Here is a 57,475-nt window from a genome sequence, read left to right on the forward strand (position 1 = left end):
GTGGAAGCTGGGCATGTTCGCCAACCAGAACTCAGCTTGCAGACTCCGCTCCGGCTTCAGCATCGACGAGGCCACCCGGTACTTCAAGCTCGACAGCTAGCCAGCCCCAACAGGGCGTCCAAGAACTGCACGAAGCCTAGATAGTCGCTTCAGCCGCTCTGCCGGCGACGCGACCGCAGCAGAGACCGGGTTTGCCAGGAAGGAGCCTCTGCCGGCCGAAGAACGGTAGCTGGCGCCCTTACTACGATGTCCGGATGCTGTCTGCCCCCTCCACCGCCGCAGACCCGGCACCGCCGCACCCCCGGCGCCTGGCCTGGCTGGACGCGCTGCGCGGGCTGGCCGCGATGGTGGTGGTCTTCGAGCACGCCCTCCAGCCGCTCTGGCCGGAAGCACGCACACCGATCAAGGCGGCCTTCGACCCCGGCTGGTACGGCGTGCTGGTCTTCTTCCTGGTCAGCGGCTACATCGTGCCCGCATCCCTGGAGCGCCGCGGGGACCTGCGAGCCTTCTGGATCTCGCGCTTCTTCCGCCTGTGGCCCCTGTTCTCCGTATGCGTCGTCGGCATGCTGCTCCTGGCGGCAGCGGGCTGGGACAGCCTGCACACCTGGTGGGACGGCCGCCCGGTAGCGCTGGCCCTGGCCCACGCGAGCATGCTCCAAAACCTGCTGTACGCGCCCAACCTGGCCAACGTGCTGTGGACCCTGTCCTACGAAATGGCCTTCTACCTGCTCCTGACCGCGATGTTCACCCTGGGCGTGCACCGCCGCAGCACCGCAGCCGCCCTCACGTTCACCGCAGCCGCCGCCCTGGGCGCCGGACTGCTCCCGGTCGCCCTCCTGTCATCCGGCGGAGCAGGCCGCATGCTCACCGTCGTGCTCGTCGTGACCACCGTGCTCGCCGTCGGCCTGACCGCAGTCCTGGCCGGCGCCAGGCGGATCCAGCAGTTGGGCGCAGTGCTCATCGCGGCCACGATCCTCCTGCTCCTGGCGGTCAACCAGAGCTACCCCGGCCCATGGCAGGGCCTGTTCATCCTGGCCACCATGTTCGCCGGCACCGCCCTGTACCGAGTCGAGTCCGGCCAGCTAAGCCGCCGACACCTCGCATGGGTGGCGCTGGTCCCGATAGCGGGCCTGTGGCTGTCCCGCGACGACCTGGGTGTAGAGGTGGCGATGGCGGCGGCCTGGCTGACCTTCGCCGCCGGAATGGCGCTGCGCCGCCGTACGATGCCGTCCTGGCTGGCGTGGCTGGGCCTGGTGTCCTACTCCATCTACCTGCTGCACCCGCTACTGCTGGAGAGCGTCGAGTTCTTCCTCCCGGACCCGCTTGCCGTACCGCTGGCTGTGCGCCTGACGCTGCTGGTCGCGGTATGTGCGGCGCTGCTCGGCCTGTGCGCGCTGACCTGGCGCTGGGTGGAACTCCCCGCCCAACAGCTAGGCAAGCGCCTGGCCGCCCGGCCCAGAGAAGCCATGAACGAAACCGAGCCGTACCTCTAGGAGAGCGCCACCCTTCACGCGGGCTACCACCTCCTCCTCGGCCGTGTCCCCATACATCCGGCCACCTGCCGTAGACAGAGCCAACTGGTTGGCAGCCGCCCCGGACACCCTGGCCACGCAGGTGACGTGGAGTGCCTCGTACAGACGCCCCAGAGCCCGCACCTCGAGCGAGGCCGCCTGGCCGGCGGCCCCATACCGCCGTACCGAGGAGAACCGCAGCCCGGCAGGATCAGCCGACTTCAAGAACAAAGAACAAAAAGCTCAGAAACCGCGCCCCGGTGATCTCCCGCAACTCCTCAGGAAACAGCTCCCGAGCCTCCGGCACAAACGGCGGCTCACTGATGACGCAGATCCGAAACCCGGCCGCCGCGAAGGCATCGGTCATCGCATGCAACGGCCGATCCCAGAAGCTCATCCGCGCCGTCTGCCCACCCATCGTCCATTCCTCGACCCGATTCCGAATCGCGAAGTACGTGGGCTTCTCCCCAGCCATGTGCTGCATGAGCGTGCTCATATAAGGATGATCGACCGAAACCAGCAACCTCCCCCCAGGCCGCAACACCCGCCGCATCTCCGCCAGCGTCGGCCCCCAGTCCTCCAGATAGTGCAGCACCAGCGACGCGACGACATCGTCGAACGCCCCGTCCTCAAACGGCAGCGGCCCAGCCAGATCCACGACCCGCAGATCCGCGTCGTCACCGAGCCGCCGCCGGGCCATCTCCAACATCCCGGCGCTCGCGTCGACCCCGCTCACGATGGCCCCCCGATCGCGCAGGGCAGCGAACAACGGCCCTGACCCGCACCCCGCATCAAGAATGCGCCTCCCGGCCACATCCCCGGCGAGCTCCAGCATCGCGGGCCGCTCGTAGTAGGCGTTGACGAGACTGGTCTCGTTCTCCGCCGTGTACCCCTCGGCGATGCGGTCGTAGTCGTTGACTCGCGACGAAGCTGCGGTCTCTATGTGCTTCTCGGGCGTAGCAGACATGCAGGCCATTCTGGCTCATGAGCCACAGACGCCACAGGTGTACGGCCTGAGGCCGCCACGTGCCCTCTGCGGGCGGTGTCTCAGCTCCACCCTCCCTCACTTGCCTGGTCACGCGCGAGCTGACCTTCACCGACCTGAAAGCGCAGCCCCTCCGCGGAAAGGCCCAAGGATGCCGCGAGATCCCAACCACCGCACGCCTGGATGAATCGGCTCTTTCCCCTGGTCAGACCCAAACCTGCGCACCTGCCCTAGCCGACCCCCAACCCCCGATCCCGCCCTATCGCCCCCCGGCCCTCGTCGCAACCTGCCTTCCGCGCCACCTCGCCAGAGCCCCGCCCCGCTCCCTCAGTTCCGGACCCCGCCCGCACGAGGACCACCGGACCTGAAAGCGGCCCGGTAAGACTGCGGCGTGACCCCGACGACACGCTTGAACCGCTCGCGAAAGGCGGTGGCCGAGCCGAACCCGGACTGCGCCGCGACCCGTTCCACGCCGTGATCAGTGCTCTCCAGCAGGAACTGCGCCCGGCGCACCCGGGCCCGCAGCAACCACTGCAGCGGCGTGGTGCCGGTCTGCTCACGGAAGCGCCGGCTGAACGTACGCTCGCCCAGTCCACTACGCGCCGCCAGCTCCGCCAGCGTGATCTCCTGCGCGAGGTGCTCCTCGATCCACACCAGCACCGGCTCCAGCAGCGACCCCCGCGGCACCGGCGGCAGGGCGTGCGTGATGAACTGCGCCTGCCCGCCCTCCCGTTCCAGCGGCACCACCGACAGCCGGGCGGAGTCGGCGGCCACGGCCGAGCCGAAGTCGCGGCGGATGAGGTGCAGGCACAGGTCCAGCCCCGCCGCCGCCCCGGCCGAGGTGAGGATCTGGCCGTTGTCGACGTACAGCACGTCCGGCCGTACGTCGATCAACGGATACGCCTCGGCCAGCCGCCGCGCCGCCGTCCAGTGAGTGGTGGCGCGCAGCCCGTCCAGCAGGCCGGCCGCGGCGAGGGTGAAGGCGCCCACGCAGATGGAGGCGATCCTGGTGCCGCCGGCCGCCGCCGCGCGCAGGGCCGCGAGCACCTCCGGGTCGGGTGGAGCGGCCGGTTCCGAGAGGCCGGGCACGATGACGGTGTCGGCCTCGCGCAACGCCTCCAGCCCGTGCGGGGCGACGATCGTGAACGCCTCGCTGCGCACCTGCGGCGTCCGCGCGCACACTCGGACCCGGTACGGCCGGCGCCCGTCGGCGAGGGTGGCCCGTCCGAACACCTCGACCGGCGTGGCCAGGTCGGCCGGCACCACGTGATCCTGGGCCAGGACGACGATCGTGTGCATAACGGACACCGTAGCGGCGCCTGAAGCAGTACGCCGGAGTTAACAAGACGACGACCTGGGACCCCTCGCCCGAGCCATGGCGGCCGGACGAAGCAAGGTGAGAGCCGACGCGCAGAAGAAGACCGGTGGCGGGAACCCGGAGGAAATTGTCGATTCAGCCCATGGGGCGCTGGAGGCAGCCGCCCTAATCTGGCGCCGCCCCCCTCTCCTTCTCCTTCACTTTTCGCAGAACGGTACGCCGCATCTCATGTCCATCTTCATGCCGATCCTGATCGGCCTGATCGCCGTCACCCTCATCTCCCTGATCCCCGAGCCGCACCGGCGCACGGTCAACGCCGTGATCGTGGCCGGCGCGGGCGCCGCCTACCTCAGCGGCGGGGGCCTCGGTTACGCGGAGTTCGTGCTGCCGATCGTCATGACGTACGTCGCCTACCGAGGGCTGACCAGCTATGCCTGGATCGGCGTCGGCTGGCTGCTGCACACCGTGTGGGACGTCATCCATCACCTCAAGGGCGCCCCGATCCTCCCCTTCGCCGAGCACTCCTCGTTCGGCTGCGCCATCTGCGACCCGGTGATCGCGCTGTGGTGCTTCGCGGGCGGCCCCTCCGTCATCGGCTGGCTCCGCGCCCGCTTCTCCCGCAAACCCTCGACCTCACCCACCTCCGACACCGCCACCTCCGGTACGGAGCCCACGCCCGCCGGACCGACCCCTGTCAGGTAGCCCTCCTGACCCCCGCTTACGCTTCACGATCTCGCGGTGCCAGCGCAGCCAGGGTTTCCCGTAGCCAGCCGATCTCGGTCCTGCTGGTCGCGGTGGCGATCGTGAACAGTCCCTTGCGGAACGGGTCGTCGAAGTCGGCGGCGCGCAAGGGCCGGTCGCCGTCCCAGAAGAAGCTGGCCGGTTCGGTGAGGAAGGTCAGTCGGCGCTGCAGCACTCGCGCCTGGAGCGCAGGTTCGTCGAGGTGGCGCAGGAACGCCAGCATCGTGAACCAGCGGTTCTCGTCGGTGATGAACGGCTCGTCCGGTTCGGCCAGCCGTCGCTGCAGCTCGGCGCGTCCGGCGTCGGTGAGGGTGAGGACGTGTCTGGGCGCGGCCTGAGCGCCGGGCTGCAGGTCGCGTTCGAGCAGGCCGTCGCGCTCCAGGCGTTTGATCGCCGGGTAGAGAGTGCCGTCGGCGATGGGCCGGACGTGGCCGGTCAGGGCGGCGACGCGTTTGCGCAGCTCGTACCCGTGGAGCGGCTCGTCGTAGAGGAACCCGAGGATCGACAGCTCAATCATGCCGCTACGATACATCGACGACTTAATACCTCGAAGGCGAGGTATATCGGAGGAGATGGTTATGAGGAGTGCGCAGGTGCTGCCGGACGGGAGCCGGATCCGCTGGGCCGAGGTGGACGGTCGCGAGCCGATCCGGGTCTATGTGCACGGGCTGGGCGCGGCGGCGGCGCCGTACTTCCTGGAAGCCGCGAGCAGGCCGGAGCTGGCCGGACACCGGAGCCTGTTCGTCGATCTGCTAGGGTTCGGGACCAGCGACCGGCCGACGACGTTCGGCTACAGCATGGAGGAGCACGCGGACGCGCTGGCGACCGCCTTGCGGGCGGCGGACGTGCGGGCCGCGCAAGTGGTCGCGCACAGCATGGGCGGGACGATCGCCGTGCACCTGGCCGAGCGGCACCCCGAACTGGTGGCCGACCTGGTGCTGGTGGACGCCAACCTGGACCCGATCAAGCCGACGCCGCAGCCGACCATCGCCAGCTACACCGAGGACGAGTTCGTACGGCACGGCTGGGACGAGACGTTGACCCGCGTCGGCCCGCACTGGGCAGCCACCATGAGGCTTGCCGGACGGGAGGCGCTGCACCGGAGCGCGATGCATCTCGTGCGGGCTGACGTGCGGGAACGGCTGCGGAAGCTGCCGATCCCGCGCGCCTACCTGTACCCGGCCGCGAGCGGCGACCTCACCGGGGCGGATGAGCTGACAGCCTCCGGGGTACGGCTGATCGCGATCCCGGACACCGGCCACAACATCATGATCGACAACGTGCAGGCGTTCGCCCGCGAGGTGAGCGGCCTGCTCACGAGAGCGAAGATCACTGTCTAGCAGCCGCAGAACAACAGTGCGGCGGTGGCCGCGCCGGAGGAGCACGCCGGCGCGACCGCCGCAGCGGTGGTGCGCGAGCTCGGCGCACCGACCACCGCGTACGGCAGGAGCCCGGCGCCGCGACTGAGCGGCCGGACGGCGTGGCACCAGCCGGCTACTTGAGATCGAGGACCGCCTTGCCGTGGAGGCGACGGTCGAGCAGGAGCTCGACCGGCTCGGAGTGGCGAGTCCAGGGGCCGCGCCAGCTGATGCCCGGGTCGAGGCGGCCTGCGGCGATCTCCCCGGCCAGCCAGGTCAGGTCCGCGGAAAAGTCGGTGGCGGGGTCGCCGAAGAGGAAGAAGGTGCGGATCGACCGGTCGTGCCGTCCTTCGGTGCCCAGCAGGGCCTCCGGTGACAGCACCGCGTCGGCCTCGGAGGAGCGGCCAACGCTGAAAAGGGTGCCGCCGGCCGACAGTGAGGCGAAGGCGTCGACGAGGAACTGCCCGCCCACGTTGTCGAGGACGGCCGACACGGGCTGCCGCACGGCGGCCGGCTCAGGGTGGACTTCGCGGGCGCCCAAGGCACGCAGCTCGTCCGCCTGGGCGGGGCTCCGGCTGATGGCCACGACGTCAGCGCCGGCGCGGGCGGCCAACTGGACGGCGTAGCGGCCGACGCCGCCGGAAGCGCCGATGACCATCACACGGCGACCGAGCAACGGCCCCATCCGGCGTAGCACGTGCAAGGCGCTCAGCCCGGCCACGGGAACGGTGCTCAACGCGCCGGGATCGGCGTCCCTTGGCGCGGTGCCCAGCAGGGCGGCGGGTACGGCACGCAACTCGGCCCAGCCGGCCTCCCCTCCGAGAGTGACAACCCTCTCTCCCTCGGCCGGACCCGAGCCGTCGGCGGCCGCCTGGACGACCACGCCGGCCGCGTCCCATCCGAGCACGGTGCCGTCCGGCAGCTCTGGACGGGTGGCCGCATGAACCTCGCCGAAGTTCAGCGAGACCGCCTCGACCCGCACGAGCGCCTCGTGGGCGGCGGGCTGCGGGGCAGGGACGTCCGTCAGCGACAAGTGTCCAGGTGAGGTGTGATCCACGACGAGTGCACGCACAGGAAGCTACCCTTCGATAAAGTGCCACAGTGTGGCGTTTGCTCCATTAGAGCATATGCGTGATTTGGTACAGTTGTGGTGATGACGATCGTTGAACAGCCCGCCACCCTGCGTGAACGCAAAAAGCTGCGTACTCGCCAGGCACTGATCGACACCGCCCTGACGCTCTTCGGCGAACACGGCTTCGACAACACCCCGCTGGATGCGCTGCTGGAGCAGGTGGAGGTGTCCCGGCGGACCTTCTTCCGCACCTTCCGCTCCAAGGAGGACGTCGCACTCACCGCCGTCAAGCAGCTCTGGGACACCTACCTGGAAGTCCTGGACGGCATCCAGAAGTCCGGGCCTCTGGCCGACGTCTTCCTCGCCGCCATGCTGACCGCTCTGGAGCGCATGGACGAGGACTGGTACCGGCGCTTCCCCCTCACCCTCCGGCTGATCGCCGACTCACCTGCACTCGACGGCTACACGCTGCGGTACTGCGCCGAAGTCCAAGCCAAGATCGCCGGCCTCGTTGACGGACAGAACCGTCTCGAACTGCGGCTCCTCATCGAGTTCTTCGTGGCCGCCTGGCGCTGCGCTCTGGACGAATGGCTGCCTGCCTGCACCCCGGGCGAACTGCCCACGCTCTTGCGCCGGACCTGCTCAACCATGAACGCCGCCCTCAGCCTGAAGGCATGAGCTCAGCCTGTACCCAGACGTGCTCACTCGCAGGAGCAGCGCCGTGGACTTCCCTGTACCCGCTGGCGAGCCACCTCTGATGACGCTTCGTAATCGTCCATTGTCAAAGGTCTCATGCGCATCTGCACGTAGGCGGCAGTCGGGCAGGATGGACAATACGAGACCTTCACACAGTGTGACGGAGAGATAGCGAGCTGGAACGGCTGCCTCCGAGCTCGCCAACACGCATCGCCCACGCTCGAACCGTGGTCCACCCAGATCGTCCGCAACCCGGCCGCCGCCGCTCCCTGGATGTCCGCGGTGAGGTCGTCGCCGACCATCCAGCCGCCGCCGCAGCGCTGGGCGGCGAGCTCGAAGAGGCGGGGGTCTGGTTTGCGGACGCCTTCCAGGCCGGATCGGCGTAGCCGTCGACCACGTCGACCGCGTCGATCAGGCCGGTCTGGCGGATCTTGCCGAGTTGGTTGTCCGCAGGCCCGTTGGTGACGATCGCCACCTTCCAGCCGACCGTACGCAGCCGGCGGTACTCGGCCCACAGGTCCGAGACGGAAGCCGACAGGCCGAACCGTTCCCGGACCTGGACGAAGAAGGCTTCCCGGTGCGGGTGGGGCTGTCACGGTCGAGGGCGATCAGGAGGGCCGTGGCATCCGGCCCTAATCCGCGTGCGGTCGAGAACTCCTCGGCCCACAGCAAGAACGCCGCGTCGAGGGCCAGGAGTGTGTTGTCGAGGTCGAGGAGCGCGAGTCGCTGCACACATCCATGATCACAAACACCCGTGGAACGGGCAGGCCCGGAGCTAGAGGTGACGTGAGATCACCAGCCGCTGGATCTGATTGGTCCCCTCGAAGATCTGCATGATCTCCGATTCGGGATTCGCTCACCTGGCGATTCTTCCTGATCAGCCCTCTGATCAGCGCGTATGCCTTTCAGCGTCTTCCGCCTTCTTCGGCTGCTTTGCGACCTCCCACAGAACAGCCACGGAGCAGACCGTTCGCCTCTAGAGGTCCACGCTGAACGGGATTCATGGCAGAGCGGTACAACGTTGATCGATGGCAAGCCGACCCGGAGCGCAGGGCCATCAAGGCCAGAGCACCGGAAGCGGCGCGGCAGCACTAGAGACACCCGCTTTAGGAGAGCGGCGGCTGACAGAAGCGTGGAAGAGGTCGGTACGTGACAAGGCGTCGCAGCCAGTTCTCGCCCGAGTTCAAGGCTGAGGCCGTCCACATAGTGCTGGAGAGCGAGCAGATGGTGGCGCCGGTGGAACGCGAGATCGGATGCGGGCACTCTGGACCAGCCGCGCGGCCCCACGGCCATGGCTGCCAAGCTGGATGAGCCGCCAGCATGGGATCACCGGCGTGGATGAAATCGGGGGGCGAGCCGGTATTCCGGTGCAAGGCCCGACAAAGACAAAGGAGGGCCGCGGCAGTTCCCTGAGTCAACCTCTTGCCGGAGTTCCTGGCCCTGTCTCGTCGGCTGAGGATGGCCGTCACTCCTCGCGCGTCAACGTTGTACGTCCTCGCTTCGCTGCGGGCGCACCACGTTGACCTGCTCCTCGTGGACGGCGGTGGGTGCTGTTGCCGAGGAGGGCAGGAAAATGGGGCCGGTTCCAGGATCGGGGGGCTGGGTGACGTCCCGCAGAGCGGTGTAGTTTCTCACCCGCTCAGCGCTGTTTGCCCAGGTGGGCAATGCACGACGAGATCGTTGATCCACCACTCGGCGGGACACTACCGTGCCGGGGGCTGTTGTCGGCGAACATCCTGGTCGGCTGGTCCCTGTTTGTCTCACTTGAGACTGGCCCAGAGGGATGGGCCTTCTCCTCAGCCGTTGTTTATGCAAGCAGCCCTTCAAGAAATGGACTCGGCTGACCCGCCCAGGTGATGGAGAGCGCTTCTCGAGCGCGAGTGGCAGCGACGAACAGCAGCGACCGCTCCCTCTGCAGATCACGCCTGTGGTCGAGATGGTCGACCGTCTCTGCTGTGACCGCGATACCAAGTGGGACATGCGCAGCATCGGCGCCGATAATGGCCACAGCACGGAACTCCAGCCCTTTGGCGCGATGCATGGTCATGGTCTGGACGCCTGGGGCCGAGGCCGGCTTCTGTCCGGACCTCACGAGCATGGCGGTGATTCCAGCGGCGTTGAGCGCATCGGCCGCAGCCGATGCCATCGCACCTGTCCGGGCGAAGACCGCGATCTCCTCAAGTGGGATCCCACGGTTATGCCAGGAACGGACCCTCTCGCCCAGCGCGGCCAGTTCGGCGGCCGTGGACAGGTATCCCTTGATATCCGGTTTCCCGCCGTGCAGCACCGATCGATACCCCTTCAGGGTCGCCGAACCCTCGTCGAGATCATCGGGAAGCTCGTCTCCGGAAAGCCTGAGCGCATCGGCGAGAATCTGCCGGGTGGTGCGGTAATTCAGTGTGAGCCGTTTCGAACGACCGCCGCGGACGTCGATGCCGAGCTTGCCGAGTGTCACCCGGTTGTCGTAGATCCGCTGGAACGTGTCACCGACGAGGAACATGTCGTCGGGGCCGGTGGGGACGAGGGCACGGAGCAGCTTCCAATGTGCGGAGTGCAGGTCCTGGGCTTCGTCGATGACGACATGCCGGTACGGCCGGTCCGTGTCGCTCCAGGTTGCGGCGACATCGCTGGCCTTGACCGCGGCCTGTTTAAACCCGATGGCCTTGTCCCGGTCCAGACGGCGCTCGAACTCCTGCACGAGCTTCCACACCTGGAGACGCTCAGCACGAGTGAGCCGCCGTCCGCGTCCGGATCGGCGCGCCGCAAAGTACTCGTCACGGGTGCGGATGTTCTGCGCGAGAATGACCTGTTCCCACTCGCCGATGAGGAAGAGCCGGTCGAAGGTCGTCTGACCGGAGGTGGCCACGACGTCGTCCCACCGGACGGCGATGGCGGCGTCACCGAGGACTTCAACCCCCGCCCACTGGGATTCCGAGTCCCGACGCAGCACATCGCGTACGACCTTGTCGATGTTGAGCACCTCGACCTTGCTGGTCAGCTCCGGCCCTCCGAGGTCGTCGAGAAGCCGCCCGAGCAGTTCGGAGAGGGCGTTCGTGTAGGTCGTCAGCAGGATCTTCTTCCCCGTGCCGGCCGGGATCCGATCGGCCAGCGTTTTGACCCTGTGCAGCGCGACGACGGTTTTTCCTGTGCCAGGGCCACCTGTGACCTTGACTGGGCCGTTGTAAGGCTTCGCCCGGTAGGCGATCTTCCTCTGTTCGGGGTGGAGGTAGACCCGCCACTCCGACATCGGCTTGAGTAGCATCCGCTCCAGTTCTTCGGTGTCATCGGTGACGACGGCGAATGTCTCGCGGGTCGCGGGCCGTTCCGCGGCGGCGCTGTAGTCCTCCGGATCGATCTCGTCCTCGGCTTTCGATCCCGCGACGATGTCCTCCCAGACCTGGTCGACGGTGTGGCCGTCGGCGAGCGCCAGCACCACCTGCGCGGCGAGTTTGGGAATGGTCTCGGTGATGCCGAGTAGCGCGTCCTCGCTGCGGATCTCACGGAGCACTGGGACGAGCGAGGCATTGACGCCGAGCTTCCCGAAGTCCGCATCTGAGATCGCGTCGAAGTAACCCGTGGTCGCGATTCCGGGGTCGGTGTCGCCACTGCGGACCAGAATCTCCCGGATGGCTCCGTGGTCCCAAAAGTCGACGCCACCGGTGACCTTGTTGATGTCCCAGACGATGCGGGCTGCGTAGGTGTACGCGTCGTCATGGGGTCTGATCGTCACCAAGTAGAACGTGTCGGCGGTAGGGCGGAACAACACGGCTCGGAAGTTGTCGTTGACCCGAGCCGTCCAGATCTCCTTGCTCAGCGCGCCCTGCGGTTGTTTGAGGTTCAGGCCGTTGCCATCGGGGTCCTTTCGGAGCTTCAGCATGAAGTCGATGACTCTCCGCTGGATCGTCGCGTCCAGACCCTGGTATGCCTTCTCAAAACTGTCCGCGAACAGGACATTGGCCTTAGCCACCGAGGCTCCTCAGTTCTTCGATGAGATTGGCAGGGTCAGGGACACGATCGGGCTCCACGTGGTGGACCCGCCACCCCGCAAGGCCGTAAGCTTCGTTTCTTTCTGGATCAACGTCCACCATGACGGCGATGCGCCTGTCGGGCCAGGCGAGCTCGGCCAGGAATGCCTCATCACCAAGCTCGTACCCCACCTGCGGCAGGGGCGCCTGTGCATGGGCGAGAGCACGGAGCATGCCTTCCAGTACCGACGAGGCAAGCTCCGCCACATCGGCCCAGGCCGGTGGTAGTTCCTGAGCATCGTCCTCTGCCACGACCGCGGAGAGCAGCGGCACCCGGTGCCAGTCGAGCATCCCGGTCTGGGATAGCGCGGTCTGCTCGAAGTAGCGGCGCGGGCCTGTGAGGAACTGGAGCAGGTTGGACCAGGCAAGCCATTCGGCCCAGCGGGCGCGATGGTCGTGCTCACCGAGCGCCTCCGGTTGATCGTCCAGGCAGGTGAACACCGACCATGCCCGCGGGTCCCTTCTGCCCGAGGAGCCGGGTCTGTCGTCGCGGAAGCCGATGATGCGGCAGCCTGTGGGAGTCGCGGCTTCCAGTACAACGACGTCATCCGTGCCCGAGGCCCCAGGTGCGTTCTTCTGCCCGGAGACCAAGTCGGGAAGGTGTGCTCCGATCTCGTTCCTGGACGACAGGGTGACCTTTCCGCTCCCGATCAGCCCACTCAGCAGCGCGACCGCGCGGTTCGCCCACTGCTCCGGTTCTGGGTTCTCCAAGAAGGCCAGGAGCGATTCCACGGGATTGAGCAGGGCGTCGTCCAGCTGGCCTGAGGAGGACTCGTCTTTCTGGCCCAGCTTCTGATACTGCGCGAGGGCGTTGTCGAGCCCCTGGCTTGTCAGGAGCACTGGCCGCTCCGCGCGGACATGGACCCCCTCGTCGACGGCCTTCGCCCAGGCCTTGACGTCATCCCAGGTGAGTTGCCAGACCCAGGTCCCTCCGTCTCGGAGAGACGACCTCTTCGCCGCGTCGACGGCGATTTCGTTGTTCTTCCGGCTCGCGTGGTAATCGAACCCGTCAAGGAAGACCGCCACCTTCGGTCCATTCTCGGTCTCGAACACATAGTCGGGCTCGCTGCGCACCGCAGCGTGTTCGACGACGTGGTCACGCATTCGCCAGCGGACCGCCTCACCGTGCCGCGGTTTGAGTTTCAGCTCGAACTCGACGCCGCGTGACCCTGCCCGGGGGACAAGAGAGAACCGGTCCCGCTCGGCCTTGTCCTCCTGCGCCTTGTCCGCCTTGATCCGCAGGGTCTCGACGAACAACCGCTCCAGCTCGCTGTCTGCCAGCGCATCGAGCGAGATGTCAGCCAGCGTGTCAACCGGCTCGACGTCCCACCCTTCGACGAGATCAGACAGGAGCTCGATCGCCGTATCCTTGGAGACCAGTTCGTACTCGTCGGGCCGGACGAACGGGAGCAGGCACCGGTGGCAGGGCTGCCGGTCCTCCTTGCCGCACGGGCAGGCGCGCATGTGCGCCAGGGAGAGGGACAGTACCCGGTGCATCGTGTCCTCGTCGGCCAGGTGCTCCACGTAACCGGTGCCGCCGGGCATGATGTCGTGCAGCACCAGGAACCGGCGCGGCACGTCCCGGTCCTCACCCGGCATGGTCGCCACAACCACGTCGAGGTGGTCCGGTTCTCCGCCGAAGTGCTTGGTGACACCGAGCAGCAGTGCGGCTCTGAAGGACACCAGTCGTCTGGGCACCAGTGTCGTGGAGAACGGCAGGAGTACCCGGAGCGCCTGCGTCCGCAGCTCATACCCAGTCATGAGCCTGATGGTCCGCTCCTTGAGCACTCCCTTGTCCCGCTGTGGGCACCAGCGGGAGTGCCGGGTGCCGATCCGCTTCGCCTCCCGGTCGTACGCGGCGGGGTGGACGCCCTGCACGGCGCCACAGTGGGGGCAGGCGAGGAACCCGGGGGTGGTGACCTGCTCACCTGCGACGGCGAAGTCTGCGCCGGCCACCCCACGAGGGCCGAAGTTGATCCGCCGGATCACCGCCTCCCGGGCGAACTCGACGCCGAAGAACCGGCCTGTCTTCCATGCTCGTAGTCCCTGTGGCTGCGCCGGGTCGATGTCGACGAGTGTGAACTCCTCATAATGTTGCCGTTCGCGTTCATCGCGCTCGTCGGTGACACGGGCGTCCTCCCGCCGCTCGCGGGCGTAGGTCCGCTCCGGGCGCAGGACTTTCAGTCCGGAGGCCGCCGGATCGGAGATCCCGCCATCACCGCAGCGCGGGCACCGGTCGATTGGGGCCTGCTCCGCGTCGGGCTGCACGTATCCGCAGCCGCGGCAGAACCTCCACGCCGTGTAAGCCTCGTGCCTCGCGGTCCCGATGTCCAGTACGTCCACGATGTACTTGGATCCGGCCGCGTAGAAGGTGTTGCCGGGCGCGAACTCCGTCAGCGCGTATCTGGGCGCCCGGCCGTACTCGGCCTTCTCCTCCTGGTACTCGCCGTCGGCATCCCGCCACCACAGCGACGCCTCCAGCCAGCCTGCGTCGTCGTGCAGTGTGTAGTTGGGCAGTAGGCCCAGCCGCACGAGAGCGTTGAGGGAGTTCTCTTTCACCAGGTCGTCCAGACGCCGGCGTACCGCGCGCAGTTCGGCAAAGAGGGCCCGCCTGTCCTCCTGCCTGTCGCGCTCGGTGGTGTGCATCGGGATGGCGTCGAAGGCCTTATTGATGGCGGCCAGGCGCTGCTGCAGTTCTTCACGGCGCCGCCGCCACGCCTGGACGGCCTTGCCGACCTCGGTGTGAATGCCCCCGGCGGCGAAACGGCGCACCGCCTGTTGTGCGGGCCCGTCGTCGGCGGTCTTGTCCGGGAACCGGCGAAGGAACACCGCGTCCATCTCGGGGAAGAGCGCGATGAAGGCGGTGGACAGTTCCTCGTGCCGGGCGACCGACACCTCCAGCAGGCGGCGTAGCCACCCGTCCGCGTCGTCTAGGCCGGCTTGGAACAGCTCACCGATCCATCGGGGCCGCGGCCGGGAGGGCATTGAGGTGCCTTGCCACAGCGAGCCGTCGGCGGCACGGTCGAAGAGGTAGGCGAAGTAGTGCCGCTGCAGGATCTCGACGGCGTCCAGGTAGCAGGCCGGAGGGACGATCCGCCCGGCCAGCATCGCCGTCGGCCGGTGCAGATAGTAATGGTTGCGCGCGTCGCGCGGCACGAATGTGGTCACCAGCGCGTTGCCGGTGGCACGGCCGGCGCGGCCAATCCGCTGGGCGTACTGCGCCGGGCCGGGCGGCACGGAAGTGAGCAGCACCGCCGACAGATCGCCGATGTCGATGCCCAACTCCAGCGTGGGCGTACAGGCCAGCACATTCGGGTCGTACGGGTGGGGCCGGTCCTTGAACGCCTTCTCGACCCGCTCACGGTCCCGCCGCGACAGCGCCCCGGTGTGCTCTGCGGTGAATACGTTGCCCGGACGGTCGCGGTGGTATAGCCGGCGATAGAAGTCGTCACGCGCCTCGGGTCGTGGGTCGGCTTCGAATCGACCGTCACAGTGAAACCGCAGGCATGGCATGCCCACCCAGGCGTCCAGTTCGTCGGGGGGGATGGTCTGCTGCCAGGTGCACGTTCGGCAGCGCACTCCGCACTCGGCGACTACCTCGTCAGCGTCCGCGCCGACTAGTGGATACACCAGGACCCGCCGAGGGGCGAGCGCGTACACGGTCCCGCCGTTCTCGGTTCGGTACTCGTCGACGATGTCCTGCAACGCGAGGATGCGCAGCGCCCGCCGGTTCAGCTGGGCCGCCTCCTCGGCACTGCCCGCGACCGTCCGTTGCGCCCAGTCGGTCAGCCAGGTGGCGGTCTGCCGCTTAGCGAGTGTGTCGAATCCGGTAGCGCCATGTCCTCCGTCGACGAAGAAGAGGGGTCTGGCGACCCCGTCGGGAAAGGCGGGCATGCCGGTCTCCCGGCCGCCCCAGATTGGCCAGCGCCGCGTCCCGGACTGCTCGATGTACCTGCGCAGCCATGGATGGTAGAGCCCGCCCCTAATTCGGAGCCGTTCCAGCAGACCACGCGCGTAAATGACATAGGCCTCCGGATCGTCCTGCAGCGTTACCTTTCCCGGGATATGGCCGTGCGCCTCTCGCAGCAGCGCGCCCAGCGCGTCTAGGTCTGGAATTTCGACTTGGGCTGCCGCCGTACGGGTCAACTCCAGCGTGCGGCCGAGCCGTGAGCGCAGACCAAACTCCAACTGGGTGGCGAAGATAAGCCGATCCTGGAGCATGTCCATCGCCGCCTGCACCGGCTCGCCCTCCAGCAACCGGAACATCTCGGGCAGCCGCCGCAGGTCCGGCGGGATCAGCGAGGCGAGCCGTTCGGTCATGCCGACGTTCGCGTGCTCCTTCACCACGGACTCGGCCGCGTCCAGCGCCAGCGCGTGTACGGCCGTCGTCCCCGAGGCCGAAAGGGCGGCCGTCAGCAGTCCGCGGAAGGTGAACGAGAATGACCGGTGCGCGATGAACCCGGCTCGGTGGGTGGCGTCCTGCACCGAGTCGGTGAAAGCCAGGAGTTTGCGTTCCTGTCCTCCCAGGTGTCGTTCGGAGAAGAGCTGCGTGGTCGTCACCGATGCGAGTGTCGCCGTGCCGGCGCCCAAAAAGCGCATCCCGTCGTCGAGGCCGCAGGATGGGCACGTGTCGCCGCCCTTCTTGATCGGTCCCTCCTCGGTGATGACCGGCACAGTCCGGCTGTTCGGGTTGCGTTCTAATCGACGGCCCTCGGCGTCGAGGTGGAGGATGTGCGGCTCGTGGGTGGAGGCGCGGAGCATCCACCGCACCTTGCCCTCGCGCCGAGCCGCCGCCCGGTAGATCTCCAGCGGCCGGGTCTTGAGCTCCTGCCAGTCCATGGCCGCGTCCTTAGAGAGCGCCGCCCATCCGGACCTCCCGCAGTTGCGGCAGTACACGGCCGGGAGATGGCAGCGGAGTGGAGCGGGGGGAAGAGCCTCAATGTCGGTGTCGGCGTCGCTGTCTTCGGCTGCGGCGTCGCGCTCGCGCGACCGGTAGACCGCGAGGTTCAACCGGTTGGGTTTGCTGTCACCGGTCGGGCCGTCATCGTCGAACCAGCGGAAATGGGGCTCAGGGGTCGCCGCGCGGATCACTCGGGTGATCTCGCGAACCCAGATCTGAGCCTCGACCTTCAGCAGCGGCGAGCCGTCAGACTTCTGCGCCTTGGAGACCAGGGCGAGGAGCCGCAACAGCGCAGGGCCGAAGGATGGCTTGGGTGTGCCGTCACGCCGTGCCGCCCACGCCGGTCCGCCGCCGTGCACCGCAAACGGCTTGGCTATCTGTTCAATGGTCATCGGGGCGTCGGACGCCGACTCTAAAAGCGCCTTCACCAGGATGTGGCTGCGGAGCTTGTTCCCCAGTTCCACCGGGTCGCCGGTGCCGACTCCGACCGTCAGCATGGCGATCTCGTCGAGGTCGCGTTCGCTGCCGAGCGGGTCGGAGATTCTCGCCAGTTCGTCCGGGGTGGGGAACGGGAGCTCGAAGTCGATGTCGGGGCAGAATTCCGCCGGGGTGAGCCGCTCCTCGCCGATCAGCGAGTCCTCGACGAACGGCGTCCCGAACACGCTTGTCGCGAACCTCAGCAGCTTGTCCTGGTCACTCTCGGCCGCCTGCTCGGCGAAACCGACGTCCGCCGCGTGGTCACTGGCGAGCGTCGCGGAGGTGGCCACCGGCGTGATCCGACCCAGGGGCCGGCCCGGTTCGTTCATCCCGGTCGCCGCGCCCAGGCGGCGCAGCAGCATCGCCACGTCGGTTCCCTGGGCGCCGTCGTAGGTGTGGAATTCGTCAAGCACCACGTACTGCAGAGTGCGGTTCCGCCACAGGACAAGATCCGGAACCCGCTGCAGGAGCAGGTCCAGCATCTTGTAGTTCGTGAGCAGGATGTCCGGTGGGTTGGCCCGGATCTCCTCCCGGTCGCGCAGCAACCGGACCGACTCATGGTCGGTAAGGTTCGACGAGCCGTAGTCCCGGGCAAACTCACCGGGGTTCTCGTCACCGGAGTCGTTCCCGCCCTGCTTGTCTCGTCCGCCGGGGCGGCCGCCGATGTAGATCCCGGCGGTCACCTCGGCGAGTCGGGCGTCGCGGCTGAGCAGGTCGTTGATCCGGCGGGCTTGGTCGTCGGCAAGCGCGTTCATCGGGTAAAGCAGCAGGGCCTTGACGCCCTTCCGGTCGTGCATGCGAACGCAGTGGTCGATGATAGGGATAAGGAACGACTCGGTCTTACCGGACCCGGTCCCGGTCGTTACGATCGTCGGCCTAGGCACCTGCCCCTTGGAAGAGAGCCGCATCCATGCCAGCTCCTGGTGCCGGAACGGCGCGAAATTTTCCGGGTACCAGTCGAGAGCCTTTTCATAGGCGCCCGCGGCGGGCCTGAAGCCAGCTCTAACCCTCAAGTACGGCCCACGGAACACACCGTTCTTCTCGTCATTGAGGAAGCGTTCCAGCTCAGTGCGGACATCGTCGTCGGCGAGCGCGAATGAGGTCGTGAGGTACTGGATGAGGCTCTTCATGAGGTCCTCGACCGCGAGTGAGGGGATCATGGCCCGGTCACCTCGGGATACTCGCCCGCCTCCAGACGGCGCTGGAACTCCTTGTAGGCACGAGTCATCTCCTTCTCCCTGTCAGGCATGACCCACCCGTTTGGAATCACGGGCGATTCGGACTCCCCAAGCTTGAAGGCCCTCCACTTCTTTGCCACTTCTCCCTCCGCTGCGGTCTGCGCCGCCCCGCTAGGGGCAGCTTCAGCCGCTACCGCATGACCATCGCCACCGAAAAGAAGACCCTGCTCGTACCGCCTCATGAGCCCAAATTGAGTCCGATACATCGTGCATAGATCTTCTATCTTAAGACGGAGCATCATTGAGACAATAACGTCAATCTCCAGGCACGCCAATCGACGATGGAAATCGACTCGAAGAGGGGTATCTCCAGCCCAGGAGTCGCTAACATCTCCGAGCCCAACACCAAATGGATCTTCCTGTGTCCAAGAATCCTTGGTCCATGCAGGATCGAATAACGATTCCCACAGTGGGGAATAGTCGACGGTGAGGCAGTTGAGACGCATCACCCTAAGCTTCAGTGGACGAGTTAGCCTTAAGTCGACAGGCAAGGGAAGCCTGTCAATTTCAGCTTTAGTAATATGCTCGACACCGGACACTCGAAGCATAAAGTCGTAGGGCATCGACGAGAGTAGGCCAGCAAGGAGAACGCTGTCTTCATCAGTTGATGCTGCAAGAGAACGACACATGTGAACATGGCTCACATGCGGAGGCAGGAGTGCGGGAGAAAGGGTTCTTTCCATATTTACGTCAACGAATTCTCGTATCAAAACACGCCATGCGCACCACATGTCAGGCCGCCCCTCGGCTGCGTGGCTTTTGCGCGCTGCGGTAGGATCCAGTAATTCGAAGTTGGTTCGAGGCGTGAAATATTCCTCGATTCTACTCATGTCGACTTTGAAATAGTCTCGGTGATTCTTTCCGAGCGCCCCTGGCTCCTTTGCGAAAGGGTTAGCGATTCCAATGAATGGAGACTGAAATACGACTTTCCTCAAAGATCTTGGACGATGAGTCCGCTTTCTAATGTACCCCTTGGTCTTGGCGGAGGTCTCAGTGAATCCGCTGCTGGCCGAAAGGCCAAGATCTCCACATCGCCTGGAATGAGAGGTAATCTCCTCAATCATTCTCGCATCGAAGGTTGATATAGGGCGCAACAGCCCGGGACTCGTTTTCTGCCAATCCAAACCTAGAAATCTGCTCCAGACGGAGAGGACGTGGCCGTCCACGGTAACCCGTCGCTCAGGGTGAGGTCTGCGATCCCAGTTCCCATTGAGGAGTTTAACCCCGGGAAGCTCCCCGCCTTCGTCGCCACTGAAAGATCCATCCAGCGTCTGTGCTAAATGAATTCCCGAGACATGCACAAAACTGACAGCCCTCGGAGTCCCGTAAACATTGATTGAGAATTCTTCCGTATTCCCAAGGTCTTCAAACAGATATGCCTGGTTAACGAAAGCAAAGTGCCTCCGCAGTCGCCTGTAGCATAGATCTCTATAGGTTGACCCGGAAACTCCCTCTATGTGGCCATCTTGGTGAATAAGTGCAACGATTCCCGGCTGTAGAGAATTTCGCCTCGTCAGCTCAATAAAGGAGAGATACAAATTGGCCTGATCTTCTTCTAGATCTGGCCACAAGCACCTATCATTAATGAACCTTCTGATCGCCTCATTGCCTCCCAGGTCCATCAAGAATTCTCTTCTGATATTCGGGGTTGCGAGCAACAGCCTTCGCAGCGAGATAAAATCTGACGAACCTTTAGACATTTCTAGAGAGGCATGCGGTTCATATTCCGCCAGGAACTGAGATTCGGTCCACTCCGGCCTTCTCCATGGGGGATTACCCACTTGGAGGTGGAAGCCGCCCTTGGCGAAGACCTGGGCGAATTCGAGCTCCCAGTGAAAGAAGCCCTCCCGCTTGGCTATCTCGTTCAGAACCGCCCACCATGCGAACCGTTCGTCAACGGCGATCTCCGCGATGGGCTTGCATCGGGCGATGAACCGGTCCTGAGCGTCCTCCTCCGCTCGCGAGGCGAACCCGGGGGCCGGAGTGAACAGCCCGTAGACGTCGTCGATGTGCGCATTGCCCTTCTTCCCGCGCGACTTCGCCTTCTCGGGCTGGATGCCGAGGACGGCCTCGCAGAAGTCGAGCCACTGGCCGAGCGTCGGCGGCGCGACGTCGAGGTCCTGGCCGACTGGCCAGAACCAGAGGGCGCACCAGGCGTCCATCACGGTCTTCAGCCGGTTGTACGGTGACTCCCAGTCCTCGTACAGCGCTCTCACGACTTCGTCGCGGGTTACCGTGCCGGAGGCCGGTGCGGGTAGCGCACAGTCCTCGGGTCCGAGCCCCCAGATGGGGATCCGCCGCCGGATCTCGTCCTCCGAGGCAGCGATGCGCTTGCGGGTCAGCTCCCAGAGCCTCTCCACTCGCTGGGCCAGCGCGGTCAGCCGTCTCAGCGCCGCCGCGTCGCCGATGGAGCACCGGATCTTCCTCCGCCACTCCATCACCTCCGCCCGCTCGTCCGGGGCGAGTTCCTTAGCCTGGTTCGCGTCGACGACCGCGCCCCAGCCCTCGGCCGGCAGCAGGAAGTGGTGGACCTCGCTTTCGGCGAGTCGGTCGATCACCTCGTTGGGGTCGTCCTCGTTGGTCAGGTCGCAGGTGAGAGCCCGATCGAGTGGCGGAGTCGTTCGCCAGACGCCGCTCTTGAGCTGGTCGACGTGGTAAACGGCCCGACGAGCGCCGATCAGCGAGTTGCCCCGCCGCAGATGCAGGCCGAACCAGGGCGCTTCGAGACCGTGGTGCATGACGTTGAGCCAGATTGAGACCTCGGCGAGCTCGACGGCGGTGGCGTTAAGGTCGACCCCGTAGCAGTTGTGTAGCGCGATATAGGCCTTGACCCTCTGCTTCTCCCGCTCCAACTCCTCGGGCAGCAGCTTGACGCCCTTTCTTTCCTGCGCAAGCCGCATATAGCGGTCGGCCAGCTGGTTGATGGCCTCGTTGAGGAACGCTCCTGAGCCCAGCGCCGGCTCGCAGATGGTGATGTCGAGGATGTGCCGCGGATCGGTTGTCTCGGTGAGCAGTTCCTCTAGGGCGTGCCGCACGGTGCACTCGGTGAGGACTTCGGGTGTGTAGTAAGAGGCCGATCGCTGCCGCTCGCGGCCGGAGAGCCGATAGACGAACGAGCCCTTCTCATGGACGATCGGTTTTGGTTCACCGGTGATCGGGTCAGGGCGCTTGACGATGTACTTGGCGTACCGGCTCGACTCCCGGGTCGGGACGATCCAGGTGCCCTTCGACGGGTCGGGCCTCTCCTTCTCCTCTCCGCCTCCGGCGCGGCCCGCGGCTTTCACCGTCTGGGCGACCTCGTTCACATCCTCAGGAGCGAAGAACCCCGTGTAGGACATCAGCCCTTCGTAGACGGCGCCGAGCTGGTTGATACCGAGCTGAGCGTAGGAGATGAATCCGCGTTGGCCGTTCTTCCTACCCCGCCGGGACTCCGGGCTGAGCATGAGCATGTTGAGCACTCGCCAGAGGCACTTGTTCCGCAGTCGAGTGTCCACTAGCTTCTCGCCGACCCGGATATGCTCCCCTATGAGCGGTGTGCTGCCAGGATCGAACAGGGTTGACTTCAACGCCTCGAAGCGGATGCCCTCGCGGCCGAGGGCGATCTCGTTCCCATCCTCGTCGAGGACCAGCCCCGTCGTAGCGGGCGGCTCATACCCCTGGTCGACGAGGGAGAAGAGCAGCGCCAGGGAGTTGTGTAGGTAGAGCCCGTGCTCGGACTCTTCAGGCAAGTCGTAGCTGACGGTCTCGCCGAGCCGCGCCAGGCCATACCCCTCCTTGTACGCCTCGCTCTTGCTTGGCAGGATGCCGAGCTCAGGCCGGGCTTCGGCGTACAACAGAAAGAGGATTCGGTAGAGATACCGCAAGGACTGCTCGGTGAGCCGTCGGGCGAGGTCGTCGCCGAGGTCCTCGTGGTCGGCTCCCTGCTCGCGGACCCGGTCGAGGATCTCCTGCGCGATCAGCTCTACCGAATGGCGCAGTGCTTCGCGCAGTTCCTTGGAGACGCTTACCGCGTGCTTGCGCCCATTGCCAACCAGATCGGCGAGGACGCTCTGCCCGTCATAAGTGATCAGGGACTCCGCGCCGAACAACGCGGCAACCGTTTCCAGCTCCCCGCCCGGCCTGTCGTCCTGGGCGTGCAGCGCCTGGCTCAGGTCGACCGCCAAGTATCCACCCGGCCAGGCCTTACTGTCGGCGAGAAGGACGACGTTGCCTGCGAGCAGCAGTACGTAGCGGGGTGCTTCCTCGCAGCCGAAGAGGAACTCGACGGCCTTGCCCGCGTGGTCGATCTCCTCGCTGCCGTCGAGCCGGATGGGGGTGAGAAGGCGGCATCCGCCGTCCTTGTCGAGGATCCCCTCCGGGTCGGTGGCCCAGGTGGCGTCGAACGCGACGAGTTCAAGCCCGGACGGGCCGGTCACCGCTAGTGCTACTGGCACCTGACGTGGCTGATCGAGGAAGACGAGGTCCAGGTCCGCCCGGCGTAGCCAGCCTTCAGGGTCACCGTCCGGCGCGGCGAAGCACAGGGCCCGGAGGATCTCGTCATTCAGCTCTCGGACCTGTTCGGTGACCAACGGGTCGCGCAGCGCGTCGATGCCTGGGTTCTCTCCGAGCCGTTCGGTGATCTGGGTACGGCGCTCGAAGAACCGCTTGCCGAACCCCTTGAGGCCCTGTGCCGAGCTGAACGGGCCGGGAGCCGAATTCTCCGCCCCGGTCTTCTCAGCTTGGCGCCAGCGCTTGCGGAGACCCTCAAGGTCGTTCTTTAGTAGGGCGGCCAGGTAGTGCGAGGAGATGTACTCGCCCTGGTTGACGATCGACTTGAACGTCATGGTGTTCTACTCCCCCTTCTGAACGGGGACGAGTACGGCGACCAGCCGGAGCATTGGCTCGCCGTCGGTGGCAAGCTCCTCGATCAGTTCCTTGACCGCCGTCGCGGTCTTCCTGACCCGCTTCTCCGCCCGGGTGCGTATCCCGGTGAGCGTTAACTGCTCGAACCGCACCGCGTTCTCCTTCTCCCACACCGCAAGCCGTTCCGCGTACTCCTGCAGAGGCGCCATCAACCGGTCCTCTTCGGCGGTGCGCCGCCGGCGCATCTCAGCTCGGGCGGCGTCGATTGCGGCGGGCACTTGGGCCTGGAGCGCGGTGAGGTCACCGACGTCGCGCAGATGCATCTCACCGTTGACGTGCGCGTCGTGCAGGACCTGGACGAATTCACGGGGATCGAGGACGAACCCGGTCGGCAGTGCCCGGAACGCCATCCATGCCATGACGGTGGGCTTACCCTGCCGGTTGGAGTAGCGGCCGTTTACCAGGAAAACCGGCTCGGGGACGTCGGCCGCGATGACTGGTGCGGTCAGTCTGTGAGTCCCTGCGTTCTCCGCCGCGTTGCTCGCGAGCACCTTGTCGACGAGCCACTCGACCACTGGATGCTGATCGGTGAGGTAAGAGATGTCCGGCCATCCAGACTCCTGCGCCTTCTGCTCCTTGGTCGCCGCGCCTTTGCGCTTTGGCTTCTCGCCGCTGTTCTTCCGGGCGAGTTCCAGCCGACGCCGGCCGACATCTGCGGAGAACGTCAACGTCATCTTCGTGAGCACCTGGCGCTCGTCGAGATACGACTGGGGCAGTGCGCTAAGGCGGCGCTGCAAATCGGACAACCGGCAGGTGTCCCGATTCAGCTCAAACTCAAAGGTGTCCGGGTAGTCGGCGGGGTCCAACCAGGTCAGTCCGATGGTCGCGGACGGATCACCGTACGCCTCTGTGAAGGCGTCCTTCACGAACTCCTTCATAGAGGGGAAGAGCCGTGGCTGCCGCAGCACCTCGTCCTCGGACCATGAACTCGCGGCGCTGGCGTCCGCCGCGGCGGACCGAGCCGCGGCGAGGAAGATGTCGTTTTCGTCCGGCTCGTCGGGCGCGACGTCATCGATGTCCCGACCGGCCAGATAGGCCTTTTTGATGCTCTCGGCTTCGCGCTCCTCGTCGCGGAAGCCCATGAGGGCACCGGCCTCACCGAGCGTGCGGTGCGCGGCGTCCTCTTTCCTCGCCAGCGCCTTCGAGACGGTCTCGTCGGCCTCATGCGCCGGATCGGCCGACCGGTGGATCAACACCCTGATCTGCGGTGAGACCCGCTGGCCGTACCGATCAATCCGACCGTTGCGCTGCTCGATGGTGATCAGCGACCACGGGATGTCGTAGTGGACAAGGTTGTGGCACTGGCGGTGCAGGTTCACGCCCTCGGCTGCGATGTCGCTGGTTAGCAGGACGCGCACATCACTGTTCTCTAGGGCGAAGTCCTTCACGATGCGCTGTTGGGCGTCGTCGGACTGTCCGCCGTGCAGGATGCGGATCGGGCCAGTGACACCCTTCTCCTTGCCCGCCGCGGCAGGCTGCTCCAAGTGCAGCCTGCCGGGCAGCACCTCGTACAGCCAGTTGATGGTGGCCTTCCGCTCGGAAAAGATCACTACCCGCGTCGGTGACTTGGGCCCGACTCTAATCTCCTTCAGTTCCGTCACCAGCGCGGTCAGCTTCGCGGGATCGGGTCTGCCCTCCGCCGCCGCCTCGGCTCTGACCACCTCGGCAAGGGTCTGTAATCTTTCGAGTGCCTCACGTTCGAGGAGGTACTGGCCGGTGCGCCCTGGGTCCTTCTTGATCCGTTTCCCGACTTCCTTGATCCGCTCGTCGATGGTCGCGAGCAGTGCCGTGTGCGAGGAGAGGAACGCCTTGAGCAGCGTGATCGGGAAGAGCTGGCTGCCCTGCCCGGTGAGTGGAGCGGTCCGCCCATTGGGAGGGCTGATCCAGGTTCCGTACAGCTCATCGAGGACCGCTTCCTCCGCCTTGGTCGCCGGGCAGTTCACGAACTTCGGCTGGGCGCGCTTCGCCCACTCCGCGCCAATCTGTGCCGCGACGTCTGGGCTCATCTTGTGCCGCCGGACGTAGAGATGCTCCAGCTGTTCACGCGTCGCGCGCTGCTTCACGTCCACGATCGCCGTAGGGTCGATCAGACTGATGAGCTCATTGAAGGATTCGTCGTCACCGTTATGCGGGGTGGCCGAGGCCAAGATGAACGCGTGCGTGGTCGGGGCGAGCACCCGGGCGAGCTGGTTGTTCCGTGAGGTCTTGCTAATCAGCTTGTGCGACTCGTCCATGACGACGGCGTCCCACTCCACTCCGCGCAACTGCTCGCGATAGCGGGCACTCTTGAGCGTGTCAATCGAGGCAATGACCCGCTTGTAGTAGTCGAAGGGGTTGCGGCCGGCGGGCAGGCGCTGTTGCATCCGCGCGATCCCCGTTGAGTCCAGCGCGACCAGCGGGATCGCGAAGCGCGTCCACAGCTCGTGTTGGAACTGCTCCAGGATGTGCCGCGGGGTCACCACTAGGATTCGATCTCCGCGGCCGCGGCGGATCAGCTCGGAGAGGAGCAGACTGATCTCCAGGGTTTTGCCGAGCCCGACCGCGTCTGCGATGAGGAGACGAGGACGCAAGTTGGCGAAGGCGCGCTTCGACGGCTCCCGCTGGTAGAGCAGGTCGTCCACCAGATGGGACCCGACAGTGGCCAGCCTCTGTTCTCCCTGCGGGAGCGGCGTCTTGCGCAGCAGCGCCTCGATGAACAGACGAGAACGGCGGAAGCCCTCCGTGGAATCCTTGACGAGATAGGTGTGCTCGGGAAGGAGCGGCTTGATCCTGTCGAGTCCTTCCGCATGGAAGAAGATCGCGGTGTGGTCACGGACGAGCGGGGAGGTTCCGGTCACGACCAAGCGGGTCACCGGAGCGACGTCCTCTGGTCCGGGCAGCTCGTGGGCCTCGGTGACCAGCCATTCCTCACCACGGACCAGCACGGTCATCCCTGAAGCGAACCGCTGTCCGCCCATGGCCGTACCGTTATCCATCGATTCACCTGGCCTTTGACCCTTAATGATTTCCACCGCTAACTTCACGACCGTTCCAAGGCTGCTCAGCCTCCGTACTGGTCACGGCGGCGCTTCGCCGTACCATGCCATTGCCGCAGCCAGTCGCTGTCGTAGCTCTGCCGGGCTCGCCCCCCGCCAGAGCCGGAACCCGCACCAGAGCCACTGGAGACAAGAACTCCGCCGTCTGGGCCAGACGTACCACTGGTATCCAGCTGCACCCCGCCGTTTGTCGGCAACCCGAAAGGATTAGGCAGCACCGCGGAGGCCCACAGGTCTATGAGGTCACGATGGGCGGTGGGCAGAGGCGGTCCTGTCTCGGCGACCAGCGGGACGGCGAAATCTGTGAGCCGGTCCACCGCCTCCGTGAGCACTGCGGAGCAGCGGATCCTGTTCTCCGGATTGAACGCGAGGCACGCCTCGGTCATCTCATAAAGCTCGTCCGGCATCAGGTCCAGATCAGGTGACCATCCCTGACGGCGCTGGCCGTCCGTCACGTCGACGAACGGCGGACGGCCCGTGAGCGCGTACACCAGGACACCGCCCAGCGCAAAGACATCCGTCCGCTCGTCGGCATCGCGGGGGTCGATCAGCTGCTCCACCGCGGCGAACTGTCGGGAGCCGAAGAAAGGCGTGCCTGCTGTGGTGACGCCGGTCTCCCCTAGATAGCGGGAGATGCCGAAGTCGATGACGTGCAGGCCCTCCGGCCCGATGAGGATGTTCTGCGGTTTCAGGTCGCGGTGGACGATGCCCTTCGCGTGGATCTCGGTCAGCGCCTCGGCGAGCCCCGCGGCCAGCCACCATCCGCCGATCGAATCGATCGGACCGCAGCTGCGGATCAACGTGTACAGCGAGGGTGCCTGGACGTAACGGGTGGCAACCCACGGGGGATCGTCGTTTGCGCCAGCGTCCAGCAGCGCGGCCGTGTGTACGCCGCCCATGTCCCGGACGGCTTCGATCTCCCGGCGGAATCGGGCCAGCCAGGTCGGGGAGGAGGCGAGGTCCGTTTTGAAGATCTTGACAGCCGCAGCTCCCAAAACGTCAGGCCGGAATCCCAAAAAGACCGCACCGAAGCCGCCCCGCCCAAGAAAGTGCGTGAGCTGGAATCCACCGCATTCGCTTGGGTCCTCGGCCTGCAAGGGCTGCCAAGGATCCACTGGCGTACCCCCTCGCCTCGACCGCAGTCACTTTCGCTCACTCCGCGCACGGATATGTCACGCCTTCCGGGTGCTGAACATCATATGAGAGCAAATCGGTTCTGCGAACAAGTTCGACGGTCCGCTCCTGAAGAGCATGCATCTCGTTGGCAGCGGTATCGCAACTTCGCTGCGTGCCCCGGCCCATCCAAGGACGTCGGAATTACCATGTTTGATGCCTCGATGGAGGGTGTGTCCAGTAAACGTACAGTCCCTCGAGGGAAGCGCCGAACTTTGCGTCCGTGCAGGTAGAAGCGTTCTCGGCTGGTGGAACCTGCTCGAGCTCAGTGAGGCCTGTGGTTGAGGACTGTGAATGACAAACGTGACCCCTGGTTAACTGTGGGTTGTCTACGACAGACAATCAAGAGCAGGGGGCCGGGTCGCGTACCATCCTCCCGATCGACGTGCTCACCACCGAGAGCACGTCTACCACCCCCGACGCACTGACTGACCCGCTCCACCTGCCTGAAGGAGCGGACTGGTCCCAGTATCTCGCGCACGACTAGATCTGCCACGAGCGGCGACGTATCACCGGTGTTTCTGCTCGCCAACGTCGTAGATGACCTGGATGAGGACATCACGCAGGTGATAGGGCGAGGAGGAGTGCCTGTCGTAGGTGAGCCCCTTGTAGCAGGCTTGTCCAGATATCGCCGCTATACGGCCGAGCGGTTCCGATGAGGACATTTAGGGCGTGGCGGCTCTGGCCGCGACCGGCCGGAGAGCCGCAGCGCGGCCAGCGACCGCCCGACGCCCCGCAGGCCGCCGCAGGCGGGCTGCCTTGAAGACGTAAAGAAAGTTCTCATCGGCCGAATTGCGGCCTATGTGTCAGGTCTCATGATCTGCGTGACAGATCGTGCTCAGGACCTGTGTGACACTTCGCCGAGTGCTGGCGGAGTTGAGCGTGGTCGAGCAGCGGTACCAAGCCGTGCTGCAGGTGTCATCCGGGGCGAGCGTCACCGAGGTCGCCCGAAGGTTCGGAGTTCTCCCGCCAGACGGTGCACCGATGGCTGGGCCGCTACCGCGATCAGGGCCTGGACGGGCTGGCCGACCGCTCCTCTCGCCCGCACACTTCGCCGACCCGGTCCCCGGCCGCGGTGGAGGCACTGATCTGCGAGCTGCGGCGAAACCATCCTCGGTGGGGCGCCCGTCGGCTGTGTGGGAGCTGACCCGCCGGGCCTGCCCTGGGCCGATGCCATCCCGGGCAACGGTGCACCGGGTGCTCATCCGCCACGGCCTGGTGCAGCCCGTCTCCAGGGGCCGGCGGAGCGAGGACTACACGCGCTGGCAACGCTCGGCGCCGATGCAGCTGTGGCAGATGGACATCGTCGGCGGGATCCTGCTGGCCGACGGCACCGAATGCAAGATCGTCACCGGTATCGACGGCCACTCCTGTTACTGCGTGGCCGCCACCGTGGTGGCCCGTCCCACCGGCCGGGCCGTGTGCCTGGCCCTGGCCGACGCATTGGGCCGTTATGGATCCCCGATGAGCTGCTGACCGACAACGGCAAGCAGTTCACCGCCCGCTTCGGCCGCGGCGGAGAGGTGCTGTTCGACCGGATCTGCCGCGAAAACGGCATCACCCACAGGCTGACCCGCCCGCCTGCCGGCGGACCTGCGCGCCGCCGGAGCACTCCCCGCCCTTGAGGCAGAACCGAAGACCCTTCCCGAACCGGCAGTGGCATCGCTGCCGCCGCAACCACAAGCACCGGTAATTCCGTGCCGGCCTCGGGCAACCTGACCGTCTGCGGGCAGCAGTTCTGGCTCGGCACCCACCGCGCCGGCCTGACGCTCACACTGCGGGCCGACGCCGGCACCGTCGAGCTGCTGGCCGCCGGGGCCCGGATCAAGAAGGTGCCGTCCCGGCTCACCATCCAGCATCTGCGGCAGCTGATCGCCGAGGGCGGCACCCGCATCCAGACAGCCGCCGTACCGGCCCGCCCCGGCACCGGCGAGGCGGTTGAGGTGGAGCGGATCGTCAACGCCTCCGGCCTGGTCTCCCTCGGCGGCCGGCAATACCCGGTCGGCTCCCCGTTCGCCGGACGCCGGCTGACCGTCCGCCTGGAGGGCGCCCTGCTGCACCTGAGCGACGGGTCCACGCTGCTGCGCACCCTGCCCAACCCGCTCACCGAAGATGAGGCGGCCCGGCTGCGCGATGCCCGCCCCGCTGGGCCCGCGCCCCGACCGTCCACTGAACCGGTCCGGCGCTGCAGGGCCAGGCCGAGGTGATCGCGCGTGCAGCGGCGGGTCAGCAGCCGCGGCTGGATCGCCATCGCCGGGCAGCGCATCGGCGTCGGCATCGGCCACGCCGGAGCGACCGTGACCGTCGAAGCAGCCGACGGCACCCTCCGCATCGCCCACGCCGGCCAGGTCGTCGCCGAGGTCGCCCGCACCACCACCAAACCGATCGCCCGGTTCAAAGTCCGCAAGCCCCAGCGCTGACAGAAGATCACACCGGGCGTGCCACTACAGTCCGGCGGGATGCGCAGACAACCAGTCTGGGTGGCGATTCTTCAAGACGTCACGGTCGTGAACAGTGGGAGCGATGACGTCGGCTCCGCCGTCATAGGGGTGATAGAGCCACCGAAGATCCAAAGGAGCGATGATCACGTCGATGATCTCCTCGTCGGCCACACCCCGCAACAGCGGATCCAAAGCCTGCCGGTCGAAGGAGATCATGCTGGCATACAGCCTCACCGCGTCCTCGAACGGCGAGTCGCTGCCAGGCTCGATCGTCAACCATGGGACGGCGCCTGGATGGCGCGGATCGGGTGAGACCCTCCCCTCCTCATCTTCTAAGTAGACGGCGATCACGTAGAGGCCTTCCCATGCTCCGAGTTCGGCGAGCACCCGGTGATGACGATCAAGGATGATCTCGTACTCGTCTTCGGTCTCGGCATACCGCGTGGACCCGGGAAGGCTGTGGAAGCGGACCCAGCGGTCGGCATACCAGCCGCGGAGCTGATAGGCGATCGGGGTTCTGCCCCACCGCGTTCGCCACGCAGTGGTGAGCGACTCCACCTCGTCTTCCGTCACGATCATTCCCATCTGGAGAAGCAACGGCGGCCGGCCGTATCCTCAGCCGCAGAAGAACGATAGATCACCTAGCCGGAGTGTCACCCACCTCCTGAGCCGGATCTGTCACACGGGTCCTGAGACCTGACACGAATTGCGGCCTACTCTTCGGAGTCTTCCTGATCATCGTCCTGGGGCTCGATGTGCTCGGGCGGGCCGCCGGTCTTGGGGTCGGCGACGAAGGTGCCGATGTTCCGGACGGTGTAGACCAGGCCCTCGGCGATGAGGGCGTCAAGGACCTTCCGGGCGGTCCGGCGTGCGATCCCGAACTCCTCGGCCATCCGGGGCTCTCCAGGGATGGGATAGCCGGGCTTGTAGTCGCCGGCTCGAATGCGGCGGCGCATCTCGTCAAGGACTTGCTCTGACTTTGGCTGATCAGGCCGAAAGTGGATCACGTAAGTAACGATAGGAATCGACCGGTAGCCCCAGGTCAAGGGACGTACCGGCATGTACCGATAGTCAGAAGTATGGAAGGGTAGGAAGGCAGTTCTATAGTGGGTCCGTACTCGTCGACCAGGTCTCGGGGCGCGGCAGGAGGACGGCTTTGGCCAGAAAGTCAGCGGCCCCCACGTCATGTGGCAGCCTTCATGCCGCCCCTGCACAGGTCGGCTATGAGCCGGTGGAGTGGAGCCTGAGCGTTCCTCGGGCGGATCGGGTCCGGGTTCGGGCCTACACGTGCACCTGTCAATCGGTGGTCTATGAGCTGTGCGCATCTGCCGGGGCGGCGTTCGTCAGGCGGTATTGCCACGAGGGCGACACGGTCACCGTATGGGAGTCCGAGTGGGTGCGCTCCGCTGACGCTGAAGAGCTCTGGGCCGCGATTCTCAAAGGACTTGCCTGCTGACAACGGAGGATGCTTCATGCCTGGAGGCAACGCACAGCCAGCCGTACCGGATGTGGACGATGAGACCCGCGCGCCAACGCCCAACAATGAGGCCCTGCTCCTGCGGGTGTGCAGGCACTGCGGGCGTGGCCCTGGGGAAGCCACGGTGATCGCGACGGTGAATGAGTCGTCGATCACCGCGGAGCGCTGCGCCCGCAGTTATGCGTGTGAGCACGACGACGTCGAATGGACCTATGAACGGCCCTTCCCGAACGGGGCGCATTGCCGGTCCTGCTCGACGTGGTGGCGACTCGACCTCATCCCGGACGCGGTGGCTGCCCGGCTCCCTGGGGGCACTCCTCGCCGTGAGGACACCCGGCCGTCCGCAACCGGTCGTAGGCCGTCATGATCTCGTGCGCCGCCGCGTCGGGGCTCAGCCTGTCGGTGTGGATGCGGAGGTGGAAGAACCCCGCGTCACTGTTGGCCTCCAGGTCGGCGACGGTCTCGCTCCATGCGGCCAGGCGCTTGCCGGTGTCTGCGTCGCCGCGGGACCTCGACCGCTGCTCGGTGACTTCCTGGGGAATCCACAGCAGCACCCGTAACCATCCGTCCGGCTCTTGGCCGATGACCTTGCGTAGATCGGGGAGGTTGCCCATATGCACTACCGGCACGTAGCCGGCGGTTTGGCGGGCCTCGATCGCCTGACGGTCGACGGCGTAGACGTTGCCGTACCGGTGGCTCTCGACGAGGAGGCGGCCCGCATCTCGCAGCTTGGTCAACTGCTCGGCCGAGACGAACTCGTACCCCGCCGTCCGGCCGGTGCCGACCTTGAGCTTGGGCACCTGGACGAACCGCGGATCGGCCCTGCTGAGGGCGGCAGTGACAGTGTCCTTGCCACTGGCGGGCGGGCCGTACAGGACGATCCCGCGCACGCTCATGTCAGGATCCGCTTGAGCGATTCGCGGGTCTGGTCGGCGAGACTGATCGCCGCACCGAGCCGGTTGTCGATGGTGACGTGCGCGGTGGGCGGGCTGGTCTCCAGGTCGAGATTTTCCGCGTATTGCTGCCAGTTCTCCAGCTTCCACACATCGCGGGACGCTCCCCGGAACTCGATGTACTCGCGCATGGACTCCGGGTCGCAGCGGACCCAGATGGCGGCCACGTCGATGCCCTTGGCTGCGCACCGGTTCTCCAGGCGGGCGAACCAGCTCTCATCCTTCAACTCCGCGATGAACGGCGCGGAGAGGATGGTGGAGGTGCCGACATGGAGGTTGTCCCATGCGGTCTCCATCAGGCACCGATACTCCAGCGGCCGAACCTCCTTCAGGTACAGGTCCGTGTGCCGGTCGTTGGGGTCACCGCCGAGAGAGATGAGCAGCCGCTCGACTATGCAGCGGGTGAGCGAGTCCTTGTCCAGGAACGCCCAGCCGGTGACGTCGGAGAGAAATCGGGAGAACTCGGTCTTGCCTGATCCGGCGTACCCGCCGACCAGAACGAGAATGGGCTTGGGACTGCCTCCGCCGTGCCGTCGTCTCCAGGCGTCTACGACTCGATTCCGGAGTAGAGCCTGCGGTGAGTCTCCCGGTTCGATGCCGCCTACGGAGACCTTGGTGAACGCCTCCTCGATGACCTGAGCGGCGGCGCGGTCGGCTTCTGGGTCGGTTGGCGCTGGCAAATCAGAAATCACGATTTCCGCTTTCTGCGATTCACCGGGCAAGGGAGGACGAAAGCCAAGTTCAGGTTCGGTTGCCTGGTAAAGCAGGCAGTAAGCACGGCGGTAGTGCGGCCCTGGGAACACGGTCCCCTGCTCATGAGCCCAAAGGGTTTGGAAGTTGGCGGCGGGAACGCTCAGGCCGTGACGGCCGGCCGCCTGGCGCAGCCGCTCGCCTGCGGCCTCCAGGGTCAACCCGTGGGCTTCGCGATGTTCGCGCAGGCGGGAGGGGGTCCAGCCGGGTCGCTGGGTCGTCTTCATTGCATACCTTCGCCTTCACGCTTTGGGGGGTCGTGCGCGGGTGTGCGGTCGTGCATGTGAAAACGCATGTGTAAACGGTCGTTGAGACGGACTGAAGCAGCTTAACTAGACCCGCGTGATACCCGAAACCCTCAACTCGCGGTGAACTTGGGCCATCTCGAAAGGCGAGAGAACCGCAGAGTAAGGGCAACGGCTATGAAACTGGACAGAGCGCGAATCCTCCGGGAATTGGCCTCGATCCGGTCCGAGCTGGACGAGCTGGCCTGCCGGATCGGTGAGATCACTTCGGCCTTGGAAACACCGCCGCCTCCAGAGCAGCGAGCCGATCTCCGAGATCCTTGAGACTCTCCCGCATCTGCGCCAACTGGCTCAGGATCTCGCCGGTCTCATCGCTCGCCGCTGCCTCGGGGGCGGCGGCGGGGGTCTGGGCGGAAACGAACACGCCCTTACCTTGCTGGCCGATAACCAGTCCCTGTGTCCGGAGCACGCTGATCGCGGCCTTGACCACGCTGGCGGAGACGTCGAACCGCTCGCCCAGCTGGGCGATGGACGGCAGGGCCGTACCGGGGGCCAGTGATCCGGCGCGGATCTGCTCGCTCAGCTCGTCGACGATCTGCAAGTAGGCCGGTCGGCCGGTCTTCTCCACCATCGGTGCTCTCCTCTACTCGCCTCCAGTTCAGCACAGGCCGTCATCGAAACCAACCAAGCAGCCGAAGTATGCCTTGACAACTTAGAATACCAAGTGTTCCATGAGGTCTAAGAGGTCATCAAGCAAAGGAATCGATCATGCGCACCATCCCGATCCCCGTTGACACCAGCAAGCTTCAGATCACCTGCGTCAAGCCGCCCAAGCCGCGAATCGTCAACAAGGACACCGGCGAGATCAAGCGCGACAAGGACGGCAACGTCATGTACGAACTCACGCTGTTGATCGAGGACGAGTTCAACCGCATGGAGCTCGTCAAGGTCGCCACCACGCCCGAACCGTCCGTAATCGCCGGTGAGGAAACCGTCCCGATCGGCCTGGTCGGCTACGTCTGGGAGCAGGGCGGCCGGTGGGGCATCTCCTACCGAGCACAGGCCTTCGTCTCCGCCGGCGCGGCCAGGATGGCGGTCGAGAGATGATCGACCCCCATCACCCGCTCATCAAGATCCTCCTCGTTCTGCTGGCGTTGCTCGCCTGGCGGCGCTGGGCTCCCGTCTCGTACTGGTACGTCCTGGTCTTCCCGCGCAAAGTGATCTCGCTGCGCTGGACCTGGCGGCACGTCGCCTCCGGATGCGGACTGACCAAGAAGCGTCACCGCTGGTGGTTCACCACTGTTCCCGGCTTGGTTGCCTCCACCGGCGTCGTCCAGGTCAAGCGGCGCTTTCAGCGCGTGGCGGTTGACACCAAGCCCTGGATGGGTCTGCCCCGGCCGACCCGCAACGGCTTCCGCATCACCTTCCACCTTCTCGATGGTCAGATCCCCGACGATTACGCCAAAGTGTGCGAGCGGCTGGCGCATGCCTGGCGGATCGAGGCGGTTCGCGTGGTGGGCTCCCGGCCAGGCCGCGTCACCCTCCAAGGGATCACCAGCGACCCACTTACGCGCGTTGCAGCCGCCATGCCGCCGGCCGCACCTCCCGGCGGATGGCGCGCTGATGATCTGCTCCGGCCGATTGTCGGGGTACTGGAAACCGGCGCTGCCTGGCGGATGGACTTCAGGCTCATCCCGCACTGGATGAACGCCGGCGCGACCCAATCCGGCAAGTCCAACCTGATCAACGCGCTGCTTGTCGGCCTTGCGCCGCAACCGGTCGCCTTAGTCGGCTTCGACCTCAAGGGCGGCATGGAGCTGTCGGCCTACCAGGCACGACTGTCGGCACTGGCCACCACGCGCGGCGAATGTCTCGACCTGCTCAGCGACCTGATCGCGGTCATGGGGGCGCGGATGATGGCCTGCCGCCGCCACGGGGCACGGGACATCTGGCAACTCCCCGACAGCGCGCGGCCCATCCCGGTCGTGGTCCTGGTCGACGAGCTGGCCGAGCTGTTCCTGACTGCGGACAAGGCGGAGAAGGACCAGGTCACGCGTACGGCTACCGCCCTCCTGCGAATCGCCCAGCTCGGCCGTGCGCTCGGCATCCATCTCGTGCTGTCCGGCCAGCGGATCGGCTCAGACCTTGGCCCCGGTGTGACGGCGCTCCGCGCTCAGATCGGCGGTCGGGTCTGCCACCGGGTCAACGACCCGGAAACCGCCGTGATGACCCTCGGGGATCTCGACCCTGACGCGCTGGTGGCGGCCCGGTCGATCGCCCCTGAACTGCCCGGCGTGGCCGTCGTCACCGGGAGCGACGGCCGCTGGTCACGTGCCCGTTCCGGCTATGTGTCCGACTACGCGGCCGAGCAGGCGGCCCACACCTACGCCGAGCTCACCCCCTCCTGGGCGCAAGTTGCAGCCAGCGGCCTCGGTCACGAACTGCCCAACCCCTCCCACCACGCACTCAACCCCTGACGCGAGACGGAGATCGCGATGAGCACCACACCGCTGGCCCGTCTCGCCGACACCGTCCCCGTGCTGATCCTGGCCGTTATCGCCGGCGCCGGCAGTTTCACCCACATCCGGCAGACAGCCACCGAGCACGGTCAGACCGGTTGGATGGCCTGGGCCGTGGCCATCTGCATTGACCTGACCTGCGTGATGGCTGCCCGAGAACGGCAGCGAGACCGTAGGAACAGCCGAGAACGACACGGCTGGATCTCCTGGCCAACTGTCGTCCTGGTCGGCGGCATCACCCTCTCCCTGGCCGCAAACCTGGCCCAAGCCGCCCCCACCGCGTGGGGATGGATCACCGCCGCAACTCCCGCGGGCACGTTCTTGACCGCTGTCTCCATGATCGAGCGCCGCGCCTTCGAAAACGTCACCGCTCCGGTACGGCCGGCCGTACCGGAGCCAGAACAGAACGACGAGCCCGATCCCGACGCCCCCAGCCAGAACGACCGCGAGAACGACGAGAACGAGCGCTCTGCACCGGACGCACTCCTCGACTACGCACGCCGCTTCGCTGACGAACACCTGACCCGGCACGGCAAGCCCATCACCCGAGACGCACTGCGCTCACGGCTCGGCGTCTCCAGCCAGCTCGCCTCAGAGCTGCTGCGCACGCTGCGCGACACCACAACACCCAAAGGAGAACCGTCATGACCCCCGACCGCCGCACCACGATCATCGACGGACTGCTCGACTTGGCCGCACTCCTGGAGGCCAACCCCGACATTCCCGCACCCGTCTCCATCAACGTCCTGGTCTTCCCCCAGCACGACACCGACGAGGCCATGCGCGCCGAAGTCGATCGCGTCGCCGGCCGGCTCGGAACCGAGGTCAACCCCGGCGACCACTACCAGACGGCGCTCGACCTCGGCCGGGTCAGCTACAAGGTCGTCGCGATCAGCGCCGCCGCAACCGCTCGATACGCCGCCGAAGCCTCCTACTACGGCCACGTGGACCCTGCCTGAAAGGACTGATCACCATGCGTATCCGCATTGAGGGCACCGAGGCAGAGATCGCCTACGCTGTCGCCCGGCTCCGCGCAACCCTGCCCATCGGAACCGTCTCCAACATTGCCCCCGTCAGCGGCCGGCCCTACGCCCGATGCGTCTACCTCAACACCGCCCCCGCTCAACGCGAAGGCTGGTGGAGCAAATGACCCCGCTCCCACCACACGACCGCTGCTCCAGCTGCGGCGGAACCGGCGTAGCAGGAGAAGGAGGCACCTGCCTCGACTGCGACGGCCAAGGCTTCTGCTGAACCCCAGCGCCCCCGGCGTGACCACACATCCGCCAAGACGTCCGTCACGTCGGGGGCCATCCCGCACCGAACCTCACAGCCCGGAAGGGACCTCCCCATCATGCCAACCTCCGCCGTGGCTGCCGAGATCATCGCTCGGCTCCGCGATCCCCAATTCGGCCGCTGGGCCGGCCAAATCCGCCGCACCGGCGGCTGCCGACAGCCCATCCACATGCGCGGCCACGTCCTGTACATCGACCCCGCCACCGGCAAGCGCATCCACAGCTACACCACCGCCACCGAGCCCTACGGAACCCTGCGACTGCCCTGCAAGACCCGCCGCGCCTCCCGCTGCCCCTCCTGCGCCGAGACCTACCGCGCCGACACCTACCAGCTCATCCGTGCGGGCCTGGCCGGCGGTAAGGGCGTTCCCACCTCCGTCACCACTCACCCCGCGCTCTTCGTGACCCTCACCGCCCCCAGCTTTGGCAGCGTCCACACCCGTCGCCAACGCCACGGCAAGCTGCTGCCCTGCCGCCCTCGCCGCAACGCCCAGTCCTGCCCGCACGGGCGCTCCACCACCTGCTCAACGCGCCACAGCATCAACGACCCCCGCCTCGGCGAACCACTGTGCCCCGACTGCTACAACTACTCGGCCGCCGTCCTGTTCAACGCCATCGCCCCCGAGCTCTGGCGCCGCTTCACCGAAGCCCTGCGCCGCCGCTTCGCCAAAACCGCAGGGCTGACCCTCCGCGAACTGCGCGACCACGTCCGCATCTCCTTCGCCAAAGTCGCCGAATACCAGCGCCGCGGCGTCGTGCACTTCCACGCCGTCATCCGCCTCGACGGGCCAGACGGCCCAACCACGCCGCCCCCGCCCTGGGCGACGGCCGATGCGCTCGCCGATGCCGTACAGCATGCGGCCGGCGCCGTCTCGGTCATCATCCCCACCGTCGTCCGCCCCTTCCGCTGGGGCCGACAGCTCGACATACGCCCGATCACCACAACCGGAGACCTGACCGAGCAGGCGGTCGCCAGCTACATCGCCAAGTACGCCACCAAAGCCTCCGAATGCGTCGGCACCCTCGACCGACGTATCAGTCCCGCAGAAGACCTAACCGCGCTGCCCATCCGCAACCACGCAAGACGCCTCATCGCCGAATGCATGCGCCTCGGCCAGCTCGACGACCTGGCAGACCTCCGGCTCATCCAATGGGCGCACATGCTCGGCTTCCGCGGCCACTTCGCCACCAAATCCCGCGCCTACTCCCTCACCAGGAAAGACCTCCACACGCAGCGCATCGACCACGAGCGTGCCGAAGCCATCACCACCGGCCGCCTCCCACTGTTCGACCACGACACGGTGCTCGTGATCTCGCATTGGGTCTACGTCGGCAAGGGCCTCTCCAGGGCCGACCAGATCATCGCCGCGGCCTTATCGGGAGGTTCTGGATGACCAGCACCCCACCCCGAATGTGGAGCGTCGACGACGTCGCCACGTTTCTTGGAATTCCTGTGGCGACTCTCTACCAATGGCGCCACCACCGCACTGGTCCGCGTGGCCGCAAGATCGGCCGCCATCTCAGATACCTCCCCGCTGACGTCTTGGCCTGGGTCAACGAGCAGGAGTAGAGCAATGGCATATGTAAAAGATCTCTGGACCAAGACCATCCGCCACGCGGACGGCCGAACCGAGAAGGCAAGAACTACGCGGTACGGCAGAGGCAAACGCTGGCTGGCCGTCTGGCTCGACCCCAACGGTAAGGAGGTCTCGGAAGCCTTCCAGCGCAAGACAGACGCTGACAAGAGGGCCGACGAGATGCGGACGGACGTCATCCGCGGTGAGTACGTCGATCCTCATGCCGGAAAGATCCTCTTCGGGGAAGTGGCGGCGCGCTGGCTGGGCTCTCGCGTCGTCGACCCTTCGACGAAGATCCGCTACGAGTACATCCATCGCCTGCACGTTGCCCCCGTGTTCGACAAGCGCCAAGTGAAGAGCATCAAACCTTCACAGATCCAGGCTTGGATCAGCGATCTGAGCAGCCGCTTCGAGACGTCGACGGTCTACACGGCCTTCCTCGTCCTCCAGGGCACGCTGAGTCTCGCGGTGGCTGACGAGGCAATCAAGCGCAGCCCCGCCAAGTCGCCCATCGTCCAAGTCCCCAAGCGAACCACTGAGGAAATCATCGCCTGGTCAGATCAGCGCGTTCTGGCGGTGATCGACGCCCACAGCGAGCTCTTCCGGCTCCTGCCGATCATCGGTGCCGCATGCGGACTCCGCCAGGGGGAGCTGTTCGGCCTGGCCCTGGAGGATATCGACTTCGACGAGGGCCTCGTCCGAGTCCGCCGGCAACTCAAGCGCCTCGGCTCGAAGTTCGTGTTCGCCCTGCCCAAGAACGACAAGGAGCGCATCGTTCCCCTGCCGGACTGGGCGGCTGCTGCCGTTCGCGCACACGTGGCGAAGTTCCCGCCCTTACCTTGCACCCTCCCCTGGGAGAAGCTGACCGGCACTCCGCGCACCTGCAACCTGCTCTTCCGCTGGACAGATGATCGCTACATCCGCTCACGCGGCTACAGCGAACTCGTCTGGAAACCCGCACTCGTCAAGGCCGGGGTCATCCCACCTCCAGCGCAGGACGCCCGCAAGCGAGCGCGCTACACCACGACGAGGAAGGAGGGCCTCCACCAGTTACGGCACTACTACGCCAGCGTCATGCTGACCGGGGGAGTGTCAGTCAAGGAACTCGCCGAGTATCTAGGCCACGCCGACCCCGGCTTCACGCTCCGCGTTTACGCCCACATGATGCCCGGCTCCCACGACCGTGCCCGCAAAGCCATCGACAAGCGACTTTTCCACCCCAGGAAGATCGAGTCCGCCTAACCTGCCAGCAAGATCTCAAACGAGCGGACCACGTCAGTGACGACGTGGTCCGCTTCGTGCTTCCACCCTGGCCACGCGCCCCGATCAACCCAGACCGTCCGCAACCCCACCGCGGAAGCCCCCTCGATGTCCGCAGTGAGGTTGTCGCCAACCATCCAGCCACCGCCGGCCAGCTCCATCCCGCACCGCTGCGCAGCGATCTCAAAAAGCCTGGCGTCCGGCTTGCGCACACCCTCCAACCCGGACAGCGCGTAAGCGTCGACAGCATCGATCAAGCCAGTCTCACGGATCTTGCCGAGCTGGTTGTCCGCCGTTCCGTTGGTGACGATCGCCACCTTCCACCCAGCCTCCCGCAGCCGGGCCAACCCGTCGAAAACCTCGGGGCGCACACGCACGAGGTGTGGCATCCGCCGGCGATACCCAGCCCACAGCTCCGAGACGGAGTCAGGGAGCCCAAACCGCACCCGCACCTGGCCGAAGAACGCTTCCCGATGTGGGTGTCCGTCACGGTCGAGCGAGATCAGGAACGCAGCCGCCTCCGGCCCCAATCCATAGACAGCCGCGAACTCCTCGGCCCACACGGCGAACGCCGCATCCAGATCCAGAAGCGTGTTGTCGAGATCGAAGAGCGCGAGCCGCTGCACAGAATGGGATCCTAGGCGTCCCACGGAACACCGACGGAACAGAGTGCTGCCACCCAACGGCGCCCAGACAGCCCAAGCGCCGTTCCCGCAGCTCTACAGGTGCCTAGAGATAACCAAGCGCTGGATCTGGTTGGTGCCCTCGAAGATCTGCATGATCTTCGCCTCCCGCATATACCGCTCAACAGGAAACTCCCGCGTATACCCATACCCCCCGAACACCTGCACCGCATCGGTGGTCACCTTCATGGCCGCGTCGGTGGCCACCAGCTTCGCGATGCTGGCCTGCCGCGTATAAGGCACCCCAGCGTCCCGCCGACGAGCCGCGTCGAGGTAGACGGCCCGCGCCGACTCCACGGAAGCGGCCATGTCCGCGAGCAGGAACCCAAGCCCCTGGTGGTCGATGATCCGCCGGCCGAAGGTGGTCCGCTCCTTGGCGTAAGCCACAGCCGCGTCGAGGGCAGCCTGGGCCAGGCCGGTGGCACAGGCGGCGATGCCGAGGCGGCCGGAGTCAAGGGCGCTGAAGGCGATGCGCAGCCCCTGCCCCTCCTCGCCGATGAGGCGGTCGTGTTCGAGGACGGCGCCGTCCCAGAAGGCGCTGGTGGTGGGGACGGCGTGCAGGCCCATCTTCTCCTCGGGCTTGCCGAAGGTCAGGCCGGGCGCGGAGCCGGGGGCGAGGAAGCAGGAGACACCGGAGGGGGTCCGGGCGAAGAGGGCGTAGAAGTCGGCGATGCCGCCGTGGGTGATCCACGCCTTGTTGCCGAAGATCTGGTAGCCGCCCTCGACCGGCACGGCCTTGCAGGTGAGGGCGTTGGCGTCGGATCCGGCCTGGGGTTCTGAGAGGCTGTAGCCGCCGACGAGGTCGCCGCTGAGCAGGGTGGGGAGCACCTCGGCGCGCTGCTCGGGGGTGCCGAAGGTGGCCACGGGGTAGCAGGCGAGGGTGTGCACGCTCACCGCGACCGCGACCGCGGCCCACCGCGCGGCGAGTTCTTCCAGCATCTGCAGGTAGACCTCGTACGGCTGGCCGCCCCCGCCCTGCTCCTCGGGGTAGGGCAGGCTGAGCAGCCCGGCGGCGCCGAGGGTGCGGAAGAGGCCGGTGGGGTAGGTCTCGTTGCGCTCGTGCTCCTCGACCCGGGTGGCGAGTTCCTTGTCGGCCAGGTCGCGGACGAGGTCGAGCAGGTCGCGGGCCTCCTGGGTGGGCAGCAGGCGGTCGACGGCCATGGTGTCTCCCTTACGTGGTGGGCAGGGCGGCGAGAGCCGTACGGGCTCGGTCCCGGTATTCGGTGACCCGGGCGAGCTTGATGTCCTCGTACCCGCGGATCATCTCGGGTAGCGCGGCGATCTCGGCGATCTGTTCGGCGGTGGCCGGAGTCAGGGCGGCGAGGGCCTGGTGGACGAGGTCGCGGTATTCGGTGATGAGTTCGCGTTCGACGCGGCGGACCTTGGCGTAGCCGAAGACGTCCAGGGACGTCCCGCGCAGGCCCTTGAGCGCGCGCAACGCCCGGAAGGCCGGCCCCGCCGTACGCCGGAGCTTGATCTTGCGCTTCATGCCCATGGCGCGCAGCAGCGGCGGGTGGAGCAGGACCGCGACCTGGGCGTCGGGGCCGAACTCGGCGTCGCGGCGGGCCTGCTCGGCGGGGTCGAGGTGCAGGCGGGCGACCTCGTACTCGTCCTTGTAGGCCATGAGCTTGTGCAGGCCGCGGGCGTAGGCGAGGGCGATGGCGTCGCCGTACCCGGCGGTGAGGTCGGCGACGCGCCGGACCTCGGTCGTGTAGGTGCGGGCGTAGGTGGCGTTCTGGTAGCCGGTGAGGTCGTCGGCGAGCCGGGCGATGGTCTCCTCCAGCGAGGCCGGAGTCTCGCTGGAGGAGTCGGTCACGGCCTTGAGCGCGGCGGCGCGGCCGTGGTTGAAGGCGGCGAGGTTCTTCTCGACCGCCGCGCCGTTGAGCCGGATGGCCTCCTCGACCGCCTTGGCCGTGACCGGCAGGCAGCCGTGCTGGTAGGCGGCGCCGATCAGCAGCATGTTCGCCGGCATGTGGTCGTCGAAGAGCTCTTCCGAAAGCCGCTGCGCGTCGACGTAGAGATTCTCGGCGGCGTGGGTGGCCGATTCGATGCGCTCCAGCGCGGCGTCCGGTGAGCCGGGCAGCGGGGTGAGGCCGGTGACCATGGCCGAGGTGGGCACGACGGCCGTGTTGATCACCGCAATCGTGTGCCCGGCGCGGGCTCCGGCCAGGTTGCCGTCGGCGGCGGCGCCGAGCAGGTCGAAGCCGATCAGCACGTCCGCGGAGCCGCGGGTGGTCTTGACCGAGCCGGTCAGCGGGCTCGCGGAGATGCGCACGTCGCTGACGACCGGGCCGCCCTTCTGGGCCAGGCCGGTCTGCTCCAGCCCGGCGGCGTGCAGGCCGTCGAGGTGGGCGGCCATCTGCAGGATCTGCGAGACGGTGACCACGCCGGTGCCGCCGATGCCGGGCATGCGCACGACGACGTCGCCGTGGAAGCGCGGCGTGGGCTCGGGCAGGTCGCCGACCGGCGGGATCGCCCGCTTGGCCTTCTTGCCGGGGGTGACCAGCAGGAAGGAGGGGCAGTCGCCCTTGAGGCAGCTCAGGTCGGAGTTGCACGAGGGCTGGTGGATGCGCGTCTTGCGGCCGAACTCGGTCTGCACGGGCTGGACCGACAGGCAGGTGGAGACGTCGCCGCAGTCGCCGCAACCCTCGCAGACCCGCTCGTTGACCACGACCTTCTCCGGCACGCTCGGCACCTTGCCGCGCTTGCGCAGCCGGCGTTCCTCGGCCGCGCACCGGTCGTCGTGGATCAGCACGGTCACCCCGTCGAGTGCCGCCAGTTCCTTCTCGACCTCGGCGAAGTCGTCGCGGTGCCGGACGGTGGCGACCGGGTCGAGCCGGACGCCGCGGTAGGTCTCGGGCGTCGGCGTGGTGATCACCACGCGCCGCACGCCTTCCAGGGCCAGCCAGCGGGTCAGCGTGGGGATGTCGAGCTTGCCCTCGGCCTGCTGGCCGCCGGTCATGGCGACCGCGTCGTTGTAGAGCAGCTTGTAGGTCATCGTCACCCCGGCCGCGACCGCCGCGCGGACCGCCAGCGAGCCGGAGTGGTGGAAGGTGCCGTCACCGAGGTTCTGGACGAAGTGCCGGTCGTCGGTGAAGGGCGCCAGGCCGATCCACTGCGCGCCCTCGCCGCCCATCTGGGTCAGCCCGACCTGCTTGCCGCGGCCGTCGCCGGCCAGCGCGATCATCGCGTGGCAGCCGATGCCCACGCCGACCAGGCTGTCGTCGGCGGTGCGGGTGGAGATGTTGTGCGGGCAGCCGGAGCAGAAGTACGGCGTGCGCGAGGCGACGAGCGGCAGGCTGCGGCTCGGCCGAGGGCGCTTGGGCGCGGCCACGTCGGGGACGAGCTTGGCCAGCGCCCCCGCCACGTCCTCGGCGCCCAGCGTGCCGCGCGCGGTGAGGAGTTCGCGCCCGACGACGTCCGGCTGGTCGGTCCTGCCGTACAGCGCGGCCTTGAGGTGGTTCTCCAGGAACGGCACCTTGTCCTCGACGACCAGGACGGTCTTCAGCCCGGAGGTGAGCTCGGCGAGGTGGTCGGCGTCGATCGGGTACGGCATGCCGAGCTCGATGAGCCGGAAGCGCTCCTCCGGCAGCCCGAGGTCGGACAGCGCGCGCCGGACGACGGCGAAGCTGGTGCCGGAGGCGAGGATGCCCAGGGTGGCGCCGGGGGAGTCGCCGACGACGCGGTTGAGCCCGTGTTCGCGGGCGTAGGCGCGGGCGAGCGCGAGCCGGCGGGTGAGCTGGTCGTACTCGGCGTCGAGCGAGGCCGGTCCGACCAGCGTCGGCGCGGGGGCGTCCGGCCGGTCGACGCCGGGCAGCTCGGGCAGGGCGAGGTCGACGGTGGCCGAGGCGTCGGCGATGTCCGCGACGATCTTCAGCCCGACCCACAGGCCGCTGGCCCGCGACATGGCCACCGCGTGCAGCCCGAACTCGATGATCCCGGCGACCGAGCCGGGCGCGAGCAGCGGCATGGCCAGGCTCTGGCACATCGGCTCGCAGGAGCTCGGCACGGTGGAGGACTTGCTGCCCGGGTCGTCGCCGATCCAGGCGACCGCGCCGCCGTGGGCGGAGGTGCCGGCCAGGTTGGCGTGCCGGATGGCGTCGGCGGCCCGGTCGAGGCCGGGGTTCTTGCCGTACCAGAACCCGGTGACGCCCTGGTGCCGAGCGCCGGGCGTCTCCTTGAGCAACTGGGTGCCGGCCACGGCGGTGGCGGCGAGCTCCTCGTTGAGGCCGGGCTGGAAGACCACGCCGGCCGGGTCGAGGAAGCGGGCGGCCCGGGCCATCTCCAGGTCCACCCCGCCGAGCGGCGAGCCCTGGTAGCCGGAGACGAAGACGCGGGTGTTGAGACCTCGGGCCTCGTCGAGGCGCCGCTGCTCCAGCGTCAGCCGTACCAGCGCCTGGATGCCGGAGATGAGCACACGGCCCTCGGTCGCGGTGTACTTGTCGTCAAGGTGCACGGTCACGGGCCAAGTGGAGCAACCGCGCTACCAGGTGCGCAAGTATCGCACGACAAACTGGGAAAAAGACGCAAATAGTTTGCTTCGCTGCTGGGAATAGCTAGATTACCTTGCGTGGAGGACCTCGACGACATCGACCACCGGCTGATCCGCCTGCTCCGCGAGGACGGCCGCCGGACCTTCTCGGAGATGGCCGGCGTGATCGGGCTGTCGGTCGCCGCGGTGAAACGGCGGGTGGACCGCATGCGGGAGCTCGGGGTGATCACCGGCTTCACCGCCCGCATCGACTACGCCAAGCTCGGCTGGGGCATCCAGGCCTTCACCGAGATGCGCTACTCGGGCAGCACGCCGGTGGGGGAGATCGTCCGGACCACGACCGGTTTCCCCGAGGTGGAGGAGGTGTTCACCATCGCCGGTGATCCCGACGCGCTCATCCACGTGCGGGCGCGCGACCTCGACCACCTCCAGCAGGTGATCGACAACCTGCGGCGGGCGGGGAACGTGACCGGCACCAAGACGCTGATGGTGCTCGGCTCGTGGAGCCGGGAGACGCTGCCGCGCCGCGATCAGGCCAGGGAGAGCGACTCGCGCTGGTCGGAGCCGCCCCGGTCGGGCACGAACCGGTAGCCCACGTTGCGCACGGTGCCGATCAGGGCCTCGTTCTCCGGCCCGAGCTTGGCGCGCAGCCGCCGCACATGCACGTCCACGGTGCGGGTGCCGCCGAAGTAGTCGTAGCCCCAGACCTCCTGCAGCAACTGGGCGCGGGTGAAGACCCGCCCGGGGTGCTGCGCGAGGTACTTCAGCAGCTCGAACTCCTTGAAGGTCAGGTCGAGCGCGCGTCCGCGCAGCCGCGCGGTGTAGGTCGCCTCGTCGATCGACAGGTCGCCGCTGCGGATCTCGTCGGGCGCCGCCTCGGTGGAGGACAGCGCCAGGCGGCCGGTGGCCATCCGCAGCCGGGCCTCGACCTCGGCCGGTCCTGCCGACTCCAGGAGCACGTCGTCGACGCCCCACTCGGCGCTCATCGCGGCCAGGCCGCCCTCGGTGACGATCACCAGCAGCGGGCAGTCGACGCCGGTGGTGCGGATCAGCCGGCACAGGCTCTTGGCGTGGGCCAGTTCGCGGCGCGCGTCGACCAGGACGGCGTCCGCGGGAGGCGCGTCGATCAGCGCCGCGGCCTCGGCCGGCGCGACCCGGATCGAGTGCAGGAGCAACCCCAGGGCCGGAAGCACCTCGGAGGACGGTTCGAGGGCGTTCGTCAGCAGGAGCAGGTTGCTCATCGCAGGTGACCTCCCTGTAAACACAGAAGGACCCGGGGGCTGCATCGCCCAGGTCCCGTAGGTGAGGATAACCCAGTGGGTCGTTCACGTCCCATCACGGACCACCCATTGAGATGTGAGGAATTCATGGCCACGGTAACCATTCGATACTGGGCGGCCGCGAAAGAGGCGGCGGGTGTGGCCGAGGAGATCTGTGAGGCGAATTCGCTGGCCGAACTCATGACCAAAATCACACGGAATCGTGAGACTCTTGCCACGGTCGTGAAAAGATCATCATTCCTCGTCGACGGCGATCCGGTCGGCAGGCGGGCGCATGAAGAGGTCCTCCTGGGGGACGGGGTGACGGTCGAAGTTCTGCCGCCTTTCGCGGGCGGTTGATTGTCTGGGAGGCTCAGTCACTGTGCGGAAGTTCCTCTTCTTCCTGATTGTGCTGATCGCCCTCCTGGCGATCGGCGACCGAGTCGTCGTCGCCGGCGTGGAGCGGGATCTGGCCAACCGGATCGCCGCCGCCACCAAGGTGGACCGGACGCCGACCGTCTCCATCGAGGGCATCCCCTTCCTGACCCAGGCCGCCTCCGGCCTCTATCAGGAGGTGCGCTTCGACCTCGGCACGCTCACCTACGCCGGCGTGCCGATCAAGGACCTGCGCGGCGCGGCCTTCAACGTGCGCGCGCCGCTGATGGAGGTGCTCCAGAACCGGGCCAACATCATCGCCGAGCGGGTCGCGATCACGGGTGTGATCACCAACGAGACCATCAACCGCTTCGCCCCCGAGGGCATCAAGGTCAACGCCCAGGGCGACCGCCTGATGGCCACCGGCGAGCTGCCGGTGGGCGCCCAGCGCTTCAAGTTCAACGCCACGATGCGCGTCGAGCTGGCCGGCGACGGGGCGATCAAGGTCATCGCCGAGAAGATCGAAGGCGTGCCCGACGCGCTGGCGCGGATGGTGTCCTACACCATCAACTTCAAGGGCAAGCTGCCCTTCGACGTGAAGGTCACCTCGCTCAAGAGCGTGCCGGGCGGGCTGGAGCTCTCGGCCGAGGCGAGTGACGTGCCGATCCGTGGCTGACATCGAACCGGATCGCCCCGCCGTACGTGATGAGGACCGTGGGGGGAAAGAAGTGAGCCCGGCGGGGACAGCCGACGAGGAACTCGTCAGAACGCTGTTCGAGGAACACGCCGGGCCGCTCTACGGTTACGTGTTGCGGCTGACCGGGGATGCCGGGCGAGCGGAGGATGTCGTGCAGGAGACGCTGCTGCGGGCCTGGCGGCACCCTGACGCGCTCACCGGGCGGCCCATCCGGGCGTGGTTGTTCACCGTCGCCCGCAACCTGGTCGTCGACCAGCACCGGGCCCGCCGCGCCCGCCCGCCGGAGACGGGCGACGAGGCCCTGGCCGTCGTCCCCGCCGACGACGAGCTGGAGCGCGCGGTGGAGTCCTGGGCCATCGCGGAGGCGCTGGCCGCGCTGCGGCCCGACCACCGCGAGGTGCTGCAGGAGGTCTACTACCGGGGGAGATCGGTGAAGGAGGCGTCGGAGACGCTGGGCATCCCGCCGGGCACGGTCAAGTCGCGCACCTACTACGCCTTGCGCGCGCTGAAGCTCGCGCTGGAGGAGCGGGGGCTGGCACCGTGATGACCTGCGAGGAGGTACGGCTGTCGCTGGGCGCGCACGCGCTGGGCGCCCTGGAGCCGGAGGAGGCCGCCGAGGTGGACGACCACCTGGCGACCTGCGACGCGTGCCTGGAGGAGTTCACCGGGCTGGCGTCGCTGCCGCCGGTGCTCGCCAAGGTCACCGAGAAGGACATCGAGCTGGTCGCCAGCCCGCCGCCGCAGGTGCTCGACCGGCTGCTGGCCACCAAGGCCCGGCGCAACCGGCGCGGGCGCTGGCTGATGGCGGTCGCCGCCTCGGCCGCGGTGCTGGTCGTCGGCGGCACGGTCTGGAACGCCGCCCAGCGTTCCGGCGAGCTGGCGTCCACCAACGCCGGCGGGGCGCCGGCCGCGCAGAGCCAGGAGAGCTACGACGCGCCTTCGGTGGCGGTCGCGCCCGAGGAGCCCGCCGCGGAGTCCAAGCGGAGTGCCACCCAGGCCGACACGTTCGCCGCAGCGGCGAGCGTGAGCGCCAGCGTGATCGCCACGCCGGCGGGCACCGGCTCGCGGCTGCGCCTCACCGTCGCCGGGGCGCCGCCCGGCGTGGAGTGCCGGGTCGTCGTCCTCGGCCGCGACGGCACCGAGGACGCCACCGCGCCCTGGCGCCTCGAACAGGGCTACAGCGAGCCCTCGGCCACCTTCACGCTCCGGACCCGGATCCCACCGGCCGCGATCACCGGATTCCGCCTGGTCGACGCCGCCGGAACGGTCCTCACCGTCGTCCCGGCGAAATAGCGGAAGGCCCGGTGAAATAGCGGCGGGCCCGGCGGGGTTGGAGAGGTCGTGAACGGTCTGTGGGTCGTGCTGGCCACCCTGGCCGCCGGCCTGGCCATAGCCCTCGTACGGCGAAGCCGCGACGGCAGGCTGCGCGACAGGAAGGCGGGCGGGATGCGCTTGGACGAGGCGGCCATCGGCGAGCCCTTGGGCGAGCGCGCCACCCTGGTGCAGTTCTCCACCGCCTTCTGCCAGCCGTGCCGCGCCACCCGCCGCATCCTGGACGAGGTGGCCGCGATGGTCCCCGGCGTGCGGCACGTCGAGATCGACGCCGAGGCCCGCCTCGACCTGGTCCGGACGCTCGACATCATGCGCACCCCCACCGTTTTGGTCCTCGACGCCCGCGGTGACGTGGTGAAAAAGGCCTCCGGCCAGCCCCGGAAGGCCGACGTCATCGCCGCGCTCGGCCTGGCGGTGTCTCATGATTCATCTCATCAATCGGACGACAAGTGACAGATGGCGAGACCGCCCTGTAGTGTCGTCAACATGAACCCCACGACAGAGCTGCTCACGAAGCGGCGCGCGGTTGATTTCTGCCGCGTGGCCACCGCGCTCTGTCGCGCTGCCTGAGGACGGTCCCGCGCGGATTGAGATCCGCCCCATCCGACCCCTTCAGGAGCATCTCCGATGCGTGCTGATCCCAGAGCACTACGCCTCGGCGCGGCCACGACGACCCTCGTTCTCGCTCTCGTCCTGATCTTCGAGAGCGGCTGGTTGCTCGCTGCCCAAGCCGTGGTGTTCGCCCTCGGGGCGCTCTGGCGCCAGCCGTACGGGATGATCGCCAGGCGGTTGCTCACCAGCCCGCCGAAGGAGACCGAAGACCCTCGCCCGCCGCGGTTCGCGCAGGCCGTCGGGTTCGTCTTCGCGGTCGCGGGGCTGATCGGATTCGTCGCCGGGATCACGCCGCTGGCCTTCGGGGCCACGGCAGCGGCTCTCCTCGCCGCCTTCCTCAACGCAGCCTTCGGATTCTGCCTCGGCTGCGAGATGTACCTGATCATTCGCCGTCTACAACCCGGGAGAGTCTCATGAGCCGTTCCGCCGCACTGGTGGACGCCGACTGGGTCGAGGCCAACCTCGACACCCCTGGTGTCGTGCTCGTCGAGGTCGACGAGGACACCAGCGCCTACGCCAAGGGCCACATCCGCGGCGCCGTCCGCATCGACTGGCGCGACGACCTGCAGGACCCCGTCCGCCGTGACTTCGTCGACAAGGCGGGCTTCGAGGCCCTCCTGTCCGAGCGCGGGATCGCCAACGACGACCTGGTCGTCCTCTACGGCGGTAACAACAACTGGTTCGCCGCGTACGCGTACTGGTACTTCAAGCTCTACGGCCACGAGAACGTCAAGCTCCTCGACGGCGGCCGCAAGAAGTGGGAGCTCGACTCCCGCGAGCTCGTGACCGAGGTCCCGGCCCGCGCGGCCACCACCTACGTGGCCAAGGACCAGGACGTGGCGATCCGCGCCTTCCGCGACGACGTGGTGAACGCGATCGGCAAGCTCAACCTGGTCGACGTGCGCTCGCCCGACGAGTTCACCGGCAAGCTGCTCGCCCCGGCCCACCTGCCGCAGGAGCAGGCGCAGCGCGCCGGCCACGTGCCGACCGCCCGCAACATCCCGTGGTCCAAGGCGGCCAACGACGACGGCACCTTCAAGTCCGACGCCGAGCTCTCCGAGCTCTACCAGGGCGCGGGCGTCGACTTCGGCAAGGACACCATCGCCTACTGCCGCATCGGGGAGCGCTCGGCGCACACGTGGTTCGTGCTGCACGAGATCCTCGACCAGGCCAACGTGAAGAACTATGACGGTTCGTGGACCGAGTACGGCTCGCTCGTGGGCGTGCCGATCGAGTTGGGGGAGGCCCGCTGATGTCCGTTGTCGCCCAGGGTTGCGCAGCGCCCGAGCAGACCATCGAACTCCCCGCCGGCATCGACCTGTCGACGCAGGCGGTCATCCAGGGTGTCGTCACCGGCACCGGCGGGACGGCCTACGCCCGCCTGCTCGACCACTCCGGTGAGTTCACCGGCGAGGTCGTCGTCTCCGACGAGGGCATCTTCCGCTTCTTCGCCGCGCCCGGCGACTGGACGGTGCGGATCATCGCCGGCGGCGGCGTCACCCGTGACGTGGCGGTCCAGGCCAAGCAGGGGGAGATCGCGCAGCTCGCGGTCGCCGTCTGATCCTTTTCTTCTGGCAGGGCCGGTGCGGCGACGCGCCGGCCCTGCCGGTTTTCCCCCGGCTGGAGCGGCTCCGGTGAGACGGGGGAGACGAACACCCTCGTCAAAGGCCATAATCGCCACCAACATGGACAGAAGACACCCCCTTGTCGCCGGGACGGCCGCTGCGGCGGCCGTCGTCGCCGTCCTTCTGGCCGTCCTCATCCAGCTCCGCCTGCCGGCCGCCTGGGCGCCGGACCCGCCGGTCACGCCCGACTACCCGGCCGGCCTGGCCTTCCCGGTGCTGGGCGCGCTGCTGCTGCGCCGCCGTCCCGACCTGATCCTGGGCCGGCTGATGCTGGCCGGCGGCCTGCTCATGGCCTTCATGGTCCTGATCCAGACGGTCATGCTCCAGCTCGCCTCCACCGGGGAGGTGGTCGCGGCGGGCTGGTTGCGCCCGATCAGCGTCACCTTCTGGGCGCTCGGCGGCGGCCTCTCGGCGATCGTGCTGCCGCTCTACTCGCCGACCGGGCGGCTGCCGTCGCCGCGCTGGCGGTGGTTCGTGGTGGCGGCCATGGTGATCAGCGTCCTGCAGGCCCTGAACCGGGTGGTTCGGCCCGATCCCGACCTGGCCCGCTACCCGTATCCCGAGCTCATCCCCAACCCGCTCGCGCTGCCCGGCTTCACCGTGGAGCAGTACTTGTCGGCGACCGTCGTGCTGTTCTGGGCGGTGAACGCGTGCGTGGTGACCGCGCTGGTCTCGCTGGCGCTGCGGCTGCGCCGGGCCGACCCGGCCATGCGCCGGCAGATCGCCTGGCCCCTGGCCGCCTTCGCGATCTACGTGCTCTTCCTGGTCCTGGGCGGCGAGTTCTGGCTCGCCACCACGATCTGGACCGCGCTCATCCCGGTCGCGATCGTCTTCTCGGTGCTGCGCTACCGGCTGTTCGGCATCGACACGGTGATCAGCCGGACCCTGGTCGCCGCCGGGCTGGTCCTGGTGGTCGGCGCGGTCTACTTCGCGGTCGGCGCGGTGGCCAGCCTCCTGGTCGCCGAGTACCACCAGATCGCCGGGCTGACCGCCGCGCTGTTCGCCGGCGCCTTCTTCCAGCCGCTCCGGCAGGCGCTGCAACGGGCGGTGGACCGCGCGATGTACGGGCCGGTCGGCGACCCCGCGCTGCTGGCCCAGCGGCTCACCCAGGAACTGCGCACCGCCGACCCCGCCGAGGCGCTGGCCGCGGTCATCTCGGTGGTGCGGGACGGCCTGGCCGTGGACGGGGTGTCGGTGGACGTGCCCGAAGGCGTGCCCTCGCAGGTGCGCAGCGGCGAGCCGGGGCCCGGCGCCCGGGTGCTGCCGCTGGTGTGGCACGGCGAGCTGGTCGGCAGCCTGACCATCGGGCGGCCGGAGTCGCGCCGCTTCGCCGACGCGCACGACGAGCGGGTGGTGCGGACGCTGCTGCCGTACGTCGCCGACGTCGCGCACGCGGTGCGGATGGCCGCCGACCTGCAACGCTCGCGCGAGCGCATCCTGAGCGCCCGCGAGGAGGAACGCCGCCGGCTGCGCCGCGACCTGCACGACGGGCTGGGCCAGACGTTGTCCGGGCTGGCCATGACGCTCAACATCGCCCGGGTGAACCTGCGCCGCTCGCCCGCCGAGGCCGACATCCTCCTCGGCGACCTGCGCAGCGGCATGGACGCGGTCAGCGGCGACCTGCGCGCCCTGGTGTACGGCCTGCGCCCGCCCGCGCTCGACGACCTCGGCCTGGCCGGGGCCATCACCGAGCTGGCCGGGCCCGACCCGGCGACCACGGTCACCTCGGAGGGCGAGCTCGACGGCCTGCCCGCCGCGGTGGAGGTGGCCGCCTACCGGATCGCGCAGGAGGCGCTGACCAACGCCCGCCGCCACTCGGGCGCGTCGAACTACCGCATCCACCTGGCGGCCAACGGCCGCGAGCTGCGGCTGACCGTCTCCGACGACGGCTCGGGCGTGCCGTCCCACCACCGCAAGGGGGTGGGACTGGCCTCGATGCGCGAGCGCGCGGCGGAGCTGGGCGGCTCCTGCGTGATCAGCTCGGGCCCCTGCGGCACCACCGTCGAGGCCCTGCTCCCGCTGAGCGGCGCGGCCTAGTCGACGCCGAACTCCATGGCGGCGCTGTCCAGCAGCGCCTCCGCCTCGGGGTCGGCCGAGCTGGAGGTGATCGCGTCGGCGCCGCCCTCGGTCATCCCGTCGATGAGCGCGGTGGGCGGAGCCTGCTGCACGCCGAGCAACATCGGGTGCTGGCTGCCCACCAGGCCGAGCCGCGCGTACTGCTCCAGCCGCGAGCGCGAGTCGGCGATGTCGAGGTTGCGCATGGTGAGCTGGCCGATCCGGTCGACCGGGCCGAAGGCCGGCTCCTCCACCCGCTCCATGGACAGCTTGTCCGGGTGGTAGCTGAAGGCCGGGCCGCGGGTGTCGAGGATCGAGTAGTCCTCGCCCCGGCGCAGCCGCAGGGTGACCTCGCCGGTCACGGCCATGCCGACCCAGCGCTGCACCGACTCGCGGATCATCAGCGCCTGCGGGTCGAGCCAGCGGCCCTCGTAGAGCAGCCGGCCGAGCCGGCGGCCCTCGGTGTAGTAGGCGGCGAGGGTGTCCTCGTTGTGGATGGCGTTGACCAGCCGCTCGTAGGCCGCGTGCAGCAGGGCCATGCCGGGCGCCTCGTAGATGCCGCGGCTCTTGGCCTCGATGATGCGGTTCTCGATCTGGTCGGACATGCCCAGGCCGTGCCGGCCGCCGATGGCGTTGGCCTCCAGCACCAGGTCGACCGCGGAGGCGAACTCCTTGCCGTTGATGGTCACCGGCCGGCCCTGCTCGAAGCCGATGGTGACGTCCTCGGCCGCGATCTCGACCGACGGGTCCCAGAAGCGGACGCCCATGATCGGCTCGACGATCTCGATGCCGGTGTCGAGGTGTTCCAGCGACTTGGCCTCGTGGGTGGCGCCCCAGATGTTGGCGTCGGTGGAGTAGGCCTTCTCGACGCTGTCACGGTACGGCAGGCCGTGCTCCAGCAGCCACTCCGACATCTCCTTACGCCCGCCGAGCTCGCTGACGAACTGGGCGTCGAGCCACGGCTTGTAGATGCGCAGGGAGGGGTTGGCCAGCAGGCCGTAGCGGTAGAACCGCTCGATGTCGTTGCCCTTGAAGGTCGAGCCGTCACCCCAGATCTGCACCTGGTCCTCGAGCATCGCGCGCACCAGCAGGGTGCCGGTGACCGCGCGGCCGAGCGGCGTGGTGTTGAAGTAGGCGCGCCCGCCGGAACGGATGTGGAAGGCGCCGCAGGCCAGGGCGGCCAGGCCCTCCTCGACCAGGGCGGCGCGGCAGTCGACCAGGCGCGCGATCTCGGCGCCGTAGGCCTCGGCCCGGCCGGGCACGGACTCGATGTCGGGTTCGTCGTATTGGCCGATGTTGGCGGTGTAGGTGCAGGGCACTGCACCCTTCGCGCGCATCCACGCGACGGCCACGGAAGTGTCGAGGCCGCCGGAGAACGCGATTCCCACTCGGGCGCCGACAGGTAGGGAGGTGAGCACCTTAGACACAATAGAAATATATACACTCCACCGCATGACTATGCAACCCTCGCTGGTCACGCGGCTCATCCCGCAACCCCAAGCAACCGCCGTTCTCTCGTGCCGGCCGCCATGGACTCGCCTGCCGTACGGGGTGAGGCTCGGGTGCATGAACCTTCACCCGCACGTCCTGGTCAGCGCCGACGGCACCGTCCGGCAGGCCGCTGAACTGGGACGACTCGACGTCCCCGAGAACCGTGCCGACCCCGCGAGCCGCCGGATCGAGGTCGCCTTCGCGCGGCTGCGCGGCGGGGACGGACCGCCGATGATCTTCCTGGAGGGCGGTCCGGGCGAGTCCGGCACCCGCATCTGGGAGCGGGCGCCCGAACGCTACGAGCCCTACCGGGAGTTCGGCGACGTCGTGCTCCTCGACCAGCGCGGCCTGGGCCTGTCCAGGCCGCGGCTGACCAGCCCCCACCGGCTCGACCTGCCGCTCGACCGCCTGGTCGGCCGGGAGGAACACCTGGCCGCCGTGCTCGACCTGGCCGAACGCACCGCGCGGTTCTGGCGCGAGCGCGGCGTCGAGCCGGCCGCCTACACCACGGCCGAGAGCGCCGACGACGTGGCCGAGGTGATGACCGCGCTCGGCTACGACCGCTTCCGCACCTTCGGCGGCTCGTACGGCTCGCACCTGTCGCTGGCCGTGCTGCGCCGGCACGGCCACCGGGTGGAGCGCGCGGTGATGTTCGGCGTCGAGGGCCCCGGCGACACCTACAAGCTGCCCAGCGACACCGACCGCCACCTGGCCGGCGTCGCCGCGCTCGCCGCGGCGCGAGGCGTCACCCCCGACCTCATCGGCCTGATGCGCCGGGTCTTCGCCAGGCTGCCGGTCAGCTTCGACGGCGTGGTCATCGGCGAGTTCGACGTCAAGATGATCACCGCGGCGAACCTGGGCTCGCGGCGGTTCATCCGCCGGCTGCCGGAGCTCTACCTCGCCGCCGAGCGCGGCGACCACACCTTCTGGGCCGAGCAGACCAGGGCGCTGCGCACCGCCGAGTCGGCGAACCTGATGGCCACCGCCATGGACTGCGCCTCCGGCGCGAGCGCCGAGCGCTGGGAACGCATCCGCAAGGAGGCGCCCGACTCCCTCCTCGGTGACGCCATGAACCTGCCGTTCCCGCTGGTCTGCCCGGCGATCGGCGCGGGCGACGCGGGGGAGGACTTCCGCGCGCCGCTCCGCTCCGAGGTGCCCGCCCTGCTGCTGTGCGGCAGCCTCGACGGCCGCACCCCGCCCGCCAACGCGCTCGCCGTCCTGGACGGGCTGCCCCACGGGCACTTCATCCTGGTCCGGCACGCCACCCACGAGTTCCTGCCCGCCCTGCCCGGCGTGCGGGAGGCGGTCGCGGAGTTCCTGACCGGCGGCCGGCCCACGCTGCGCGAGGTCACGATCCCGTTCGAGTTCGGGGACGAGCCTTCGGCGAATCTCTAGTCGCGGGCGACGAAGACCCTTGGCCGCGCCGGGATGACCCTTGCGGCATGAAAAAGCCCATGGCAGCGCTGGTGCTCCTGCTCGTCGCCGGGTGCGGGGGCACCCCCGCGGCCTCCGGCCCGGCCGGCCGGTACGTCTCCGGCGGGACCTTCACCGTCGTGACCTCCGCCGAGCCCGGCAAGTTCGACCCGGCGACCGCCACGGGCTCGGCGACCAACGCCGCCCTGGCCTACGCCTACGACACCCTCACCTCGCAGCGCGACGACGGCACGCTCACGCCGCGCATCGCCAAAAGCTGGACCATCGAGCCGTCGAAGGTGACCTACCGGATCCGCGACGACGTGCTCTGCAACGACGGCAGCAAGCTCACCGCCTCGCAGGTCGCCCAGAACTTCAGCTACATCATGGACCCGAAGAACGAGTCGCCCCTACGCGAGATCCTCGCGCCGGTCGGCCTGAGCGCCACGGCCGACGACGCCGCGGGCACGGTCACGCTCACCACGCCCAAGCCGTACTCCTTCCTGGCCGAGAGCGCGGCCCAGGTCTACCTGGTCTGCGGCGCGGGGCTGAAGGACCGCTCGCTGCTGGAGAAGGGCATGGTCGGCACCGGGCTCTACCGGCTGACCGAGTTCGTGCCCGGCGACCACCGCACCTACACGATCAGGCCCGAGTACGCCTGGGGCCCGGACGGCGTGACGGCCAAGACGGAAGGACTGCCCCAGACGATCACCATCAAGCAGGTGACCAGCGAGTCCACGCAGGTCAACCTGATGATCTCCGGCCAGGCCAACTCCCTCGCCGTCACCGGACCCGACCGGGCCAGGCTGGAGAGGACACCGGGCGTCGAGCTCCAGAAGGTCACCACGGGCCCCGGCCAGGTCTTCCTCAACCACGCCGAGGGCCGCCCGGGCGCCGACCCGGCCGTGCGCAAGGCCCTCGTGCAGGCCACCGACCCGGTCGAGCTGGCCAAGGTGGCCAGCGGCGGCTCCGGCGTGCTGCAGCGCCAGCTCGTCACCATCGTGCCGCGCACCTGCACCTACGACGCGGTCACCGGCAACCGGCCGGCCTTCGACCCGGCAGCGGCGGCGGCCGGGCTGGAGGCGGCCGGATGGAAGCCGGGACCCGACGGCGTGCGGGTCAAGGACGGTAAGCCGCTCGCCCTCTCCTTCGTCTACGAGGCGAGTGACGCCGGCGGCACAGCGATCGCCGAGTACGCCTCGGCCCAGTGGAAGCAGCTCGGCGTGCGCACCGAGCTGAAGGGCGTGCTGGACAGCGAGATCGACCGGCTGGTGTTCAGCGCGGGCGACTGGGACGCCACCTGGATGCCGATCTCGGTCTCCTTCCCCAGCGAGCTGGTGCCGTTCCTGTCGGGCAAGAGCGTGCCGAAGGGCGTCAACTTCGCCTCCATCGCCAACGCCGAGTACGAGCGGCTCGCCGCGCGGGCGGTCGAGACCCCCGGCGAGGCCGGATGTGAGCTCTGGCGGCAGGCCGAGGCCGAACTCTTCAAGAACGCC

General features: G+C 67.7%; 49 protein-coding genes and 2 pseudogenes (2 of these 51 cut by a window edge). 31 read left to right on the top strand and 20 right to left on the bottom strand.

Going from position 1 to position 57,475, the window contains the following annotated elements:
• Both AB0I67_RS00305 and AB0I67_RS00310 read left to right on the top strand, forming a co-directional pair.
• Positions 1-100 carry the end of an endonuclease NucS domain-containing protein gene (locus AB0I67_RS00305; RefSeq protein WP_357915173.1) on the top strand. Its footprint begins 1,001 nt before the window's first position, so the window shows 100 of its 1,101 coding nt (coding positions 1,002-1,101); its start codon lies beyond the left edge, outside the window; its stop codon occupies positions 98-100.
• Positions 101-254: 154 nt separating this feature from the next.
• Positions 255-1,493, top strand: coding sequence for an acyltransferase (locus tag AB0I67_RS00310; RefSeq protein WP_357915176.1), 1,239 nt, complete (start codon positions 255-257; stop codon positions 1,491-1,493).
• Between the two features lie 229 nt (positions 1,494-1,722).
• Here AB0I67_RS00310 and AB0I67_RS00315 read toward each other — a convergent pair whose 3' ends face one another.
• Both AB0I67_RS00315 and AB0I67_RS00320 read right to left on the bottom strand, forming a co-directional pair.
• Complete coding sequence (locus tag AB0I67_RS00315) at positions 1,723-2,487, bottom strand: class I SAM-dependent methyltransferase (protein WP_357915179.1); 765 nt, start codon at positions 2,485-2,487, stop codon at positions 1,723-1,725.
• Between the two features lie 336 nt (positions 2,488-2,823).
• Entirely contained in the window at positions 2,824-3,795 is a 972-nt protein-coding gene (locus tag AB0I67_RS00320) for a helix-turn-helix domain-containing protein (RefSeq protein ID WP_357915182.1), read from the bottom strand.
• 247 nt (positions 3,796-4,042) lie between these two features.
• Here AB0I67_RS00320 and AB0I67_RS00325 point away from each other — a divergent pair, with 247 nt between their 5' ends.
• Positions 4,043-4,516, top strand: a complete 474-nt coding sequence (locus tag AB0I67_RS00325; RefSeq protein ID WP_357915185.1) for a DUF6010 family protein — start codon at positions 4,043-4,045, stop codon at positions 4,514-4,516.
• A 16-nt stretch (positions 4,517-4,532) separates the two neighbouring features.
• On the opposite strand, the gene AB0I67_RS00330 is transcribed toward AB0I67_RS00325, so the two are convergent.
• Positions 4,533-5,072, bottom strand: a complete 540-nt coding sequence (locus tag AB0I67_RS00330) for a PadR family transcriptional regulator (RefSeq protein WP_357915188.1) — start codon at positions 5,070-5,072, stop codon at positions 4,533-4,535.
• Between the two features lie 61 nt (positions 5,073-5,133).
• On the opposite strand from AB0I67_RS00330, the gene AB0I67_RS00335 reads away from it, so the two are divergent.
• The gene (locus tag AB0I67_RS00335; protein WP_357915191.1) at positions 5,134-5,895 is read left to right on the top strand and encodes an alpha/beta hydrolase; all 762 of its coding nucleotides are present in this window, start codon (positions 5,134-5,136) and stop codon (positions 5,893-5,895) included.
• Positions 5,896-6,049: 154 nt separating this feature from the next.
• Here AB0I67_RS00335 and AB0I67_RS00340 read toward each other — a convergent pair whose 3' ends face one another.
• Positions 6,050-6,946 carry a zinc-binding dehydrogenase gene (locus tag AB0I67_RS00340; protein WP_357915194.1) on the bottom strand — a complete coding sequence of 299 codons (897 nt, stop codon included), beginning with the start codon at positions 6,944-6,946 and terminating at the stop codon, positions 6,050-6,052.
• A gap of 120 nt (positions 6,947-7,066) precedes the next feature.
• Here AB0I67_RS00340 and AB0I67_RS00345 point away from each other — a divergent pair, with 120 nt between their 5' ends.
• Positions 7,067-7,663, top strand: coding sequence for a TetR family transcriptional regulator (locus tag AB0I67_RS00345; RefSeq protein WP_357918311.1), 597 nt, complete (start codon positions 7,067-7,069; stop codon positions 7,661-7,663).
• Between the two features lie 23 nt (positions 7,664-7,686).
• Here AB0I67_RS00345 and AB0I67_RS00350 read toward each other — a convergent pair whose 3' ends face one another.
• The 6 genes from AB0I67_RS00350 to AB0I67_RS00375 all read right to left on the bottom strand — a co-directional run bounded on the left by AB0I67_RS00350 (position 7,687) and on the right by AB0I67_RS00375 (position 27,373).
• Entirely contained in the window at positions 7,687-8,277 is a 591-nt protein-coding gene (locus AB0I67_RS00350) for an HAD family hydrolase (RefSeq protein WP_357915197.1), read from the bottom strand.
• Between the two features lie 1,211 nt (positions 8,278-9,488).
• Entirely contained in the window at positions 9,489-11,648 is a 2,160-nt protein-coding gene (locus AB0I67_RS00355; protein ID WP_357915200.1) for a UvrD-helicase domain-containing protein, read from the bottom strand.
• The gene (locus tag AB0I67_RS00360; protein WP_357915203.1) at positions 11,641-18,243 is read right to left on the bottom strand and encodes a DEAD/DEAH box helicase; all 6,603 of its coding nucleotides are present in this window, start codon (positions 18,241-18,243) and stop codon (positions 11,641-11,643) included. The genes AB0I67_RS00355 and AB0I67_RS00360 overlap by 8 nt, the downstream gene beginning before the upstream one ends.
• Entirely contained in the window at positions 18,240-23,144 is a 4,905-nt protein-coding gene (locus AB0I67_RS00365; protein ID WP_357915206.1) for a DNA methyltransferase, read from the bottom strand. The genes AB0I67_RS00360 and AB0I67_RS00365 overlap by 4 nt, the downstream gene beginning before the upstream one ends.
• 6 nt (positions 23,145-23,150) lie before the next feature.
• Positions 23,151-26,153, bottom strand: a complete 3,003-nt coding sequence (locus AB0I67_RS00370) for a helicase-related protein (protein ID WP_357915209.1) — start codon at positions 26,151-26,153, stop codon at positions 23,151-23,153.
• Between the two features lie 110 nt (positions 26,154-26,263).
• Complete coding sequence (locus AB0I67_RS00375; protein ID WP_357915212.1) at positions 26,264-27,373, bottom strand: serine/threonine-protein kinase; 1,110 nt, start codon at positions 27,371-27,373, stop codon at positions 26,264-26,266.
• Positions 27,374-28,404: 1,031 nt separating this feature from the next.
• Here AB0I67_RS00375 and AB0I67_RS00380 point away from each other — a divergent pair.
• The 5 genes and pseudogenes from AB0I67_RS00380 to AB0I67_RS00400 form a co-directional block, all read left to right on the top strand.
• Positions 28,405-28,578 (top strand): annotated as a pseudogene (locus AB0I67_RS00380) (helix-turn-helix domain-containing protein); the annotation flags it as partial.
• Between the two features lie 23 nt (positions 28,579-28,601).
• A complete protein-coding gene (locus AB0I67_RS00385; RefSeq protein WP_357915215.1) occupies positions 28,602-28,907 on the top strand; it encodes a hypothetical protein in 306 nt (101 codons plus the stop codon).
• Positions 28,901-29,011 (top strand): annotated as a pseudogene (locus AB0I67_RS00390) (IS481 family transposase); the annotation flags it as partial. The gene AB0I67_RS00385 and the pseudogene AB0I67_RS00390, both read left to right, overlap by 7 nt.
• Positions 29,012-29,128: 117 nt before the next feature.
• Positions 29,129-29,638, top strand: coding sequence for a hypothetical protein (locus tag AB0I67_RS00395; RefSeq protein ID WP_357915218.1), 510 nt, complete (start codon positions 29,129-29,131; stop codon positions 29,636-29,638).
• 6 nt (positions 29,639-29,644) lie between these two features.
• The gene (locus tag AB0I67_RS00400) at positions 29,645-29,851 is read left to right on the top strand and encodes a hypothetical protein (protein WP_357915221.1); all 207 of its coding nucleotides are present in this window, start codon (positions 29,645-29,647) and stop codon (positions 29,849-29,851) included.
• A gap of 24 nt (positions 29,852-29,875) precedes the next feature.
• Here the strand turns inward: AB0I67_RS00400 and AB0I67_RS00405 are convergent, their stop codons facing one another.
• From AB0I67_RS00405 to AB0I67_RS00425, 5 genes are all read right to left on the bottom strand, one after another.
• Complete coding sequence (locus AB0I67_RS00405) at positions 29,876-30,445, bottom strand: hypothetical protein (protein ID WP_357915224.1); 570 nt, start codon at positions 30,443-30,445, stop codon at positions 29,876-29,878.
• A gap of 140 nt (positions 30,446-30,585) precedes the next feature.
• Entirely contained in the window at positions 30,586-31,197 is a 612-nt protein-coding gene (locus AB0I67_RS00410; RefSeq protein ID WP_357915227.1) for a winged helix-turn-helix domain-containing protein, read from the bottom strand.
• A gap of 427 nt (positions 31,198-31,624) precedes the next feature.
• Positions 31,625-32,245 carry a guanylate kinase gene (locus tag AB0I67_RS00415; RefSeq protein ID WP_357915230.1) on the bottom strand — a complete coding sequence of 207 codons (621 nt, stop codon included), beginning with the start codon at positions 32,243-32,245 and terminating at the stop codon, positions 31,625-31,627.
• Positions 32,242-33,279, bottom strand: a complete 1,038-nt coding sequence (locus tag AB0I67_RS00420) for an AAA family ATPase (RefSeq protein ID WP_357915233.1) — start codon at positions 33,277-33,279, stop codon at positions 32,242-32,244. The genes AB0I67_RS00415 and AB0I67_RS00420 overlap by 4 nt, the downstream gene beginning before the upstream one ends.
• Positions 33,280-33,559: 280 nt before the next feature.
• Positions 33,560-33,928, bottom strand: coding sequence for a winged helix-turn-helix domain-containing protein (locus AB0I67_RS00425; protein ID WP_357915236.1), 369 nt, complete (start codon positions 33,926-33,928; stop codon positions 33,560-33,562).
• 137 nt (positions 33,929-34,065) lie between these two features.
• Between AB0I67_RS00425 and AB0I67_RS00430 the strand changes: the two genes are divergently transcribed.
• From AB0I67_RS00430 to AB0I67_RS00465, 8 genes are all read left to right on the top strand, one after another.
• On the top strand, positions 34,066-34,404 hold the full coding sequence (locus tag AB0I67_RS00430) for a hypothetical protein (RefSeq protein ID WP_357915239.1): 339 nt from the start codon (positions 34,066-34,068) through the stop codon (positions 34,402-34,404).
• Entirely contained in the window at positions 34,401-35,774 is a 1,374-nt protein-coding gene (locus tag AB0I67_RS00435; protein ID WP_357915242.1) for an FtsK/SpoIIIE domain-containing protein, read from the top strand. Before AB0I67_RS00430 ends, AB0I67_RS00435 begins: the two co-directional genes overlap by 4 nt.
• Before the next feature lie 18 nt (positions 35,775-35,792).
• Positions 35,793-36,464 (top strand): DUF2637 domain-containing protein, encoded by a 672-nt coding sequence (locus AB0I67_RS00440; RefSeq protein WP_357915245.1) that lies wholly within the window; start codon positions 35,793-35,795, stop codon positions 36,462-36,464.
• Entirely contained in the window at positions 36,461-36,775 is a 315-nt protein-coding gene (locus AB0I67_RS00445; RefSeq protein ID WP_357915248.1) for a hypothetical protein, read from the top strand. Before AB0I67_RS00440 ends, AB0I67_RS00445 begins: the two co-directional genes overlap by 4 nt.
• Before the next feature lie 14 nt (positions 36,776-36,789).
• Positions 36,790-36,966, top strand: coding sequence for a hypothetical protein (locus AB0I67_RS00450; protein ID WP_357915251.1), 177 nt, complete (start codon positions 36,790-36,792; stop codon positions 36,964-36,966).
• Between the two features lie 216 nt (positions 36,967-37,182).
• Complete coding sequence (locus tag AB0I67_RS00455) at positions 37,183-38,502, top strand: replication initiator (RefSeq protein ID WP_357915254.1); 1,320 nt, start codon at positions 37,183-37,185, stop codon at positions 38,500-38,502.
• Between the two features lie 17 nt (positions 38,503-38,519).
• On the top strand, positions 38,520-38,678 hold the full coding sequence (locus AB0I67_RS00460; RefSeq protein ID WP_357918314.1) for a helix-turn-helix domain-containing protein: 159 nt from the start codon (positions 38,520-38,522) through the stop codon (positions 38,676-38,678).
• Positions 38,679-38,682: 4 nt separating this feature from the next.
• Entirely contained in the window at positions 38,683-39,927 is a 1,245-nt protein-coding gene (locus AB0I67_RS00465) for a site-specific integrase (RefSeq protein WP_357915257.1), read from the top strand.
• On the opposite strand, the gene AB0I67_RS00470 is transcribed toward AB0I67_RS00465, so the two are convergent.
• The 3 genes from AB0I67_RS00470 to AB0I67_RS00480 form a co-directional block, all read right to left on the bottom strand.
• A complete protein-coding gene (locus AB0I67_RS00470) occupies positions 39,924-40,571 on the bottom strand; it encodes an HAD family hydrolase (RefSeq protein WP_357915260.1) in 648 nt (215 codons plus the stop codon). The genes AB0I67_RS00465 and AB0I67_RS00470 overlap by 4 nt on opposite strands.
• A 93-nt stretch (positions 40,572-40,664) precedes the next feature.
• Positions 40,665-41,789 (bottom strand): acyl-CoA dehydrogenase family protein, encoded by a 1,125-nt coding sequence (locus AB0I67_RS00475; RefSeq protein ID WP_357915263.1) that lies wholly within the window; start codon positions 41,787-41,789, stop codon positions 40,665-40,667.
• A gap of 10 nt (positions 41,790-41,799) precedes the next feature.
• On the bottom strand, positions 41,800-45,090 hold the full coding sequence (locus AB0I67_RS00480) for an indolepyruvate ferredoxin oxidoreductase family protein (protein WP_357915266.1): 3,291 nt from the start codon (positions 45,088-45,090) through the stop codon (positions 41,800-41,802).
• Positions 45,091-45,198: 108 nt separating this feature from the next.
• On the opposite strand from AB0I67_RS00480, the gene AB0I67_RS00485 reads away from it, so the two are divergent.
• The gene (locus tag AB0I67_RS00485) at positions 45,199-45,711 is read left to right on the top strand and encodes an Lrp/AsnC family transcriptional regulator (RefSeq protein WP_357915269.1); all 513 of its coding nucleotides are present in this window, start codon (positions 45,199-45,201) and stop codon (positions 45,709-45,711) included.
• On the opposite strand, the gene AB0I67_RS00490 is transcribed toward AB0I67_RS00485, so the two are convergent.
• Positions 45,651-46,361, bottom strand: a complete 711-nt coding sequence (locus tag AB0I67_RS00490) for a response regulator transcription factor (protein WP_357915272.1) — start codon at positions 46,359-46,361, stop codon at positions 45,651-45,653. The two genes, AB0I67_RS00485 and AB0I67_RS00490, sit on opposite strands and share 61 nt — an antisense overlap.
• Positions 46,362-46,487: 126 nt before the next feature.
• On the opposite strand from AB0I67_RS00490, the gene AB0I67_RS00495 reads away from it, so the two are divergent.
• The 10 genes from AB0I67_RS00495 to AB0I67_RS00540 all read left to right on the top strand — a co-directional run bounded on the left by AB0I67_RS00495 (position 46,488) and on the right by AB0I67_RS00540 (position 53,057).
• Positions 46,488-46,739 (top strand): MoaD/ThiS family protein, encoded by a 252-nt coding sequence (locus tag AB0I67_RS00495; protein WP_357915275.1) that lies wholly within the window; start codon positions 46,488-46,490, stop codon positions 46,737-46,739.
• Between the two features lie 22 nt (positions 46,740-46,761).
• Positions 46,762-47,430, top strand: coding sequence for a DUF2993 domain-containing protein (locus tag AB0I67_RS00500; RefSeq protein ID WP_357915278.1), 669 nt, complete (start codon positions 46,762-46,764; stop codon positions 47,428-47,430).
• A gap of 52 nt (positions 47,431-47,482) precedes the next feature.
• On the top strand, positions 47,483-47,995 hold the full coding sequence (locus AB0I67_RS00505; RefSeq protein WP_357915280.1) for a sigma-70 family RNA polymerase sigma factor: 513 nt from the start codon (positions 47,483-47,485) through the stop codon (positions 47,993-47,995).
• Entirely contained in the window at positions 47,995-48,744 is a 750-nt protein-coding gene (locus tag AB0I67_RS00510; protein WP_357918317.1) for a zf-HC2 domain-containing protein, read from the top strand. The genes AB0I67_RS00505 and AB0I67_RS00510 overlap by 1 nt, the downstream gene beginning before the upstream one ends.
• A 153-nt stretch (positions 48,745-48,897) precedes the next feature.
• On the top strand, positions 48,898-49,236 hold the full coding sequence (locus AB0I67_RS00515; RefSeq protein WP_357918320.1) for a thioredoxin family protein: 339 nt from the start codon (positions 48,898-48,900) through the stop codon (positions 49,234-49,236).
• Between the two features lie 33 nt (positions 49,237-49,269).
• Positions 49,270-49,353 carry a putative leader peptide gene (locus AB0I67_RS00520; protein ID WP_357918323.1) on the top strand — a complete coding sequence of 28 codons (84 nt, stop codon included), beginning with the start codon at positions 49,270-49,272 and terminating at the stop codon, positions 49,351-49,353.
• A 57-nt stretch (positions 49,354-49,410) separates the two neighbouring features.
• Positions 49,411-49,812 carry a DUF4395 domain-containing protein gene (locus tag AB0I67_RS00525; protein WP_357915283.1) on the top strand — a complete coding sequence of 134 codons (402 nt, stop codon included), beginning with the start codon at positions 49,411-49,413 and terminating at the stop codon, positions 49,810-49,812.
• Positions 49,809-50,648: a sulfurtransferase gene (locus AB0I67_RS00530; RefSeq protein ID WP_357915286.1), complete on the top strand. Its 840-nt coding sequence runs from the start codon at positions 49,809-49,811 to the stop codon at positions 50,646-50,648. Before AB0I67_RS00525 ends, AB0I67_RS00530 begins: the two co-directional genes overlap by 4 nt.
• A complete protein-coding gene (locus AB0I67_RS00535) occupies positions 50,648-50,956 on the top strand; it encodes a DUF1416 domain-containing protein (RefSeq protein WP_357915289.1) in 309 nt (102 codons plus the stop codon). The genes AB0I67_RS00530 and AB0I67_RS00535 overlap by 1 nt, the downstream gene beginning before the upstream one ends.
• Before the next feature lie 124 nt (positions 50,957-51,080).
• Positions 51,081-53,057: a sensor histidine kinase gene (locus AB0I67_RS00540; RefSeq protein WP_357915292.1), complete on the top strand. Its 1,977-nt coding sequence runs from the start codon at positions 51,081-51,083 to the stop codon at positions 53,055-53,057.
• Here AB0I67_RS00540 and argG read toward each other — a convergent pair.
• Complete coding sequence (gene argG, locus AB0I67_RS00545; RefSeq protein ID WP_357915295.1) at positions 53,054-54,502, bottom strand: argininosuccinate synthase; 1,449 nt, start codon at positions 54,500-54,502, stop codon at positions 53,054-53,056. The genes AB0I67_RS00540 and argG overlap by 4 nt on opposite strands.
• Positions 54,503-54,641: 139 nt before the next feature.
• On the opposite strand from argG, the gene AB0I67_RS00550 reads away from it, so the two are divergent.
• Together AB0I67_RS00550 and AB0I67_RS00555 are read left to right on the top strand one after the other, a co-directional pair.
• A complete protein-coding gene (locus tag AB0I67_RS00550; protein WP_357915298.1) occupies positions 54,642-55,961 on the top strand; it encodes an alpha/beta hydrolase in 1,320 nt (439 codons plus the stop codon).
• Positions 55,962-56,008: 47 nt separating this feature from the next.
• Positions 56,009-57,475: the 5' portion of an ABC transporter substrate-binding protein gene (locus AB0I67_RS00555; protein ID WP_357915301.1), read on the top strand. It continues 111 nt past the right edge of the window; the window shows 1,467 of its 1,578 coding nt (coding positions 1-1,467); the start codon lies at positions 56,009-56,011; the stop codon falls past the right edge of the window.

This window comes from Nonomuraea sp. NPDC050310 (genome assembly GCF_040655795.1).
Taxonomy (GTDB): Bacteria; Actinomycetota; Actinomycetes; order Streptosporangiales; family Streptosporangiaceae; genus Nonomuraea.

Bases quoted from the DNA above. Each gene is read 5' to 3' on its own strand.
- AB0I67_RS00310 (WP_357915176.1), top strand. From the start codon at position 255: ATGCTGTCTGCCCCCTCCACCGCCGCAGACCCGGCACCGCCGCACCCC.
- AB0I67_RS00315 (WP_357915179.1), bottom strand. From the start codon at position 2,487: ATGGCCTGCATGTCTGCTACGCCCGAGAAGCACATAGAGACCGCAGCT.
- AB0I67_RS00320 (WP_357915182.1), bottom strand. From the start codon at position 3,795: ATGCACACGATCGTCGTCCTGGCCCAGGATCACGTGGTGCCGGCCGAC.
- AB0I67_RS00325 (WP_357915185.1), top strand. From the start codon at position 4,043: ATGTCCATCTTCATGCCGATCCTGATCGGCCTGATCGCCGTCACCCTC.
- AB0I67_RS00330 (WP_357915188.1), bottom strand. From the start codon at position 5,072: ATGATTGAGCTGTCGATCCTCGGGTTCCTCTACGACGAGCCGCTCCAC.
- AB0I67_RS00335 (WP_357915191.1), top strand. From the start codon at position 5,134: ATGAGGAGTGCGCAGGTGCTGCCGGACGGGAGCCGGATCCGCTGGGCC.
- AB0I67_RS00345 (WP_357918311.1), top strand. From the start codon at position 7,067: ATGACGATCGTTGAACAGCCCGCCACCCTGCGTGAACGCAAAAAGCTG.
- AB0I67_RS00360 (WP_357915203.1), bottom strand. From the start codon at position 18,243: ATGATCCCCTCACTCGCGGTCGAGGACCTCATGAAGAGCCTCATCCAG.
- AB0I67_RS00365 (WP_357915206.1), bottom strand. From the start codon at position 23,144: ATGACGTTCAAGTCGATCGTCAACCAGGGCGAGTACATCTCCTCGCAC.
- AB0I67_RS00370 (WP_357915209.1), bottom strand. From the start codon at position 26,153: ATGACCGTGCTGGTCCGTGGTGAGGAATGGCTGGTCACCGAGGCCCAC.
- AB0I67_RS00385 (WP_357915215.1), top strand. From the start codon at position 28,602: ATGCCATCCCGGGCAACGGTGCACCGGGTGCTCATCCGCCACGGCCTG.
- AB0I67_RS00410 (WP_357915227.1), bottom strand. From the start codon at position 31,197: ATGCGCACAGCTCATAGACCACCGATTGACAGGTGCACGTGTAGGCCC.
- AB0I67_RS00415 (WP_357915230.1), bottom strand. From the start codon at position 32,245: ATGAGCGTGCGCGGGATCGTCCTGTACGGCCCGCCCGCCAGTGGCAAG.
- AB0I67_RS00420 (WP_357915233.1), bottom strand. From the start codon at position 33,279: ATGAAGACGACCCAGCGACCCGGCTGGACCCCCTCCCGCCTGCGCGAA.
- AB0I67_RS00425 (WP_357915236.1), bottom strand. From the start codon at position 33,928: ATGGTGGAGAAGACCGGCCGACCGGCCTACTTGCAGATCGTCGACGAG.
- AB0I67_RS00430 (WP_357915239.1), top strand. From the start codon at position 34,066: ATGCGCACCATCCCGATCCCCGTTGACACCAGCAAGCTTCAGATCACC.
- AB0I67_RS00435 (WP_357915242.1), top strand. From the start codon at position 34,401: ATGATCGACCCCCATCACCCGCTCATCAAGATCCTCCTCGTTCTGCTG.
- AB0I67_RS00440 (WP_357915245.1), top strand. From the start codon at position 35,793: ATGAGCACCACACCGCTGGCCCGTCTCGCCGACACCGTCCCCGTGCTG.
- AB0I67_RS00445 (WP_357915248.1), top strand. From the start codon at position 36,461: ATGACCCCCGACCGCCGCACCACGATCATCGACGGACTGCTCGACTTG.
- AB0I67_RS00450 (WP_357915251.1), top strand. From the start codon at position 36,790: ATGCGTATCCGCATTGAGGGCACCGAGGCAGAGATCGCCTACGCTGTC.
- AB0I67_RS00460 (WP_357918314.1), top strand. From the start codon at position 38,520: ATGTGGAGCGTCGACGACGTCGCCACGTTTCTTGGAATTCCTGTGGCG.
- AB0I67_RS00465 (WP_357915257.1), top strand. From the start codon at position 38,683: ATGGCATATGTAAAAGATCTCTGGACCAAGACCATCCGCCACGCGGAC.
- AB0I67_RS00475 (WP_357915263.1), bottom strand. From the start codon at position 41,789: ATGGCCGTCGACCGCCTGCTGCCCACCCAGGAGGCCCGCGACCTGCTC.
- AB0I67_RS00490 (WP_357915272.1), bottom strand. From the start codon at position 46,361: ATGAGCAACCTGCTCCTGCTGACGAACGCCCTCGAACCGTCCTCCGAG.
- AB0I67_RS00495 (WP_357915275.1), top strand. From the start codon at position 46,488: ATGGCCACGGTAACCATTCGATACTGGGCGGCCGCGAAAGAGGCGGCG.
- AB0I67_RS00510 (WP_357918317.1), top strand. From the start codon at position 47,995: ATGACCTGCGAGGAGGTACGGCTGTCGCTGGGCGCGCACGCGCTGGGC.
- AB0I67_RS00515 (WP_357918320.1), top strand. From the start codon at position 48,898: ATGCGCTTGGACGAGGCGGCCATCGGCGAGCCCTTGGGCGAGCGCGCC.
- AB0I67_RS00520 (WP_357918323.1), top strand. From the start codon at position 49,270: ATGAACCCCACGACAGAGCTGCTCACGAAGCGGCGCGCGGTTGATTTC.
- AB0I67_RS00525 (WP_357915283.1), top strand. From the start codon at position 49,411: ATGCGTGCTGATCCCAGAGCACTACGCCTCGGCGCGGCCACGACGACC.
- AB0I67_RS00530 (WP_357915286.1), top strand. From the start codon at position 49,809: ATGAGCCGTTCCGCCGCACTGGTGGACGCCGACTGGGTCGAGGCCAAC.
- AB0I67_RS00535 (WP_357915289.1), top strand. From the start codon at position 50,648: ATGTCCGTTGTCGCCCAGGGTTGCGCAGCGCCCGAGCAGACCATCGAA.
- AB0I67_RS00540 (WP_357915292.1), top strand. From the start codon at position 51,081: ATGGACAGAAGACACCCCCTTGTCGCCGGGACGGCCGCTGCGGCGGCC.
- AB0I67_RS00550 (WP_357915298.1), top strand. From the start codon at position 54,642: ATGAACCTTCACCCGCACGTCCTGGTCAGCGCCGACGGCACCGTCCGG.